At 67.1% G+C, this 57,671-nt stretch carries 39 protein-coding genes (1 of these 39 running past the window's edge); 25 read left to right on the plus strand and 14 right to left on the minus strand.

The window, feature by feature from the left end:
- Window positions 1-669 precede the first annotated feature (669 nt).
- Window positions 670-1,992, minus strand: coding sequence for an MFS transporter (locus HB724_RS11080; RefSeq protein ID WP_213980995.1), 1,323 nt, complete (start codon window positions 1,990-1,992; stop codon window positions 670-672).
- A gap of 122 nt (window positions 1,993-2,114) precedes the next feature.
- On the opposite strand from HB724_RS11080, the gene cyoA reads away from it, so the two are divergent.
- The 10 genes from cyoA (at window position 2,115) to HB724_RS11130 (ending at window position 14,056) form a co-directional block, all read left to right on the plus strand.
- Complete coding sequence (gene cyoA, locus HB724_RS11085) at window positions 2,115-3,134, plus strand: ubiquinol oxidase subunit II (RefSeq protein ID WP_213980996.1); 1,020 nt, start codon at window positions 2,115-2,117, stop codon at window positions 3,132-3,134.
- Between the two features lie 12 nt (window positions 3,135-3,146).
- The gene (gene cyoB / locus HB724_RS11090; RefSeq protein WP_213980997.1) at window positions 3,147-5,156 is read left to right on the plus strand and encodes a cytochrome o ubiquinol oxidase subunit I; all 2,010 of its coding nucleotides are present in this window, start codon (window positions 3,147-3,149) and stop codon (window positions 5,154-5,156) included.
- Window positions 5,153-5,785, plus strand: coding sequence for a cytochrome o ubiquinol oxidase subunit III (cyoC, locus tag HB724_RS11095; RefSeq protein WP_346344715.1), 633 nt, complete (start codon window positions 5,153-5,155; stop codon window positions 5,783-5,785). Before cyoB ends, cyoC begins: the two co-directional genes overlap by 4 nt.
- Entirely contained in the window at window positions 5,782-6,171 is a 390-nt protein-coding gene (gene cyoD / locus HB724_RS11100) for a cytochrome o ubiquinol oxidase subunit IV (RefSeq protein WP_213980998.1), read from the plus strand. The genes cyoC and cyoD overlap by 4 nt, the downstream gene beginning before the upstream one ends.
- Entirely contained in the window at window positions 6,168-6,872 is a 705-nt protein-coding gene (locus tag HB724_RS11105; protein ID WP_213980999.1) for an SURF1 family protein, read from the plus strand. Before cyoD ends, HB724_RS11105 begins: the two co-directional genes overlap by 4 nt.
- Window positions 6,872-8,149, plus strand: coding sequence for an ATP-binding protein (locus tag HB724_RS11110; protein ID WP_213981000.1), 1,278 nt, complete (start codon window positions 6,872-6,874; stop codon window positions 8,147-8,149). Before HB724_RS11105 ends, HB724_RS11110 begins: the two co-directional genes overlap by 1 nt.
- Entirely contained in the window at window positions 8,139-8,672 is a 534-nt protein-coding gene (locus tag HB724_RS11115) for a response regulator transcription factor (RefSeq protein ID WP_213981001.1), read from the plus strand. Before HB724_RS11110 ends, HB724_RS11115 begins: the two co-directional genes overlap by 11 nt.
- Window positions 8,673-8,893: 221 nt before the next feature.
- A complete protein-coding gene (locus HB724_RS11120; RefSeq protein ID WP_213981002.1) occupies window positions 8,894-11,581 on the plus strand; it encodes a TonB-dependent receptor in 2,688 nt (895 codons plus the stop codon).
- A complete protein-coding gene (locus tag HB724_RS11125) occupies window positions 11,562-12,668 on the plus strand; it encodes a hypothetical protein (RefSeq protein ID WP_346344716.1) in 1,107 nt (368 codons plus the stop codon). Before HB724_RS11120 ends, HB724_RS11125 begins: the two co-directional genes overlap by 20 nt.
- Entirely contained in the window at window positions 12,662-14,056 is a 1,395-nt protein-coding gene (locus tag HB724_RS11130; protein WP_213981003.1) for a DUF4038 domain-containing protein, read from the plus strand. Before HB724_RS11125 ends, HB724_RS11130 begins: the two co-directional genes overlap by 7 nt.
- A gap of 9 nt (window positions 14,057-14,065) precedes the next feature.
- Here HB724_RS11130 and HB724_RS11135 read toward each other — a convergent pair whose 3' ends face one another.
- Genes HB724_RS11135 through HB724_RS11145 form a run of 3 tightly spaced genes read right to left on the minus strand, consistent with a single transcriptional unit; the run spans window position 14,066 to window position 20,340 of the window.
- Complete coding sequence (locus HB724_RS11135; RefSeq protein WP_213981004.1) at window positions 14,066-18,109, minus strand: glycosyl hydrolase; 4,044 nt, start codon at window positions 18,107-18,109, stop codon at window positions 14,066-14,068.
- Window positions 18,110-18,130: 21 nt separating this feature from the next.
- Complete coding sequence (locus HB724_RS11140) at window positions 18,131-19,249, minus strand: CaiB/BaiF CoA-transferase family protein (protein ID WP_213981005.1); 1,119 nt, start codon at window positions 19,247-19,249, stop codon at window positions 18,131-18,133.
- Complete coding sequence (locus HB724_RS11145) at window positions 19,246-20,340, minus strand: extracellular solute-binding protein (RefSeq protein WP_256731467.1); 1,095 nt, start codon at window positions 20,338-20,340, stop codon at window positions 19,246-19,248. Before HB724_RS11145 ends, HB724_RS11140 begins: the two co-directional genes overlap by 4 nt.
- Window positions 20,341-20,455: 115 nt before the next feature.
- Here HB724_RS11145 and HB724_RS11150 point away from each other — a divergent pair, with 115 nt between their 5' ends.
- The 9 genes from HB724_RS11150 to HB724_RS11190 are packed head-to-tail and all read left to right on the plus strand — an operon-like array spanning window position 20,456 to window position 30,722.
- Window positions 20,456-21,619, plus strand: a complete 1,164-nt coding sequence (locus HB724_RS11150; protein ID WP_213981007.1) for a CaiB/BaiF CoA-transferase family protein — start codon at window positions 20,456-20,458, stop codon at window positions 21,617-21,619.
- Complete coding sequence (locus HB724_RS11155; RefSeq protein ID WP_213981008.1) at window positions 21,616-22,068, plus strand: MaoC/PaaZ C-terminal domain-containing protein; 453 nt, start codon at window positions 21,616-21,618, stop codon at window positions 22,066-22,068. The genes HB724_RS11150 and HB724_RS11155 overlap by 4 nt, the downstream gene beginning before the upstream one ends.
- A 2-nt stretch (window positions 22,069-22,070) precedes the next feature.
- Window positions 22,071-23,066, plus strand: a complete 996-nt coding sequence (locus HB724_RS11160) for a sugar ABC transporter substrate-binding protein (RefSeq protein ID WP_213981009.1) — start codon at window positions 22,071-22,073, stop codon at window positions 23,064-23,066.
- The gene (locus HB724_RS11165) at window positions 23,060-24,541 is read left to right on the plus strand and encodes a sugar ABC transporter ATP-binding protein (RefSeq protein ID WP_213981010.1); all 1,482 of its coding nucleotides are present in this window, start codon (window positions 23,060-23,062) and stop codon (window positions 24,539-24,541) included. The genes HB724_RS11160 and HB724_RS11165 overlap by 7 nt, the downstream gene beginning before the upstream one ends.
- Window positions 24,538-25,692: an ABC transporter permease gene (locus HB724_RS11170; protein ID WP_213981011.1), complete on the plus strand. Its 1,155-nt coding sequence runs from the start codon at window positions 24,538-24,540 to the stop codon at window positions 25,690-25,692. Before HB724_RS11165 ends, HB724_RS11170 begins: the two co-directional genes overlap by 4 nt.
- On the plus strand, window positions 25,689-26,879 hold the full coding sequence (locus tag HB724_RS11175; RefSeq protein ID WP_213981012.1) for an extracellular solute-binding protein: 1,191 nt from the start codon (window positions 25,689-25,691) through the stop codon (window positions 26,877-26,879). The genes HB724_RS11170 and HB724_RS11175 overlap by 4 nt, the downstream gene beginning before the upstream one ends.
- Window positions 26,876-27,925 (plus strand): Gfo/Idh/MocA family oxidoreductase, encoded by a 1,050-nt coding sequence (locus HB724_RS11180; protein WP_213981013.1) that lies wholly within the window; start codon window positions 26,876-26,878, stop codon window positions 27,923-27,925. Before HB724_RS11175 ends, HB724_RS11180 begins: the two co-directional genes overlap by 4 nt.
- On the plus strand, window positions 27,922-28,665 hold the full coding sequence (locus tag HB724_RS11185) for an SDR family oxidoreductase (RefSeq protein ID WP_256731461.1): 744 nt from the start codon (window positions 27,922-27,924) through the stop codon (window positions 28,663-28,665). Before HB724_RS11180 ends, HB724_RS11185 begins: the two co-directional genes overlap by 4 nt.
- Window positions 28,662-30,722 carry a beta-galactosidase gene (locus tag HB724_RS11190; protein WP_213981015.1) on the plus strand — a complete coding sequence of 687 codons (2,061 nt, stop codon included), beginning with the start codon at window positions 28,662-28,664 and terminating at the stop codon, window positions 30,720-30,722. Before HB724_RS11185 ends, HB724_RS11190 begins: the two co-directional genes overlap by 4 nt.
- A 115-nt stretch (window positions 30,723-30,837) precedes the next feature.
- Here HB724_RS11190 and HB724_RS11195 read toward each other — a convergent pair whose 3' ends face one another.
- Both HB724_RS11195 and araD1 read right to left on the minus strand, forming a co-directional pair.
- Window positions 30,838-32,130 carry a sugar MFS transporter gene (locus HB724_RS11195; RefSeq protein WP_213981016.1) on the minus strand — a complete coding sequence of 431 codons (1,293 nt, stop codon included), beginning with the start codon at window positions 32,128-32,130 and terminating at the stop codon, window positions 30,838-30,840.
- A 30-nt stretch (window positions 32,131-32,160) separates the two neighbouring features.
- Complete coding sequence (gene araD1, locus HB724_RS11200; protein WP_213981017.1) at window positions 32,161-33,141, minus strand: AraD1 family protein; 981 nt, start codon at window positions 33,139-33,141, stop codon at window positions 32,161-32,163.
- A 383-nt stretch (window positions 33,142-33,524) separates the two neighbouring features.
- On the opposite strand from araD1, the gene rhaT reads away from it, so the two are divergent.
- Genes rhaT through HB724_RS11220 form a run of 4 tightly spaced genes read left to right on the plus strand, consistent with a single transcriptional unit; the run spans window position 33,525 to window position 39,738 of the window.
- Window positions 33,525-34,607 carry an L-rhamnose/proton symporter RhaT gene (gene rhaT / locus HB724_RS11205; protein ID WP_213981018.1) on the plus strand — a complete coding sequence of 361 codons (1,083 nt, stop codon included), beginning with the start codon at window positions 33,525-33,527 and terminating at the stop codon, window positions 34,605-34,607.
- Window positions 34,604-37,801: an alpha-L-rhamnosidase gene (locus tag HB724_RS11210; RefSeq protein ID WP_213981019.1), complete on the plus strand. Its 3,198-nt coding sequence runs from the start codon at window positions 34,604-34,606 to the stop codon at window positions 37,799-37,801. Before rhaT ends, HB724_RS11210 begins: the two co-directional genes overlap by 4 nt.
- Window positions 37,802-37,819: 18 nt before the next feature.
- Entirely contained in the window at window positions 37,820-38,488 is a 669-nt protein-coding gene (locus HB724_RS11215; protein ID WP_213981020.1) for an aspartate/glutamate racemase family protein, read from the plus strand.
- Complete coding sequence (locus HB724_RS11220) at window positions 38,485-39,738, plus strand: MFS transporter (protein WP_213981021.1); 1,254 nt, start codon at window positions 38,485-38,487, stop codon at window positions 39,736-39,738. The genes HB724_RS11215 and HB724_RS11220 overlap by 4 nt, the downstream gene beginning before the upstream one ends.
- A 23-nt stretch (window positions 39,739-39,761) precedes the next feature.
- On the opposite strand, the gene HB724_RS11225 is transcribed toward HB724_RS11220, so the two are convergent.
- The 3 genes from HB724_RS11225 to HB724_RS11235 are packed head-to-tail and all read right to left on the minus strand — an operon-like array spanning window position 39,762 to window position 44,157.
- Window positions 39,762-41,033 (minus strand): four-carbon acid sugar kinase family protein, encoded by a 1,272-nt coding sequence (locus HB724_RS11225; RefSeq protein ID WP_213981022.1) that lies wholly within the window; start codon window positions 41,031-41,033, stop codon window positions 39,762-39,764.
- Window positions 41,030-42,298, minus strand: a complete 1,269-nt coding sequence (locus HB724_RS11230) for a ribulose-bisphosphate carboxylase large subunit family protein (RefSeq protein WP_213981023.1) — start codon at window positions 42,296-42,298, stop codon at window positions 41,030-41,032. The genes HB724_RS11225 and HB724_RS11230 overlap by 4 nt, the downstream gene beginning before the upstream one ends.
- On the minus strand, window positions 42,298-44,157 hold the full coding sequence (locus tag HB724_RS11235) for a beta-L-arabinofuranosidase domain-containing protein (RefSeq protein WP_213981024.1): 1,860 nt from the start codon (window positions 44,155-44,157) through the stop codon (window positions 42,298-42,300). Before HB724_RS11235 ends, HB724_RS11230 begins: the two co-directional genes overlap by 1 nt.
- 110 nt (window positions 44,158-44,267) lie before the next feature.
- On the opposite strand from HB724_RS11235, the gene HB724_RS11240 reads away from it, so the two are divergent.
- Window positions 44,268-46,307 (plus strand): beta-galactosidase, encoded by a 2,040-nt coding sequence (locus HB724_RS11240; RefSeq protein ID WP_346344717.1) that lies wholly within the window; start codon window positions 44,268-44,270, stop codon window positions 46,305-46,307.
- On the plus strand, window positions 46,307-47,524 hold the full coding sequence (locus HB724_RS11245) for an SGNH/GDSL hydrolase family protein (protein ID WP_213981026.1): 1,218 nt from the start codon (window positions 46,307-46,309) through the stop codon (window positions 47,522-47,524). The genes HB724_RS11240 and HB724_RS11245 overlap by 1 nt, the downstream gene beginning before the upstream one ends.
- Before the next feature lie 15 nt (window positions 47,525-47,539).
- Here HB724_RS11245 and HB724_RS11250 read toward each other — a convergent pair whose 3' ends face one another.
- From HB724_RS11250 to HB724_RS11270, 5 genes are all read right to left on the minus strand, one after another.
- Complete coding sequence (locus tag HB724_RS11250; RefSeq protein WP_213981027.1) at window positions 47,540-50,368, minus strand: family 78 glycoside hydrolase catalytic domain; 2,829 nt, start codon at window positions 50,366-50,368, stop codon at window positions 47,540-47,542.
- Window positions 50,365-52,605, minus strand: a complete 2,241-nt coding sequence (locus HB724_RS11255) for a hypothetical protein (RefSeq protein ID WP_213981028.1) — start codon at window positions 52,603-52,605, stop codon at window positions 50,365-50,367. The genes HB724_RS11250 and HB724_RS11255 overlap by 4 nt, the downstream gene beginning before the upstream one ends.
- Before the next feature lie 134 nt (window positions 52,606-52,739).
- Entirely contained in the window at window positions 52,740-55,385 is a 2,646-nt protein-coding gene (locus tag HB724_RS11260) for a hypothetical protein (RefSeq protein WP_213981029.1), read from the minus strand.
- Window positions 55,386-55,410: 25 nt separating this feature from the next.
- A complete protein-coding gene (locus HB724_RS11265) occupies window positions 55,411-57,441 on the minus strand; it encodes an alpha-amylase family protein (protein ID WP_213981030.1) in 2,031 nt (676 codons plus the stop codon).
- Window positions 57,442-57,523: 82 nt separating this feature from the next.
- A protein-coding gene (locus HB724_RS11270) for a TonB-dependent receptor (protein ID WP_213981031.1) crosses the window boundary here: on the minus strand, window positions 57,524-57,671 show its end. 2,450 nt of this gene lie beyond the right edge of the window; only the last 148 of its 2,598 coding nucleotides appear in the window; the start codon falls outside the window, past its right edge — the gene reads right to left on this strand; the stop codon is at window positions 57,524-57,526.

Here is a 57,671-nt window from a genome sequence, read left to right on the forward strand (position 1 = left end):
GCCGGTGACGACGATCTCGGGCGCGGCGTCCATCTGCTCGTCGGCCGCTGCGCTCTCGGGAACGGATTGCGCCGCATCGTCGGTGGCGGGCGAAGCCTCTGCCTGCGTGGATTGGGCATAAGCATAGGTCGAGAACAGGCCCGACACAGCAAGCGCTCCACAAGAAGCGGCCGCGAACAATATATTCTTTTTGAGTTTTTGCGCAGTCATTAATTAACCCCTCAAGTATCAACTCGACAGGAAAAAAGTCAACGCAACGTAAACAACCATGGGTTGTCCCGAAAATGCTAACAGCCATCCTGTCCTACAATTAATTCTGCGTCGCCGCACGAAGTCTAATGCTTCGCTTTATCGCGATTCGACTTGACGTTTCTAGTTCAAACGTAACGGATCTGCAATATGGTATTATATGTCGATATTGCGTCTCACATTATGAGAATATATGTCTTTGCCAGCGTAGGCAATAGCCAAAATTGCGTTGCCGCAGCCCAGCGGCACCGGGTTCGGAAACGGCGAAGGGAGTGATTTCAAAGGCTCGGGGAGGCCGCCCACGCGACGAGACGGATGCGGCTCAGCCCTCGCCCGCCCCGGAAGGGCGGACCGAAAGTTCAGCGAAAGACAGCCAAAGGGGGGCGCCGGCCGCTCAGGCCGACGCGCTATGCGGGCGGATCAGCGCCCCGCCAGTTCCTTATTGACCCACAGCGCTACCAGCGTGCCGACCGCGCCCGAAAGCAAGTAGCCGCCCGCCGCCAGCAGCCCGAAATGGCTCGCCAGCAGCAGCGCGACCAGCGGCGCGAAGCCGGCGCCGAACAGCCAGGCCAGATCGGCAGTCAGCGCAGCGCCGGTGTAGCGCCGCGCGGAGGCGAAATTGGCGTTCATCGCGCCCGAGGACTGGCCGAACGAGACGCCCAGCAGGATGAAGCCGACGATCATGAAAGCCAGCTCGCCCGCGACACCGCCATTCAGGAGCTGCGGCGCGAATCCGCTGAACGCGGCGATGCCCGCGGCCGAAACGCCCAGCAACGTGCGCCTGCCCACGCGATCGGCGATGGCGCCCGATGCGATCACGGCCAGCACGCCGAACACGGCTGCTACGATCTCGATCATCAGGAAGCGCACCGGATCCTGATCGGTATAGAGGAACACCCAGGAGAGCGGGAACACCGTCACCATGTGGAACAGTGCGAAGCTCGCCAGCGGAGCGAACGCGCCGATCACGATGGTCCGCCAATCGCTGCGCACCGTCTCGATCACGCCCGAGGGCTGGAGGTCGCGGCTCTCGAACAGCACCGAATAATCATGCGTCGAAACGATGCGGAGGCGCGCGAACAGCGCGACCACGTTGATCGCGAAGGCGACGAAGAACGGGTAGCGCCAGCCCCAGTCGAGGAAGTCCGCATTCGACAGCGTGACGATGAAGAAGGCGAACAGCGCGCTCGCCACGATCAGCCCCAGCGGCGCGCCGAGCTGCGGGATCATCGCATACCAGCCGCGGCGGTTCTGCGGTGCGTTGAGTGCGAGCAGCGAGGCGAGACCATCCCAGGCGCCACCCAGCGCCACGCCCTGCCCCAGCCGGAACAAAGCGAGCAGGATCGCGGACCAGATGCCGATCGTCTCATATCCGGGCAGGAACGCCACCGCCGCGGTCGATCCGCCGAGCAGGAACAGCGCGATGGTCAGCTTGGTGCCGCGCCCCATCTTCTCGTCGACCCACAGGAACACCAGCGACCCGACTGGCCGCGCGATGAACGCCAGCGCGAAGATCGCGAACGAAAGCAGCGTGCCGGTCAGCCGGTCGACATAGGGGAAGACCAGGTTCGGAAAGACCAGGACCGAGGCGATCGCATAGACGAAGAAGTCGAAGAATTCGGACGTGCGCCCGATGATGACGCCGATCGCGATCTCGCCGGGCGCGATGTGCGCTTCGCGGGCGTTGATCGCCCGGGCGTCACGCTCGGCCGTGCCGGATGTCGGAGCGAGGCTGGCGGTCATGATCGTGGACTTCCTGACGGGCGACTGGCAAACAACGCTTCATATGCGCTTTTCGTACCGTTTTTGACATTGGACATTTTGTCCAATGTTGCAGTGCACAGCAAATGCGTAGCGGGGCCACCATGCCGAAGGCCATACTCCTCGCCCGACTCGCCACCGCCACAGGCGCGCTCGCCCTACTTGGCGGTTGCGACATGGTCGTCATGAACCCCATGGGCGATGTTGCATTGCAACAGCGCGACATGGTCGTCATCGCCACATTGCTGATGCTGCTGATCGTCGTGCCGGTGATCGCGCTCGTCGCGATCATCGCCTGGCGCTATCGCGAATCGGCCAATGCCCATTACGAGCCCGATTGGGACCATTCGACTCAGCTGGAGCTGGTGATCTGGTCCGCGCCGCTGCTCATCATCATCTGCCTGGGCGCGATCACCTGGACCGGCACGCACCTGCTCGATCCCTATCGTCCGCTCGATCGGATCTCGGCCGGGAAGCCGGTCGCCCCCGGCACCAAGCCGCTGGAGGTGCAGGTCGTCTCGCTCGACTGGAAATGGCTGTTCATCTATCCCGAATACGGGATCGCGACGGTCAACGAGCTGGCCGCGCCGGTCGATCGTCCGATCTCCTTCCGGCTGACCTCCTCCTCGGTGATGAACGCCTTCTACGTGCCGACGCTGGCCGGCATGATCTACACCATGCCGTCGATGGAGACGCGGCTCCAGGCCGTCATCAACAAAGCCGGCGATTATGAGGGCTTCTCCGCCAATTACAGCGGCGCGGGCTTCTCCAACATGCGCTTCCGCTTCCACGGGATGAGCGATGCGGACTTCGCCGGCTGGGTCGCCCAGGCCAGGGCCGCCGGCGGCGAGCTCAGCCGCGCGCGCTATCTCGAACTGGAGAAGCCGAGCGAGAAGGCCCCCGTGATGCGCTTCGGCAGCGTCGCGCCCGCCCTGTTCGATGCGGTGACGAACCAGTGCGTCAAGCCGGGCACGCCGTGCATGTCCGATCTGATGCAGAAGGACGCGGGCCATGCTGCCGGCATGGAGCACATGCCCGGCATGGACATGCCGATGCCGAAGGCGTCCGAATCGCAGCCCGCGGCGCCGGCCAGTTCGGTGCCCCAGCACCATCACGCCAACTAAATGGCCATTGAAATGACCCCCTCCCCGCTTTCCGTCAGCCCGATCCTCGGCCGCTTCACGCTGGAATCGCTGCCGCTGCACGAACCGATCGTCGTCGCGACCTTCGCCGTCGTGGCGCTCGGCGGCGTCGCGCTGCTCGGCGCGCTCACCTATTTCAAGCTCTGGAGCTATCTGTGGCGCGATTGGTTCACCACCGTCGACCATAAGCGCATCGGCATCATGTACATGATCCTGGGCCTCATCATGCTGCTGCGCGGTTTCGCCGACGCGATCATGATGCGCCTCCAGCAGGCGATGGCGTTCGGTGGGTCCGAAGGCTATCTGAACGCCCACCATTACGACCAGATCTTCACCGCCCACGGCGTCATCATGATCTTCTTCGTGGCGATGCCGCTGGTCACCGGGCTGATGAACTATGTCGTGCCGCTCCAGATCGGCGCGCGCGACGTCTCCTTCCCCTTCCTCAACAATTTCAGCTTCTGGATGACGACCGCCGGTGCGGTGATCGTGATGATGAGCCTGTTCGTCGGTGAGTTCGCCCAGACCGGCTGGCTCGCCATGCCGCCGCTTTCGGGGATCAGCTACAGCCCCGGCGTCGGCGTCGACTATTATATCTGGTCGCTCCAGATCGCGGGCGTCGGCACGCTGCTGTCCGGCGTCAACCTGATCGCGACCATCGTCAAGATGCGCGCGCCGGGCATGACCATGATGAAGATGCCGATCTTCTGCTGGACGTCGCTGTGCACCAACATCCTGATCGTCGCCGCCTTCCCGGTGCTGACGGCGGTGCTCGCGCTGCTCTCGCTCGATCGCTACGCCGGCACCAACTTCTTCACGAACACCCTCGGCGGCAATCCGATGATGTACGTGAACCTGATCTGGATCTGGGGCCATCCGGAGGTCTACATCCTGATCCTGCCGGCCTTCGGCATCTTCAGCGAAGTCACCTCGACCTTCACCGGCAAGCGGCTGTTCGGCTATACCTCGATGGTCTACGCCACCTCGGTCATCACGCTGCTCGCCTATGTCGTCTGGCTGCACCATTTCTTCACGATGGGCTCGGGCGCCAGCGTCAACAGCTTCTTCGGCATCACGACCATGGTGATCTCGATCCCGACCGGCGCGAAGATCTTCAACTGGCTGTTCACCATGTATCGCGGCCGCATCCGCTTCGAGCTGCCGATGATGTGGACGGTCGCGTTCATGATAACCTTCGTCATCGGCGGCATGACCGGCGTGCTGCTCGCCGTGCCCCCGGCCGATTTCGTGCTGCACAATTCGCTGTTCCTGATCGCGCATTTCCACAACGTCATCATCGGCGGCGTGGTGTTCGGCCTGTTCGCCGGCATCAACTACTGGTTCCCCAAGGCGATGGGCTTCCGGCTCGATCCCTTCTGGGGCAAGGTCTCCTTCTGGTTCTGGGTGATCGGCTTCTACTTCGCGTTCATGCCGCTCTATGTGCTCGGCCTGATGGGGGTGACGCGCCGCCTGCGCACCTTCGAGGATCCGAGCCTCCAGATCTGGTTCCTCATCGCGGGCTTCGGCGCGCTGCTGATCGCCGCCGGGATCGGCGCGATGCTGATGCAGTTCTATGTCAGCTTCCGCGACCGCGAGCGGCTGCGCGACACGACCGGCGACCCGTGGAACGGCCGCACGCTGGAATGGGCGACCTCCTCGCCTCCGCCCGACTATAACTTCGCCTTCTCGCCCATGGTGCATGAGGGCGATGCCTGGGCCGACATGAAGGCGCGCGGCTATGTCCGCCCGACCGAGGGCTTCAAGGCGATCCACATGCCCAGCAACACCGGCACCGGCGTAATCCTGGCCGGGCTGAGCGTCGCCTTCTCCGTCGCCATGATCTGGTATGTCTGGTGGCTGGCGGCATTGAGCTTCGTCGGCATCCTGGCGGTCGCGATCGGCCATACGTTCAACTACAAGCGGGATTTCCACATCCCCGCCGAACAGGTGATCGCCACGGAGAATGCGCGCACCAGCCTGCTCAACCAGGAGGCCGTGGCGTGAGCGCGACCCTGACCGATACCGCCGACGCGGATCGCAACACCTTCTACCTCGTCGACGAGCATGAGCATCCCGAAGGCTCCAGCACCATGCTGGGCTTCTGGATGTACCTGATGAGCGACTGCCTGATCTTCGCGATGCTCTTCGCGACCTATGGCGTGCTCGGCACCAGCTATGCCGGCGGCCCGGGGCCCAGGGAGCTGTTCGACCTTCCGCTGGTGGCGCTCAACACGTCGATGCTGCTGCTGTCGTCGATCACCTATGGCTTCGCGATGCTGTCCATGAACGACGGCAAGCAGGGCGCGACCCAGGTCTGGCTGGCGGTGACGGGGCTGTTCGGCGCCGCGTTCCTCGGCATCGAGCTCTATGAGTTCTCGCACCTGATCCATGAGGGCGCCGGGCCGCAGCGCAGCGCGTTCCTCTCGTCCTTCTTCACGCTGGTCGGCACCCACGGCCTGCACGTCACCTTCGGCATCATCTGGCTGGTGACGCTGATGGTGCAGGTGCAGATGAAGGGCCTGATCCCTGCCAATCGCCGGCGGCTGATGTGCCTCAGCCTGTTCTGGCACTTCCTCGACGTCATCTGGATCGGCGTCTTCACCTTCGTCTATCTGATGGGAATGCTGCGATGAGCACCGAACTCCACCACGGCGCCGGCGATCACGCCCACCACTCCCACGATGACGGGGAAGCGCACGGCTCGCGCTCCGGCTATTGGATCGGCTTCCTGCTGTCGATCGTACTGACGGCGATCCCGTTCTGGCTGGTGATGACCAAGCCGATGTCGGACCAGGCGATCGCGCTGACCATCATGGCGTTCGCGGTGGCACAGATCCTCGTCCACATGATCTTCTTCCTGCACATGAACCGGAGCGCCGAGGGCGGCTGGTCGCTGATGGCGCTGCTGTTCACGATCGTCATCGTCGGCATCGCGCTCAGCGGATCGCTGTGGGTAATGTATCACATGAACACCAACATGATGCCCGCGACCGTCCAGGCCATGGACCAGATGGGGTGACACGCCCCCCTGCCCGGCTGATCGCGGCGGGATTGGTTGCACTGGCGCTGTTCGCCGGACTGGTCGCGCTCGGCACCTGGCAGGTGCATCGCCGGGCATGGAAGCTGGACCTGATCGCCCAGATCGACGCGCGGATCCACAGGGCGCCCGTTGCGGCGCCCGGCCCCGGCGCGTGGCCGGGCATCGACGCCCCCAGCGCCCAATATCGCCGGATCCGCCTGACCGGCATGTATCTGCCTGCCCAGACCCTGGTTCAGGCGAGCACCGAGCAAGGCTCGGGCTGGTGGGTGCTGACGCCGATGCGGACCGACAAGGGCTTCACCGCGCTGGTCAACCGGGGCTTCATCGCCACCCGCACGCCCCCTCCTCCGCCTGCAGCCCCCGTTACGGTGACCGGCCTGCTGCGCATCAGCGAGCCCGGCGGCGGCTTCCTCCGCTTGAACGATCCCGCGAGCGGCCGCTGGTATTCGCGCGACGTCGCCGCCATCGCACGGGCGCAGCGGCTCGGCGAGGTTGCCCCCTATTTCGTCGATGCCGACGCCGCCTCCGGCCCCCCGGGCGGCCCGATCGGCGGCCTCACAGTGATCGCCTTTCCGAACAACCACTTGATCTACGCGCTGACATGGTATGCGCTCGCGATGATGATCGCCGGCGCCTTCGTGATCTTCGTGCGCGCGCAGCCCCGCGGAGCCGCGCGCTGATGCTCGATACGACCGGCTCGAAGAACCTGCTGCTGCTGGTCCAGCTCCGCTGGCTGGCGATCGCCGGGCAGTTCCTCACGATCCTGCTGACCCATTATCTCTTCCGCATCCTGCTGCCGATGACGGCGATGCTGGGCGTGCTCGCGGGACTGGTGCTGTTCAACGGCCTCAGCATGTTCTGGCTGCGCTGGCGGCAGCGGATCGACGACGTCACCCTGCTCGCGGCGATGCTGCTCGACGTGCTCTGCCTCTCCGTCCAGATCTATCTCAGCGGCGGCGCGGCCAACCCGTTCGTCTCGCTGTTCCTGCTCCAGGTGGTGCTGGGATCGGTGCTGCTCGAGCGCTGGTCGAGCTGGGTGGTGGTCGCCGTGACCTGCGCCGCCTTCGCGCTGCTCACCGTCTTCTATCGCCCCATCGTGCTGCCGGTCGATTATCCGGTCACCCTGTTCCGCCTGCACATCCAGGGCATGTGGGTGTGCTTCGCGCTCGTCGCGGTGCTGCTGGTGCTGTTCGTCACCCGGATCAACCGCAATCTGCGCGAACGCGACGCGCATCTGGCGGCGATGCAGCGCCAGGCCGTGGAGGAGGATCATATCGTCCGGATCGGCCTACTCGCCTCGGGCGCGGCGCATGAGCTGGGCACGCCGCTGTCGTCGCTCTCGGTGATCCTCGGCGACTGGCGCCGTTCGCCCCGGATCGCCGAGGATCCCGAGCTCGCCGAGGAACTGCGCGAGATGCAGGCCGAGGTCCAGCGCTGCAAGGCGATCGTCACCGGCATCCTGCTCGCAGCGGGCGAGGCGCGTGGCGAGGCATCGGCCGCGACCAGCGTGCGCAGTTTCTTCGGCCGCGTCGCCGCCGACTGGCAGGCGGCGCGGGGCTTTGCCGGCCTGCGCTATCGCGACACATTCGGTCCCGATCTGCCGATCGCCTCCGACACCGTGCTGCAACAGGCGCTGTTCAACCTGTTCGACAATGCTGTCGAGGCGTCGTCCGAGGAGATCGTCGTCGATCTGGCGCGCGAGGGGGATGCGCTGACCGTCACCGTCGCCGATCGCGGCCCCGGCTTCGCCCCGGCGATGCTCGATGCGATCGGCACGCCCTATAATTCGACCAAGCAGCGCCGCGGCGCCGGGCTGGGCCTGTTCCTGGTCGCCAACGTCATGCGCAAGCTCGGCGGCACGATGACCGCGCGCAACCGGCCCGAAGGCGGCGCCGAGATCGTGCTCCGCCTGCCGCTGGAGGCGCTCGCGCTCACGGAGGATGGCGATGGCCGATGATCCGCTGCTCTATCTGGTGGAGGACGACGCCGCCTTCGCCCACACGCTCCAGCGCTCGTTCGAGCGGCGCGGCTATCGCGTGGGCGTAGCCGCCGATCCCACGGAGCTCGACGCGCTGCTCGCCGTGGAAGCACCGAACTTCGCGGTGGTCGACCTCAAGCTCGGCCAGGCATCGGGCCTCGCCTGCGTGCAGACGCTGCATGCCCGCGATCCCAAGACGATCATCGTCGTGCTCACCGGCTATGCGAGCATCGCGACGGCAGTGCAGGCGATCAAGCTGGGTGCGACCTCCTATCTCGCCAAGCCGGCCGATACCGACGATCTGGAAGCCGCGTTCGGCGGGATCGCGGGCGATGTCGATACGCCGATCACCCAGCGCCAGACCTCGATCAAGACGCTGGAATGGGAACGCATCCAGAAGACGCTGGCCGAAAGCGACTTCAACGTCTCCGAAGCCGCTCGCCGACTCGGCATGCACCGCCGCACGCTCGCGCGGAAGCTGGAGAAGCGGCCGATTCGCTGAATCCGGCGCTTCCGGGGCGATCCACTGGACCGGCGATCCGCCCTTCTCCCTCTCGAATCCGATCCCCAACGTCGTTCGACGCCCCGCCATGTCCTAGAAGGATCGGCGCGTGCGAGCCGGGATCGACGCAGGTTGCGCATTTCCGCACCAAACGGGGTTGATTGTCTAAAATAGTATTATATACATTCCCCACAAAATAAAATCTCAATGGGGAGGATAGAATGCGAGTTGTCACCCGCGCCCTGACCGGCGTTGCCACCCTGGCAATCGTCAGCGGCATGTCCGCTACGGCCTTCGCGCAAGACGCACAGAGCCAGAATCCGCCGGCAGCGGAAGATCAGGCGACCGTCGATCAGGAGATCGTCGTCACCGGCATCCGCGCCAGCATCAGCTCCGCGCAGTCGATCAAACGGAATTCAGACCAGATCGTCGATTCGATCGTGGCCGAGGACATCGGCAAGCTGCCCGACGTCAACGTCGCCGAGGCGCTCCAGCGCGTGTCGGGCATCCAGGTCGCGCGGGATCGCGGCGAAGGCGCCGGCATCGCGATTCGCGGCCTCACCCAGGTGCTGACCACGATGAACGGCCGCGAGGTCTTCACCGCCGGCGACGGCCGCTCCTTCAATCTCCAGGACGTTCCCGCCGAGCTGGTCGCCGGGCTGGACGTCTACAAGACTCCCTCGGCCAACCTGATCGAAGGCGGCATCGGCGGCGTGGTCGACGTGCGCACCCGCAAGCCGCTCGACAAGAAAGGCCTGGTCGTCAGCGGCAGCCTGCGCGCCCGCTATTCGGACCTGCCCGACAAGGTGAAGCCGCTCGCCTCGCTGCTGCTTAGCAACACCTGGAACGTCGGAAGCGAAGGCGAACTCGGCATCCTGATCTCCGGTGCCTATCAGGAGCGCGCGTTCGGGACCGACCTGAACGATATCGGCTCGCCGCTGCTGCGCGACGACGTGATCCCAGGCCAGACGGTGGTCGCGCCCAACGGCTCCTATCAGCCCGCGATCGGCGGTAACCGCCGGCGCATCGGCCTGGACGGCATGATCCAGTACAAGCCGAACCCGGATCTCGAATTCTACGCCCAGGCCAGCTATCAGGATTTCAATTCGATCCAGAACCAGTTCGGCCTCAACATCCCGACCACCCTGTCGAACTGCCCGACGCCGGCTGGCGGCGCGCGGCGCTGCGATCCGATCCCGGGCACCGCGGTGCTCGCGCCGGGCACCAACGACGTCCAGAAGATCTCCTATGCGAACGTGCCCTTCAGCACCTTCGGCGTGTCGCGCGATACCTATGACGAGAACCAGCAATATTCGGCTGGCGCGAAATGGGATACCGGGCCGGCGCATCTGTCCCTCGACGTCAATTATTCGAAGTCGAAGAATACCCTCTATTATGCCGAGCTCGATCTCGCCGGCGTTGCGCCGCGCATCGATCAGGACATCACGACGACTGTCCCGACGATGAAGATCAGCGGCATCGACCTGAACGATATCAACAGCTTCACCGTCGGGTCCATGACCCTCAACCAGAATTACTACACGGGTGAGCTGAAGGCGATCCGGGGCGATGCCTCCTTCGACATCGAGAGCGACTTCCTGAAGTCGATGGACTTCGGCTTCCGCCTCGCCGACCGCACGACCGATTTCAAGCCGGTCCGCTTCTTCCAGACCAAGGGCGGGTCCGCCGCGCCCTATTCCAGCCTGTTCATCGCCAATCCGCTGAACGACATGTTCAGCGGCTCGACCAATATCGACCAGAACTTCCTCGTCGCCGACTTCAACAAGCTGCGCGGCGATTTCGACGGCGTTCGCGAGCAGTTGGGCATCGCCGTGGAGCCCGCCGTCACACCGCTCGGCATCTACTCGATCCACGAGAAGACCTATGCCGGCTATGCCATGGCCAAGTTCAAATATGACGGCGGCCTGCACCTGGACGGCAATATCGGCATCCGCATCATCAAGACCAGCCTGCAGGTGGTCGGCAATCGCGCCACGTTCGCCCAGCGCCCGGGCACGGGCACGAGCCCGAGCAACCCGGCGGTGTTCGACCAGACCGGCTTCGCGCCGGTGAATGTGGACACCAGCTATGTCACCGCGCTGCCCAGCGCCAACATCCGCTTCAAGCTGACCGACAAGCTGCAGCTGCGCCTGGCGGCCTCGCAGGCGATCACGCGGCCGAACTTCGGCCAGCTCGCCCCGACCCTCACGCTTGTTCCAGGTGCGCAGACCGGTTCCTCGGGCAATCCGGACCTGAGCCCGCTCAAGTCGGATCAGCTCGATGCCAGCCTGGAATATTATTTCTCGCCGACCGGATCGGTCTATGCCGCGGCCTTCTATCGCAAGGTCGAGGATTTCATCCAGTCGTCGAGCCGCGGCCAGGAGACGATCGACGGCATCGTCTATCAGATCACGCGGCCCGCGAACTCGGGCAACGGCAAGATCAAGGGCTTCGAGGTCGGCGGCCAGACCTTCTTCGATTTCCTGCCGGGCCTGCTGAGCGGCTTCGGCGTCCAGGCGAACTACACCTTCGTCGACAGCAACACGACGACGTCGTTCGCGGGCCTCTCCGCGCCGCTGAGCAACCTGTCCAAGAACAGCTTCAACGTCAGCGGCATCTACGAGAAGGGACCGGTATCGGCGCGTATCGCCTATAACTGGCGCGACAAGTTCCTGACCGGCATCACCGGGAGCGGCTCGGCGCTGGGCAACTATCCCACCTATCGCAAGCCCTATGGCTGGCTGGACGCGTCGCTCAGCGTCGACATCACCAAGCAGGTCACTTTCACGCTGGAAGGCAGCAACCTGACCCGCGCCAAGACGGACACGTATTTCGACGTGCCCACCCGGCGCGGCAACTGGGAGCAGGACGACATCCAGGTGATGGCCGGTGTCCGCTTCACGCTCTAAGGTCACCCCTCCCCCTGCGGCTTCGGCCGCGGGGGACTTTTTCGTCTCGCGGCGGCAGGCGCTGACGGGACTGGGCGTCGGGCTGATCGCATCGCCCGCCCTCGGGCAGGCGCGCGGGATCGATCCCGCGCCCTTCCGCACCCCCTACAAGCTCGGGCGGCTCATCCTCGAGAAGTCCGGCGACACGAGCGCGTTCGACTCGCAGTTCGTCGACGCGCCGCTGATGTTTCGCGGGCCCGATCGCTTCTACATGGCCTATTACGGGTTCGACGGGACGGGATACCAGACCGGCCTTGCCGAATCCGACGACCTGATCCACTGGCGCAAGCGCGGCATCATCCTGGCGCGCGATCCCTCCTCGCCGATCACGCGCTACAATGTCGCGATGTCCTCGATCCTGCGCGAGCCCGACCTCCATTCGCAGGGCCGGCCGATCAAGGTGGGCGGCCGCTATGTCGCGAGCTGGAACGCCTATCCGAAGCCGGGGATGGAGGAAGGCCCCGCGGTGATCGGGCTCGCCTGGAGCGACGACCTGATTCATTGGCGCCGCGAACCCGAACCAATCCTGCGTCCCGAGGACGGCGCGCCCTGGGAGCATGCCGGGCTCTACAAGTCGTTCCTCACCCGCGACGGCGGCACCTATTATCTCTTCTACAACGCCAAGACGCACGACACACCGTGGCTCGAACAGATCGGCGTCGCGACGTCGCTCGATCTCAAGAACTGGAAGCGGCATCCGGGCAACCCGATCGTCAAGGTCGGCGAGCCGGGTTCGAACGACGCGCGTTTCGCGGCCAACCCCTATGTGCTACGGTATCGCGGCATGTGGGCGATGTATTATTACGGCTATACCTCACGACGCGGCGCGCGCGACCTGCTCGCGATCGGCCGGGATCCCTTCCATTTCGAAAAGGTCAGCGAACCCATGATCGATCGCGGCCCGCCGGGCACCGTGGATGAGACCCACGCGCACAAGCCCTCGATCATCTGGCACGACGGCGCGCTCTATCACTTCTATTGCGCGGTCAGCGGCCAGTATCCGAACGAAGTGCGGGGGATCTCCGTAGCCCGGTCGAAGCCGTGGTAATCCGCGCGCTGCGTCCCCTGGGCGTCGCCGCCGCATTGCTCGCGACACCCGCAGCCCTCGCGCAGGGCGGGACTCCGCCGCTCCAGGTCTCGGCAAACGGCCATTATCTTGCCGCGGGCGGCAAGCCGTTCTTCTGGCTGGGCGACACAGCGTGGCTGCTGCTCGAACGGCTCGATCGCGCCGAGACCGAACGCTATCTCGCCAAGCGCGCAAAGCAGGGCTTCAACGTCATCCAGGTGATGGTGCTGCATTCGCCGAAGCAGACCAACCGCTTCGATGCCCCCGCGCTCGTAAATGCCGATCCCGCGCATCCTCGTACGACACCCGGCGCGAATCCGGCGCGCGCGGGCGAATATGACTATTGGGATCATCTCGACTGGGTCGCCGATCGCGCGGCGGCGCACGGCCTCTATCTCGCGCTCGTCCCCGCCTGGGGCTCGCTCGCGAAAGGCGGCCAGCTCAACGAGAAGACGGCACCGGCCTATGCCCGCTTCCTTGCCGAGCGCTATCGCCGCCATGCGAACATCATCTGGCTGAACGGCGGCGACACGCCGGGCGACGAGAACGTCGCGACCTGGCAGGCGATGGGCCGGACGCTGAAGCGCTACGATCCGCGCCATCTCGTGACGTTCCATCCGTTCGGACGGACGGATTCCTCCTGGTCGTTCCACACGGCGCCCTGGCTGGACTTCAACATGTTCCAGTCCGGCCACAAGAGCTACGATCAGGAAGATCCGGGCGCGCGCAGCGAGGACAATTGGCGCTTCGTCGCCGAGGACTGGGCGCGCACCCCGAGGAAGCCGACCGTGGACGGCGAGCCTTCCTACGAGAACATCCCGCACGGCCTGCACGACGTCAACGCGCCCCGCTGGACGACCAACGACGTGCGGCGCTACGCATGGTGGGCGGTCTTCGCCGGCGCCTTTGGGCACACCTATGGCGAGAACAGCGTCATGCAGATGTACGTGCCGGGCAAGAACAACCCCGCTTATGGCGCGAAGCTGCGCTGGGATGTCGCGCTGGATGAACCCGGCGCGGACCAGATGCGGCACCTGAAGACGCTGATGCTGTCGCGCCCCTTCTTCGAGCGGGTGCCCGATCCGTCGCTGATCCTCGACAACGGCACGCGCTACGATCGCGTGCTGGCGACGCGCGGGCGCGGCTATGCGATGGCCTATAGCTATATCGGCCGCCCATTCCGCATCCGGCTGGGCGTGATCGCCGGGCGCCAGGTGCGCGCATCCTGGTATTCGCCGCGCACTGGCGAGACGCGCGTCATCGGCAGCTTCGCGAACAGCGGCGATCGCCTGTTCACGCCGCCGGGCACGCCCGCGCCCGGCAACGACTGGGCCCTGCTCCTCGACGGCGCCGCATCGCAGCGCCGCTGAGGCCTTTCCCTATTTCACTGCGATCTCGTCGGCGAACACCAGCCGCACCGGCCCGAGCAGCCCCGAATCCACCAGCGGCTCGTCCTTGGTGTAGAAAGTCCAGGGGCTGAAGGTCACGCGGCCGCCGGGGGGCTTGGGCTTGCCCGCCTTGTACCAGTCCGGCAGCTCGGTGATCTTGCGCGCCATCACGACCGTCTTCTTGCCATCGGCGGAGAAGCGCTCGCCGATCGGCCATTCGGCGTCGACGAAATTGCCTTCCTCGGGAAGCGCGGCGTCCGCGATCATGCGGTTGGCCCACAGGTTCGTGACGGCGAGCGATACGCTGTTAGCGCCGGGCCGGACGACATCGGTGATGTCCACGCGATAGGGCTCCTTCCAGACGACGCCGAGATCGTGCCCGTTGACGGTGACGCCCGAAAGCACCTCCACCCGCCCCAGATCCAGATAGACGCGCCGGCCGCGCTTGAGCAGCGACGCGGGAACGTCGATCGTGCGCGCATAGGTCGCCGTGCCGGCGAAGTGGCGGATACCCTCGTCGCTATTGTGGCTGAGGCTCTCCAGCTTAGGCAAGGTCGCCTGTTCCGGCGCCCCCCGGCCGGGCTGGAACCGGACGTTCCACGGCCCCTCCACGGTGATCGGTGCCGGCACCTTGGCTGAGAAGCTGGCACCACCGCTCGTGGCATAACGGCCGCTCTCCCATGCCAGCGCACCAAGCTTGCCGTCCTCGCGGCGCGTGAACTCGGCGGGAGTCTGCGCAAGCGCGGGCAGCGGCGGCCCGGCGGCCGCCTCGGCGGCGATCTCCACCGGGGTCAGCACCCGCGCGACCGTGCGGGTCGGCGTGGCATTGCCCTCGAAGAAATAGGTGACGCCGTTCGACGAAGGCGCGTCGCCGCCGCCCGCGAAGACGGTGCGCCCGCTCTTCAATCCGGTGCGGACCAGCTTGCCGTCCAGATACAGGCTCGGCGTCCCCTTGTCATAGACCAGGGCGACATGGGTCCAGCCGGCAACCGGCGCGTGGCTCACAAGCACCGCCGGCACGCTGTCGGGCGAGACGCGCTCGATCACGAAGGCCCCGTTGCGGCCGAGCGCCAGTCCGGCCACCGCCGTGCCTTCACCGTGCATGTCGCGGCCCGATCGTGCCGGCACGATATAATTCTTGCCGGTCTCGTTGATCCGGCCCTCTATCGCCTCGTCGGGCATCACGCGCAGATCGATGTCGGGCTTTGCCCACATCGACAGCGTGAAGCTGTCCGACGGCGCGGCGGCAGGCACCGCCGGCGGCGCGCCGAGATCGGCGAAGCGGACGCCGTCCTTGGCAACCCAGTCGACTCGCGCTCCATCCGTCTTGGAGTCCAGCATCACGAAGGTCGAGCCTGCCGGCGACAGGTCGAACACAAGCTGCGTCTGCGCGCGCCCGGTCCGATAGAGCGCCGGTCGGCTGACGGTGCCGGTTTCCGCATCCCATAGCGACGGCGCGGCATCGCCCACGCGGAACGTGCAGGTCACCTTTTCCGGGCGCCGCTGGCGATTGGCGACGAAATACATGTCGCCTGTCGCCAGATGGCGGTGCAGCCAGCTCACCTGGCCGTCCGGCGTGGCCGTGCGGCACTGCGCGTCGGGCGCGACATCGAGCGCGGTCAGCGCGTCGCCGACCAGCCCGGACGCAAAGACCCGTCCCTTGCCCACCTGCCGGTCCGCGCCGCCGTCGCCCCAGATCGCCTGGGTAGCGGCCCGGAACGCCGCATCGCCATCGGCCTTGCCCGCCATCGTCATCGAATGCGACGGCCGCGGCCCCAGAATCGCCATGCCCTGCTCCACCAGTTCGCGCAGCTTGGCGACGAGCGCGGGAGTCATGCTGTCGAGCGTCGACGGCAACACCAGCAGGCGATAGCGCGCGCCATTGGGCAGCACGATTTGGCCGTCCTCCACGCGCGCGCGCGTCAGCAGCACCTCGGCATTGACGAGGTCGTAATTATAGCCCTCCGGCACCTGCGGATCGAAATACTGGCCGATCTTCGGATTGGTGTCCGGCGACACGTTGGGCCGCACATATTCGGCCTGGTTCGGACTTTCCTCACCGACGAAATAGGCGATGTCGGCGGCATAATTGCCCTGGCGCAGCAGATATTGCGCGCGCGCCAGATACTCCATCCACGGCCTGGCCTGGGCGAACCAGGTGTTCGAGCGATCGAGGTTGATGCCCCACGGCCCCATCACCATGCCCGGCAGCGCGTTCGGATCGGGCTGATGCGCGTAGCGGTGGAAATAGATCTGGTTGAAGCCCTGGGCGAACATCTGGTCGCCCAGCGTCTTCATCGAATAGGGATAATCCAGCCAGCGGCTCGTTTGCGGTTCGCCGGTGAACGCCTCCGCGGCGACGACGTCCTTGCCATAGACGTGCGCGGCCGACGAGACCATCTTCACGGTGCGATTGTCGGTCCAGGGCGTGCGCGTCCAGAACTCCGTCATCGGAACCTGCGCGCGGCCCGACACCTGGAGCGCGTCGAACGCGCCCGGCCCATAGCCCTCGACGTGAAAGCGCAGCCCGGCGGCATTGGCGTGCTGCTGCATCCGGCCGTAGTAATTGTCGGCCATCAGGTCGGCGAGCGTCCGGCGGAAATCGAACAGGAACCGGTTGGAGGCGTCGAGATCGCCGACGATCCGGCCGGTCAGCGCCGGCAGATAGGGCAGCATGTCATAGCCGTTGCGCCTGGCGAAATCGGCCGGGAGGGTTTCGGTCCAGTTCTGGAGGCCCGCCTCGAAGCTGTCGATCTCGATCGAGTCGAACGATTTGCCGGCCAGCGGCCCGGCCGCCTTCACCAGCCGCCCGACGCTGCTGTTGAACTGATAGTCGACCGCCGAGGCGCTCAGCTTGTCGACTTCGAGGCCTCGCCCGGAATCCGAAGCCGCGACGTTCAGATGCCCGGTGGTGGTGTGGCCGAAGCGCAGCACCGTCCAGCGGCCGGCCGGCGGCGTCCAGCGCAGCGTGCCCGATCCATCGACCTTGCCCGTGACGTCGATCACCTTGGCCGGATCGATCGCATAGCGGGCCAGCAGATCGGTCGGATGATGCTCGGCCGCGGGCAGCATCTGGAAGTCGTGCTCGCCCTTCAGATCCCAGTCGTCGATGCGCGGCGTCGCATGGAACAGCGCTTCGGCAAGCTTGACCCTGGCGGAGGGCGTGATGCGGAACTGCCGCGCGGTGACCCCGGTGAAATTGAGCGTGCCCGGCGATTCGATGCCGCGCTCCGGCGCGACCGAAACCTTGCCGATCCGCTCCCAGGCCGTGCCGTCGTCCGATGCTTCGATCGTCGCGGAGAAGCCCGGCGCATCCTTGTCGCCATAGAGCGTCACAGCCTGGGCCGCGAAGGGCGCCTTCATCGTGACGATCAGCGGCGCGTCCGGCGCGATCTCGGTGCCGGTATGCAGATCGCGATCGGTGAGTGCCCCGGCCGGGACGGCCGCGCCGACGCGTATCGATGCTATTGATTCGCGATAGACGCTCTCATCTCCGTCCGAAGCCGGGAAGGCGAGCACCGCGGCATCGCGATAATAGTCCCGCTTGGTGTAAGGCTGGGCGAGCTTGAGGAACAGCGGCTTACCGCCGGCGACGCGGGTCTCGGTCCAGACGATCTGCTGCATCGATTGCGCAGGCGCGATCCACGGACCGCCGCTCGACGACCAGCCCGGCGCATTGTGCAGTCCGACGTTGAGGCCCAGTTCCTCGGCCTTCGAGGCCATGTGCGTCATCAGGCCCAGCCACTGGTCGCTCAGATAGTCGACCGGCCCCTTGGGCACGTCGCTGCTGCCGTCGAACATCATCGCCCCGCCCAGCCCGATGTCGCGCATCGAAGCTAAGTCTGCGTCGATCCCCTCCTTCGTGACGTTGCCGTTCATCCAGAAATAGAGCGTGCGCGGACGCGCGTCGGCGGGGGGATTGCGGAAGGTCTCGGCGTCGGGCGCCGAGGACGCCGGCGCCTGATCCTGCGCGGCCGCGCTTGCCGCCGCCAGCACCGCCAGCGCACAGCCGGCCGTCCATCGTCCTATCCTCATCATACCCCTCTCCTTATTGTTCTAAAGATCGAATTCGCGCCGGATCGCGGCGCCATGTTCGTCGATTCCAGGCGCTCCGGCCGATGCGCCCGCCCGGGCGCCGTCGATCCGCAGCGGCGCGCGCGGCGTTGTGAGGCCGCCGGCCCGCTGGAGCATGTCCAGCCGCTTGAATGCCTCGGACGACAGCAGTGCCGGCCAGTCGAGCACCGGCGCACACCATATGTCGTGCGGGCGCAGCCGCCCGATCCAGGTGTCGGTGGTTTCGGCGGTCAGGCGCCCGGCGATCCGCGCCTTGATCGCGTCGCGATCGGCAAAACCATCCCCTGCCAGATCCAGATCGAGCAACGGCGCGAGCTTGGCGAGCGGCATCATCGCCAGCGCGAGCCAGCCGTCCGCCGTGCGATACACGCCGTAAGGCGCGGCAAGATAGGCATGGGCATTGTCGACCGCGGCACGCCGCGGCAGGCGTCCGCCATCGTTGAGATGCGTGGTCAGCACTTCGAACTGGAAGTCGATCAGCGCCTCGATCAGGCTGGTCTCGACATGCGCGCCGCTGCCGTCGATGCCGCGGCGGACCAGCGCCGCCAATATCCCTTCGACCAGCACATGGCCCGCAAGCATGTCGGCGATGGAAAGGCCGACCGGCACGGGTCCGTCCTCGGCGCTGCCGTTCAGCCACATCACGCCGGACAGCGCCTGCGCCAGCAGATCCTGCCCCGGCAATCCCGCCCAGGGACCGGCCTCGCCATAGCCGCTGATCGATCCGACTACGAGCCGCGGGTTCGCGGCACGCAGTTGGGCCGGCCCTACGCCGAGCCGATCCGCCACCCCGGGCCTGAAATTCTGGATCACGACATCGGCATGCCCGGCGAGGCGGAGCAGCGCGGCCCGGTCCTCCGGCCGCTTATAGTCGAGCGCGATGCTCTGCTTGCCGCGATTGATCGCATGGAACAGCGTCGAGGCGCCGCCGATATCGGTGTCGGAAAGATAGAGCGTCCGGCAGATATCGCCCTCGCCCGGCCGCTCGACCTTGATGACCCGCGCGCCCAGATCGCCGAGCCGCAGCGCGGCCGACGGTCCCGAGAGGAACTGCGCCATATCGATGACAAGCAACCCGGCGAGCGGGCGGGCGGGCGTCATTTGCTGTTCCGGTACAGCGCGTTGAGCGCGGCGAGCGCCATCGCCGCCGTCTCGCCGGATCGCAGTGCCTGGTTGAGCCGCTCCGATGCCGCGTGCTGGAACGCCATATACCCGTCGTGCCGCGGGCGCAGCCATGCGCGATCGAGCGTCTTGCGGGTCGCGACGTAGAAATCCGAGACCAGCGCGTTGACGCCGCGGTCCTCCCACGCATCGGCATGGGCGGGCTGCCCGCCGGACAGGGCGTAGAGCATGCGCTGCGTCGCGCCGCTCGCCACCCAGGCCGCGAATGCGGCCGCGCGCTCCGGCGACTCGCCAAACGCCGACACCGCGATGCCCGTGCCGCCAAGCGCCGATCCGCGCGGATCGCCGGCCGGCAGGTCCGCGAAGCCGATGCGCCGCGGCCGGAAGCCGCCGAGCGAATAGCTCACATAGCCATAGATCAGGGGAGACACCGCGAGCTTCGAATCCGGCCGCGCCATGGCTTCCAGCACGGCGATGGGATCCTGCTCATAAGCCGACGGATCGACCTCCGCCGCAAGCGCCGCCAGGCGCTCATAGGCAGGGCGCGCCGCCTCCGGGAACAGTTCGTCGCCATCGACCGGCAAGGTCACGCCGGCCAGGCCGCTCAGCGTGAACAGCGACATCAGCGAGTGCGGCGGACGAAGCGGGATCGTCAGCCGCCCCTGCCTTGCCAGCGCGATCACCGAATCCCAGTCGCGGAGCGGCGCATCGATCCGTCCTGGAACCCATGCCTGCACCTGCGCCGCGGCATCGATCGGCAGCGCCCATTGATGCCCCGACCAGTTATAGCTCTCGAACGATCCGCCGACCGATCCGGCCGCGATACCCGAAAGCGCATGGACGTCGCAAAGCGTTTCGAGCGCGGCGAGGCATCCGGCATCGGCGACCTGCCCGACATGCGGGTGATCGATGACGATCAGATCGTAGCGGCGGGCGAGCTCCTCGACGGGATAGCTCTCGAAATCCTGGAGCGAACGGCGATCCCACTCGATCGTCTCGCCGCCCATTTCGGCCCAGACGCGCGACGCTGCGGCCAACGGATCATAGCCGCGTGGATGGTCCCACGTCATTCCCCGCAATGCCCCTCTCCTCTTCTCGAAACCGGTTGACTCGCCTCCTAACGCGCAGCATAGCCGATGGAAAGAAATATCATATAAACATACTAATTGAGGGGATCGTCAGCATATGGCCGCCGCCCAGCAGGACCGCGACCTCGTCATGCCGCTCGACGGCGTGACCGTGCTCGATTTCAGCCAGTTCCTTGCCGGCCCCTCCTGCGCGCTGCGGCTCGGCGATCTCGGCGCGCGGGTCATCAAGGTCGAGCGGCCCGAAGGCGGCGACGCCAGCCGCGGGCTCTATCTCGCCGATCTGCCCTTCGATCAGGACAGCGCGCTGTTTCACGCGATCAACCGCGGCAAGCTGTCCGTGGCTGCCGATCTCAAGGATCCGGGCGATCTCGCCAGGGTCAAGGCGCTGGTCGCGCGCGCCGATGTGATGATCCACAATTTCCGGCCCGGCATCATGGAACGGCTCGAGCTCGGCTGGGACGACGTGTCGGCGCTCAACCCGCGGCTGATCTATGGCGGAGTGAGCGGCTATGGCCCAACGGGGCCGTGGCGCGACCGGCCGGGGCAGGATCTGCTTGTCCAGTCGCTTTCGGGCATCGCATGGCTGTCCGGCGATGCCGGCGCGGCACCGGTGCCTGCCGGACTTTCGATCACGGACATGATGGCGGGCGCCCAGCTCGCCCAGGGCATCCTCGCGCTGCTCGTCCGGCGGGGCATCACCGGCCGGGGCGGGCGCGTCGACGTCAGCCTGATCGAGACCGCGATCGACCTGCAGTTTGAGCATCTTGCAATCTATCTCAATCGCCAGGGCGCCATGCCGGAGCGCAGCGGCGTCGCCAATGCGAACCTCTATCTCGCCGCGCCCTATGGCATCTACGCGACCGGCGACGGCCATCTCGCGATCGCGATGTGCCCGGTCGACAAGCTCGCGGCGGTGATCGATTGCCCCGCGATCGCCGGCTATGCCCCAGATCGCTGGTTCCCGGAGCGCGACGCGATCAAGGCGGCGCTACGCGATCATCTCGCGACCCAGCCGACCCGCCACTGGCTGGACCGCCTCGAGCCCGCCGGCATCTGGGCGGCGCCGGTCAACGACTGGCCCAGCTTCATCGCCGATCCCGCCTTCGCCGCGCTCGACGCGACCCAGCGAGTGCGCTCGCCCGACGGCGCAGAACTGACTCTCACCCGCTGCCCGATCCGCGTCGACGGGCAGATCCTCGTCAACGGTCGCGCGGCGCCCCGGCTCGGCTCCGACACCGCCCTGCTGGACAAGCCCGCATGATCATCGAGCAATATTTCGAGGACTATGAGATCGGCTCCGAGCGGACCAGCTTCGGCCGCACGATCACCGAGACCGATTTCGTCGTCCATGCCGGCCACACCGGCGATTTCTTCCCGCACCACATGGATGCCGCTTGGTGCGCGACGCAGGATATCGGCCAGCGCATCGCGCACGGCACGCTGATCTTCTCGGTCGGGATCGGGCTCACCGCCACGACGATCAACCCGCACGCCATGTCCTATGGCTATGACCGGCTGCGCTTCATCCGCCCGGTCCATATCGGCGACACGATCACCACGATCACGCGCATCGCCGACAAGCGCGACCATCCCAAGCGCACGGCGCACGGCGTGGTGACCGAGGCCGTCGACATCCGCAACCAGCGCGGCGAGACGGTGCTGGCCTGCGAGCATCTCTATCTCGTGCTGCGCCGCGAGCCGCTCGCCTGACCATGCGGCTGCGCGCGATACCCTTGATTCTATGGACACTGGTCGTCTTCGTCGCGGTCGCGTCGCTGGTCATGCTGCGCCATTCGGCGAGCGCGGGGCCGGCTGCACCGGCAGTCGCGGGCGGCGGCCCGCGTTACGGCCTGTCGAGCGTCGGCCTCAGCTATCCCTTCGCCGCCGCCATCGCCAAGGGCTTCAGCGACGCGGCCGCCCAGGCCGGCGCCACGGCCGTCATCCTCGACGCGAAGGGCGACATCCAGAAACAGGCCAATGATATCGACGATCTGGTCGCGCAGAAAGTGAAGGGCATCGCGATCATGCCGCTCGACTCCGTCGTCGCCCAGGGCTGGGTCGATCGCGTCGGGCGTGCCGGCGTGCCGGTCGCGGCGGTCGCGGCGCTGATCGGCGATCCCAGGAAGCGCCGGATCGACGATGTCTATCCGGGCCTTGTCGCGCTGGCGTCGCAGGACGAAGTCGCCGCCGGTCAGGCAGCGGGCACGCTCGCCGCGCGCCTGTTGCCACGCGGGCGCACGGCGCGGATCGCGATCATCGAAGGCGCCGCCGGCTTCCCCGAAGTCGAGCAGCGCGCGCGCGGCTTCCGCCAGGGCCTGGCCAAGGCGGGCATCGCCCATGCAATCGTCGCCTCGCAACCCGGAGACTGGACAGCCGAGGGGGGCGAGGCGGCGTGCCAGAACATCCTGGCGGCACAGCCCGATATCGACATGTTCTTCAACGAGGCCGACGACATGGTGATCGGCTGCGCCCGCGCCGTCCGCGCGGCAGGCTCGCACGCGCGGCTGATCGGGGTCGGCGGATCGAAGCTCGCAGTCGCGTCGATCAAGGCCGGCGCGGTCGACGGCACCGTCTGCTTCAAGCCCGAGGCCCTGGGCGCGCTCGCCTTCCAGGCGCTGCATGAGAAGACCGGCGGTCCGCGCCTCCGCACCTATCCGATCCCCGCGGTCACCCGCGCCACGGTCGGCGAATGCGTCGGCCAATGGTGACGCTCCGCCTCGAAGGGATCGCCAAGACCTTCCCCAACGGCACGGTCGCGCTGCGCGGCGTCGACCTGACGCTCGAGCCCGGCAAGGTCCACGGCCTGCTCGGCGCCAACGGGGCCGGCAAATCGACCCTGATAAAGATCCTGGCGGGCGCGCATGCCCCGACCGCGGGCACCGTCTTCCGCAACGGCGCGCCCGTGCGCTGGTCGAACCCGCGCGACGCCAAGGCGGCCGGGGTCGCGACCATCTATCAGCATGTCCCGCTTGTTCCCACGCTGAGCGCGCTGGAGAATATCCTGCTCGACGAATCCGGCTGGCGGCGCGGCCGCAGTGCCGATCGCGACCGGATCGCAGCGCTGGTGGCGTCGCTGGGCGATCCGTTTCCGCTCGATACCCTGGTCGCCGACCTGCCGATCGGCGCGCGTCAGATGGTCTGCATCGCCCAGGCGCTCGCCTCGGGCGCCGAAGTGGTCGTCATGGACGAGCCGACCGCATCGCTTGCCGGACATGAGCGGACCCGCGTCTACGAGACGATCCGCCGGCTCGCCGCCGAGGGCAAGGCGGTGCTGTTCGTGTCGCACTTCATCAACGAGATCATCGCGCTCACCGATAGGGTGACGGTGTTGCGCGACGGGCGCACCGTGCTCAACGCCGTTACCGCGGAGCTGGAAGAGCATCAGGTCGCCGCCGCCATTGCCGGCCGCTCGGTGACCGCGCTGGAGCGATCCGCCGCGCCGCGCACCCTCGGCCGGCCCATACTCGACGTCCGCGACCTCGCCTCTCCCGGCAAGCTCGCGCCCACCAGCTTCACGCTTCGGGCCGGCGAGATACTGGGCCTGGTCGGCACGCTCGGCTCGGGCCGCAGCGAATTGCTGCACGCGATCTTCGGCGCGGACAGGCAGACGACGGGCACGGTGCTGCTCGACGGCGCACTGGTCGGGCGCTGGACGGACGAAGCGGTCGCCGCCGGCATCGCGCTCGTGCCCGAGGACCGCGCGGCGCAAGGCTATATCCCCGCGCTGACCCTCGCCGAGAACATCGCCCTGCCCCGCGCGGCCGGCATCCTGCTGGACGATGCCGCCGACACCGCCGCCGCGCAGGCAGCGATCGAACGGCTGGCGATCAAGGCGCCGGGTCCGGATGCGTTGCCCGGCGAGCTTTCGGGCGGCAATGCGCAAAAGGTGGTGATCGCCAAATGGCTGTCGCCCGACACGCGCGTGCTGCTGCTCGACGAGCCCACCGCCGGCATCGACATCGGTGCCCGCACCGACATCCTCCGCCTCATCCGCACCCTCGCCGACGAGGGATTGCCGGTGATCCTGGTCTCCTCGGAATTCGAGGAGCTGCTCGCGGTCTGCGATCGCCTGCTGGTGCTGCGCGACGGCGCGGTCGTCGGCGAGGCCGATCCGGCGACCCGGACCGAATCAGACCTTATCCTCATGGCCGGGGGCAGCGCCCCCTTGGGAGCCGCTGCATGATCGACTGGCGTCGTACCTTCGGGCTGCGGGAAGCGGGCGTCTATTACGCCCTGCTGCTGCTGCTCGCCGTCCTTGCCGCGCTGGCGGCCGCGCATGGCCTTCCGGCGTATCTCTCGGGACAGAATCTCGGCAACATCGCCTATCAGGCCTCGCTCGTCGGGATCATGGGCGTGGCGATGACGGTGATGCTGATTACCGGCGCGTTCGACCTGTCGGTGGCATCGGTGGCGGCGCTGGCGGCGGCGGTGCTGGTCGGGCTCGCCGGCCAGATCGGCTTCGTGCCGGCGGCATTTGCGGCGCTGTGCACCGCGGCGGCGATCGGACTGCTCAACGGCGCGATCGTCCAGTTCGTCGGCATCAACGCCTTCATCGTCACCCTGGGCACGCTTACCGCCGTGCGCGGCCTGGTGCTGATCCTCACCGACGGACGCTCGCTGATGGTCGAGCAGCCCCAGGTGCTTGCCGAGATGCTGGCGTTCGAGAGCACGCGCATCCCGCTGTTCTGGCCGCTCCTGGCGCTGGCCGTAGCGCTGGTGGTGCTGGGGCTGGTGCGCAAGCTGCCTCTCACGATCGCCGGTGGCGCCGTCATCGCCGGACTCGGCCTGATCGCCGGCACCGGCTTCACTGTCGCCGCGCCGGTGGTCTATCTTGCCCTCTTCACTGCGCTGATCTGGTTCGTGCTGCGCTTCACCGTGATCGGCCGGCGCCTCTACGCGGTCGGCGGCAATGCCGAGGCGGCACGGCTTTCCGGCATCAACGTCCATGCCTATCGCCTGGGCGCCTTTGTCCTCTCCAGCGTCGCGGCGGGCTTTGCCGGGATCCTGTTCGGCTGCCGGCTCGGTGCGATCAACCCGACCGCGCTCCAGGGCGCCGAGCTGACGGTGATCGCCGCCGCAATCCTGGGCGGCACGTCGCTGTTCGGCGGCGCCGGCAGCGTCGTGAAGACCGTGGTCGGCGCGCTGCTGCTCTTCACGCTCACCAACGGCTTCAACATCCTCAATCTCGGCGCCAATTATCAGGGGCTGATCGAAGGCGTGGTCGTGGTCGTCGCCGCCGCGATCTACACGATCGGCGCGGACCGCCGCCGCGCCCGGCCGTCGACTGCCGACACCGCGCCTGATGCCCCGCCCGTCGCGGAGGCATCGGCATGACCCGGACGCTGCGCATCGCCGTCCGCAAGTTCGGCCCGTTCGAAACCGCCATCGCGAAGCAGTTCGCCGATTTCGTCGCGGCGACGGGCACCGATGCCGTGATCGAGGCGGTGGCGATGGATCTCAACCCGCTCCACCAGGCGGCGATCGGCGATCGCGGCCTCGCCACCGGGGACTGGGACGTCGCCTTCATGGCGACCGACTGGCTCGCCGAGGCCCACGCGGACGGTCTGCTGGAGGATCTCTCCCCGCACCTGGCCCGCGCGCCGATCGCCGATTTCCCCGATGCCTGGAGCCCCTCGCTGACGACGATGCAGCGCTTCGCCGGGGGCTTCTGGGGCATGCCCTATCATGACGGGCCGGAATGCCTGGTCTATCGCCGCGACCTGCTCGACGCGGCCGGCATCGCAGTCCCCACGACCTGGGACGAATTCCATGCCGCCGCCCGCGCACTCCATCGGCCGGAGCAGGAGCAATACGGCACCGTGCTCGCGCTGTTCCCGGACGGGCACAACAGCTTCTACGATTTCTGCATCCATATCTGGTCGCGCGGCGGCGAGCCGTTCGACGCCGCGGGTCGCCCCGCCTTCACCTCGCCCCAGGCGCATGCGGCTCTCGATTTCCTGCGTACCCTCGCCGCCGATACCGGTGCGATCGCGCCCGGCGCGCGCGCGCTGGACAGCGTCAAGTCCGGCCTGTTGTTCGCCGAGGGCAAGGTCGCGCTGATGGCGAACTGGTTCGGCTTCGCCGCCTATGCCGACACTGCCGCCGACAGCCAGGTGAAAGGGCTGGTCGACGTCGCCCCGCTTCCCGCCGGGCCGGGCGGACGGAGCGTTTCGCTCAACGTCTTCTGGGTGCTCACGATCGGCGCCGGTTCGCGCAACAAACAGCTCGCCTGGGATTTCCTGCGCCACTGCGCCACCGCGCCGATGGACAAGCTCACCACCACCGAAGGCGCGATCGGCGTGCGCAAGTCGACCTGGGCGGATGCCGAGGTCAATGCGCTCGTCCCCTATTATCACCGGCTGGACTGGCTCCACGAACATGCCCGCGAGATGCCGCTGACGCCCAAGCTCGCCGACATCTCGCATATCGTCGATGCGATGCTCACCGCGGCGGTCACCACCGATACGCCGACCGCCGAGCTTCTCGCCGCCGCGCAGGCCGAGGCGGAGGCGGCGCTTTGAGCGCGCTCCATCAAAGCTGGCCGATGCCGTCCGCCCCGCGCCCGATCGTCGTCATCGGCACCGGCGGCATCGTCAAGGACGCCCATCTTCCCGCCTATCGCAAGGCCGGCTTCACCGTCGCGGGCGTCTACGACACCGATCGCGCGCGCGCCGCCGATCTTGCCCGGGAATGGAGCATCCCGACGGTCTTCGGCACGCTGGAAGAGGCGGCGGCCGCTGATGCGGTGTTCGACGTCGCCGCGCCGCCGGTCGCCCATGCCGCGATCCTCTCGGCGCTGCCCGAGGGCGCGACCGTGCTGCTCCAGAAGCCGATGGGCCTCGATCTCGTCGCCGCCACCGCGATCCGCCAGGTCTGCCGGGACCGCAGCCTCATCGCGTCGGTCAACTTCCAGCTCCGCTATTCGGCGATGATGCTCGCCGTGGCGGATGCGATCGCGCAAGGCCGGCTCGGCGAGCTGGTCGAGATCGAGGTTCACCTCAATCTCGTCACGCCATGGCACCTGTTTCCGCACCTCATCCCCAATCCCCGGGTCGAAATCGTCTCGCATTCGATCCATTATCTCGACACGATCCGGGCGCTGGCCGGCGATCCCAAAGGCGTGTTCGCGCGAAGCTATGGCCATCCGTCGAGCCGGCTCGCGGACACACGCACCACCGCCATCCTCGATTATGGCGAGACGCTGCGCGCGACGCTCTCGATCAACCACCACCATGATTTCGGCCGCCGGTTCCAGGACGCCTCGTTCCGCGTCGAGGGTAGCGAGGGCGCGGCGATGGTGAAGCTCGGGCTGCTGCTCGACTATCCCACCGGTGAGCCCGACGAACTCTGGCTGGCGGCCAAGGGCGGCCCCTGGGAGCAGATTCCGCTTCAGGGCGCGTGGTTTCCCGATGCCTTTGTCGGCCCGATGGCCAATCTCCAGCGCTTCGCCGCCGGCGAGGATGCGACGCTCGCGACCCATGTCGAGGACGCATGGCGAACAATGGCGCTGGTCGAAGCCTGCTATCGCGCCGCCACGGCGCCGGCCACTCCAATCCCTACAGAATGAAGGACTCCGAAGTGATCGATCTTTCCGGCAAGACCGCCCTCGTCACCGCCGCCGCGCAGGGTATCGGCCGCGCTTCGGTGATCGCGCTCGCCGAAGCCGGTGCGCGCGTGATCGCGACCGACGTCAACGAAGCCGCGCTCGAAGGCCTGGCCGGCGAGCGCATCGCGACGATGCGGCTCGACGTGCTCGACGCGGACGCCATCGCCCGCCTGATCGGCGAAGTCGGCGAGGTGGACATCCTCTTCAACTGCGCCGGCGTCGTCCATGCCGGCTCGCTGCTCGAATCCACCGATGCCGATCTCGATTTCGCCTATGAACTGAACGTCAAGGCGATGACGCGGATGTGCCGCGCGGTGCTGCCGGGCATGATCGCCAAGGGCGACGGCGCGATCGTCAACATGGCCTCGGTCGCGTCCAGCGTGAAGGGGGTGCCCAATCGCTTCGCCTATGGAGTCACCAAGGCGGCGGTGATCGGCCTCACCAAGGCGGTTGCCGCCGATTATGTCGGCCAGGGCGTGCGCTGCAATGCGATCTGCCCGGGCACCGTCGAGACGCCGTCGCTGCGCGACCGGCTTTCGGCGCAGGGCGATTATGAGACGACCCGCGCGGCGTTCGTCGCGCGCCAGCCGATCGGCCGGATCGGCAAGCCGGAGGAGATCGCCGACCTGGTCGTCTATCTCGCCGGCGCGACCTACACGACCGGCCAGATCCACAACATCGACGGTGGCTGGTCGATATGAAGACGCTGCTCGCTCTCGCCGCTTCCGCCCTGGCGCTCGCAGTTCCGATGGCCGCGCATGCGCAGGCCGTCGCGCCCGCCGGCCAGGAACAGTTCAAGAAGCTCTGGCTGGGCTCCGCCTGGTATCCCGAGCAATGGCCCGAGGAGCGCTGGGCCGAGGATCTGCAGCTGATGCAGGCGCAGGGCGCCAATGTCGCGCGCATCGGCGAGTTCGCCTGGAGCCGGATGGAGCCGCGCGAAGGCGAGTACGACATGGACTGGCTGGTCCGCGCCGTCCGCCTCGCGGCCAGATACGATATCAAGATCGTGATCGGCACGCCGACCGATACGCCCCCCGCCTGGATGACCCAGAAATATCCCGAGGTGCTGCGCGTCGATGGCGACGGCAAGCGGCTGGGCCATGGCGGACGGCGGCAATTCTCGATCTCATCGCAGCGCTATCGCGCATTCAGCCGCGACATCGTCTCGCGCATGGCCGCCGCGCTCGGCAACGAGCCCAATGTCGTCGGCTGGCAGATCGGCAACGAATATACCGACGAGAGCTATGATCCCGATGCCCGCGCGGCCTGGATCGCCTGGCTGAAGCAGCGCTACGGCACGCTCGACAAGCTCAACGAGGCGTGGGCCACCGCCTATTGGTCGCAGACCTATTCCGCCTGGGACCAGGTGCCTTTCAACACCGAGAAGGGCAATCCCGGGCTGATGCTGGAGCAGAAACGCTTCATCACCAGCCAATGGGTCGATTTCCAGAAGAACCAGCTCGACGCGATCCGCGCCAAGGCGAGCTCGGCGCAATTCATCACCACCAATCTGGGCGGGCTGGGCTGGGCCAACAAGTTCGATCGCTACGCGATCAACCGCGATCTCGATTTCGCCTCCTGGGACAATTATGTCGGCACCGGGCACCTCCAGCCCTATCGCAACGGGGCGACGCACGACCTGGTCCGCGGCTGGAAGCGCCGCAACTTCTGGGTGATGGAAATCCAGCCGGGCTTCGTGAACTGGGCGCCGGTGAGCAACATGCTCTACCCCGGCGAGACCCGCGCGATGGCGTGGCAGGCGATCGGCCACGGCGCCGACGGCGTCCTCTACTGGCAGTGGCGCAATGCGCTGAACGGCCAGGAGACGATGCACGGATCGATCGTCGGCCCGGACGGCAAGCCCCTGCCCGTCTATGGCGAGGTGTCGCAGATCGGCCGCGAGCTGGCCAAGGCGTCGCCGGTCATCGCCGGCACGCATCCGGTGTCGCCGGTCGCGATCCTGCAGGACTATCCGAGCCGCTGGGCGATCGACTTCCAGTTGCACCACAAGGATTACGACCAGATCGCGGTGCTGCTCGACTATTACCAGCCGCTCAAGGACGCGCTGGGCGCGGTCGACATCGTCGAGGCCGACGGCCCGCTCGACGGGTACAGGCTGATCGTCGCCCCCAGCCTCAACGTCATCACCGACGAGATGGCGGCAAAACTCGCGGCTTATGTACGCGGTGGCGGGCACCTGATCCTCGGGCCGCGCTCGGGGATGAAGGACGCCTTCAACCGTCTCGACCCGAAGCGCCAGCCCGGTCCGCTCGCCGATCTGCTCGGCGGCCAGGTCGAGCAATTCTATGCCCTTGATGAGACGATTGCGGTCGGAGACGGCAAGGCGACGATCTGGGCCGAGGATCTCTCGGCCAAGGCGCCCGACACGCAAGTCCTGCTGCGCTACGGCAAGGCCAATGGCTGGCTCGACGGCCACCCCGCCGCGATCACGCGCCGGGTCGGCAAGGGCAGCATCACCTATGTCGGCGCGCTGGTTGACGGCACGGTGATGCAGGGGCTGATCGACAAGGCGCTCGCCGAAGCGAACGTCTCGCGCGATTTCACCGTGCCGGAGGATGTCGAGCTGATGACGCGCACGGGCAGCGGGCGCTCGATCGTGATCCTGATAAACCACGGCCGCGAACGCCGCACCGTCACGCTGCCTCAGGCGATGACCGACGTGCTGGCCGGCGGGCGCAAGACTTCCGTCGTCCTCAACGCAGAGGGCGTCGCGGTGCTCCAGCGCCCGGCGGAATAGGCCAACCCGTTCCATCAATCGTCACCCCGGCGAAGGCCGGGATCCAGAGTCACAAGCGACGCGGCAGAGGAACTCTGGATCCCGGCCTTCGCCGGGATGACGGGAAGTATTGAGCCTAGCCGACGACGGGCTGCTCGCTGGGCACCCGGCTGCCCCACAGCGCGTAGAACAGGACGTAGACCTCACACGCCGCGGTCAGCAGGAAAGACGTCTGCAGGCCATAGGCGTCGGCGATCCATCCCTGGACGAACACCAGCGCACCGCCCGCGATCGCCATGATGAGCAGCCCCGATCCTTCCTCGGTCAGCGGGCCCAGCCCCTTGATGCCGAGCGTGAAGATCGTCGGAAACATGATCGAGTGGAACAGGCCGACCGCGATCAGCGCCCACATCGCCACCGGGCCGTTCGCGAAGGTGACGATCAGCATCACCGCCAGCGCCCCCAGGCTCGCCCCCGCCAGCACCCGGCCGGCATCGATCGAACGCATCAGAAAGCTGCCGACGAACCGGCCGACCATCATGCCGCCCCACAGCAGGAACAGATAGCGCGATGCCTGCTCGTGCGTCAGGTTGCCGATATCCGGCTGGCTGACGAAGTTGATGAACAGATTGCCCACGCCGATCTCGGCAATCAGGTAGATGAAGATCGCAGGCACGCCGAACACCAGGTTACGGTGACGCCACAGCGAGAGGCTCTTGCGCTCCCCGCCGGCAAGGCGGCGCGTGGCGCTTCCCATGTCGGGCAGGCGATACCGCGCTATCACGAACGCAAGCGCGATCAGCACCGCCGCGACGATCAGATAGGGCAGTTGCACCGCCTGCGCATCGGCGAGCCGCTCGGCCGCGGTGAGCTTCACGGCATCGGTACTCGTACCCGAAGTCGAACGGCCCAGGATCAGATAGCCCCCGAACAGCGGCGCCAGCGTCGTGCCCATCGAGTTGAACGCCTGGACGAGGTTGAGCCGCGACGAGGAGGTCTGCGGCGGGCCGACCACGGCGACATAGGGATTGGCCGCGACCTGGAGCAGCGTGATCCCGCTCGCGATCACGAACAGCGCGAACAGCGTGACGCCGAAGGAGGGAATGCGCGCCGCCGGGATCATGCCCAGCGCCCCGGCCGCCATGATCGACAGCCCGATCACCATCGACTTCTTGTAGCCGACCCGCTCGATCAGCTTCGCCGAGGGGATCGAGGCAAAGAAATAGGCGATGAACCAGACGCTCTCGATCAGCGTGGTCTGGGTGTAGTTGAGTTCGAACACGCTGCGCAGGTGCGGCAGCAGCGTACCGTTGATGACGGTGATGAAGCCCCACATGAAGAAGAGCGTCGCAAGCAGCGTCAGCGCGCCGCGATAGGTCTCTGTCGTCGACGGCGACGTTGTCGCGCCAATCGGTAGCGGTCCGGCCATTCGATCCTCTCCCTGCGGGATTCTGTTTTTTTAGAGCGCGTGCACGCGATGCTGCGTCTCGTCCGCTATCGCCAGCTTATTCTCCAGCGGCAGGCCGAATTCGGGCACTTCGATGCGGAAGACATCGCCCGGAGCGGCGCGCATGCCGGCGGCGAAGGACAAGGTCGCCGTGCCGAAGAAATGGATGTGCACGTCCCCCGGCCGGCGGAACTGGGCATATTTGAAATGATGATATTCGAGATTGGCGATGCTGTGAGACATGTTCGCCTCGCCGGAGAGGAACGGCGCCGACCAGATCGTCTCGCCGCCGCGCACCAGGCTGCTGGTGCCGCGAATGTCCTGCGGCAGCGCGCCGACCAGAAGCTCGGGACCGATCGCGGCCTGGCGCAGCTTGGAATGCGCGAGGTAGAGATAATTCTGCTGCTCGGTCACATGATCCGAAAACTCGTTGCCCAGCGCGAAGCCGATGCGATGCACCCGCCCATCGTGTCCGATCAGGTAGATGCCGGCGATCTCGGGCTCCTCCCCGCCATCGAGCGCGAAGGAGGGCGACGTCAGGGGCCTGCCGGGGCCGATCAGCCCCGTTCCGTCGCCCTTGTAGAACCATTCGGGCTGCACGCCCGGCGCATCGCCTTCCGGCTTGCCGCCTTCCAGGCCCATCCGGAACATGCGGATCGAATCCGTCTCGGTTCCGCTTGCGGCCGCCTGGTGCATCTTGTCGCGCGCATCGGCCGAGCCGAGATGGGTGAGCCCGGTGCCGGTCAGCACAAGGTGCGCGGGGTCGTCATGGTCAATCGGCGCGAGGACATCGCCTGCGGCCAGCGCCGCCGCGAGATCGACCGAACGCCCAAGGGACCGCGCCGCCACCTCTTCGGCCAGCGAGCGCCCCGCTTCGATGGCCGCCAGCGCGAGCGCGCGCACCGAATCGGTGCCGGTGACGATCCGGGCATCACCGCCCTGCGACGCGGCGACAACCCGCTTACCGTCGATACGAAGCTGTACGAGACGCACGCGAACCCCTCCTCAATATTATATTACTATTCTAGACATGGACCATGCGATGATGCAAAGCCTTTGTCGCCTCACCCGGTTGGGGGAAGCGCGGGTCTCCATCGATTGACCCCGGTTTATTCTTCATATTATATCCCTTTTTAACAATCGGGCGGCAGCCCGCCCATAAGAGGCGGCATCCGCGATCTGGGAGAGTTCGAGTGCCCGAAATACCGTTCGTCGACGCTCATCCCGGTTCCCAGGCCCTGCCGACCAGCCCCTATTCCCGGCTCTCGCCGCCCGCCTGCCGCGGCCTGCGATAGTGCGCGCCGCCTTCCGGACAGCGCCCGCATCCCGCCTCGACATCGCCTTCCGTCCCGATCGATCTGGGGGAATTCAGCTTCATGCCCGCTAACCCGCTTCTCGGCGTCTTCTTCCACTGGCTGGGCGGCTTCGCCTCGGCCAGCTTCTACGTGCCGTATCGCGGCATCCGGAGATGGAGCTGGGAGATCTTCTGGATCACCGGCGGCATCTTCTCCTGGGTGATCGCACCCTGGACGTTCGCCGGCGTCCAGACCCACGACCTGATGGGCGTGATGGCGCAGGTGCCCGGCCGCACCGTCGGCCTGTGCGTGCTGTTCGGCATGCTCTGGGGCTTTGGCGGCCTCACCTACGGCCTCACGATGCGCTATCTCGGCCTGTCGCTGGGCATGGCGGTGGTGCTCGGGCTGTGCACCCTGTTCGGCACGATCATCCCGCCGATCTTCCAGGGCGATTTCGCCGCCAAGCTGCTCGATACGCCGAGCGGCCTGTTCATCCTGCTCGGCCTCGGCATCACCTTGCTCGGCATCATCGTCGTCGCGCTTGCGGGCGCGCGCAAGGATGCGGTGCTCTCCCCCGAGCAGAAGGCGGCCGCCGTCGCCGAGTTCGATTTCCGCAAGGGCGTCGCCGTCGCGGTCTTCTCCGGCATCATGTCGTCCTGCTTCGCCTTCGGACTCGCGGCGGGCGAGCCGGTCAAGGCGCTTTCCGCGGCCGCCGGCACGGGCCCGCCCTGGACCGGCCTGCCGACCCTGTGCCTTGTCATGTTCGGCGGGCTCATCACCAATGCGGCCTGGTGCGGCTGGCTGATCGTCAGGAACCGCAGCGCCGGCGAGTTCATCGGCCGCGCCGGACCCGCGGCGGATGCCGACGGCGCGCCTCCGCCCCTGCTGCGCAACTATCTCCTCGCCGCGCTCGGCGGCACGCTCTGGTATTTCCAGTTCTTCTTCTACACGATGGGCGAGAGCCAGATGGGCCGCTTCGGCTTCTCCTCCTGGACGCTGCACATGGCCTCGATCATCATCTTCGGCACGCTCTGGGGCTTCGCCTTCCGCGAATGGAAGGATGCCGCCCCACGGGTTCGCGCGATGGTGTGGTTCGGCATCTTCCTGCTCGTATTCGCCACCGTCGTCATCGGGTACGGCAACATGTTGGGATCACACGCATGACCACGCGCCGCCAATTCCTGGCCACCACCGGCACCGTCGCGGCGCTGGCCTCCGTGCCCGCCCGGGCAGCGGCCCCCACGCTCGCCGTCGTCGATCTGCGCGCCGAGCATATCGCCGACCTGCTCGGCACCGACGTCGCTAAGCCGCGCTTGTCCTGGCGGATCGAAGCGCCGGGCCGCGGTGCCGCGCAGGCCAGCTACCGCATCCGCGCCGGCACCGCGCCCGGCAAGACGGACCTCTGGGACAGCGGCGCCATCGCCTCCGACGCGAGCTTCGACATCGTCTGGGGCGGCGCACCCCTCCAATCGACGCAGCGCGTGTCGTGGACCGTCGAGGTGACCGACAGCCGCGGCGGCAAGGCGCGCTCCGCGCCGGCATGGTTCGAGACGGGCCTCTATGCCCCGGCGGACTGGCGCGGCGACTGGATCGAGGCCGAGGACGCCCTGGCCGCCGGCGATCGCGCGGCCGGCGTGCAATGGGTCTGGACCGAAAAGGCGCTGGACTCCCGTCCCCATGCCTTCCGCGTCGATTTCGATGCCCCCGCCGATCTCGAACGCGCGGAGATCCTGATCTCCGGCAAGGATCACATGCGCGGGGTGTGGATCAACGGCGAGAGCAAGAACCCCGATGCGCTGCCGCTGGGGCTGGGCTGGGACACGATGCTGCCCTTCTGGGGCTCGCTCACGCCGTTCGAGGGGAATATCCGCCCCGGCCGCAACAGCGTCTGCGCGCTGGTCGAGGCCGAGACGACCGGCTTCTTCCCCGTCGACGGCGGCGCCTTCGCGGCGCTGATCCGGCTCCACCGCAAGGGCGGACGGATCGATCGCATCGTCAGCGGCCCGGCCTGGCGCGTCCTGCCGAACGCACCCAAAGGCTGGACCGAGCCCGGCTTCGACACCGGCGGCTGGGAAGTCCCCCAAAAGAGCGGCTCGCACGCCGACAGCGATCCGCGTCCGTCCGAGCCCGCGATGCTGCTGCGCACGGCCTTCCGCCCGAAGAAGCAAGTGGTCTCCGCGCGGCTCTATGCGACCGCGCTCGGGGCCTATGATGCATCGATCAACGGCAAGCGCGTCTCCGATGCGATCCTCGCGCCCGAGATCACCGTCGCGCGCGACCACCTCCTCTACCAGACCCATGACGTCACCAGGCTGATCGCGTCCGGCGACAATGTGCTGGGCTTCGTGGTCGGCGACGGCTGGTATGCCAGCCCCTTCGGCTGGCGGATCGAGCGCTACGGCTTCGGCCCGGCGCCGCGCCGGCTGTGCGCGCAGCTCCGGCTCGACTATGCCGACGGCACGCACGACTGGGTGGCGACCGGCCCCGACTGGCGGATCGGCACCTCGCCGATCGTCAAGTCCGAGATCTATGACGGCGAGACGTTCGACGCCCGCCTGCGCACGCCGGGATGGGACAAGCCGGGCTTCGACGCCGCCGCCTGGCCCCGGGCGAAGCGCGGCGCGGCGCCGGCGGCAAGGCTGGTCGCGCAGGTATCGCCGCCGCTGCGGCCGATGGACACGCGCCGCGCGGCCAAGATCACCGAGCCGCAGCCGGGGCGGTTCGTCTTCGATTTCGGCCAGAATTTCTCGGGCTGGGTCCGCATCAAGGCCAAGGGGCAGGCAGGTCAGGCGATCACCGCCCGCTTCGCCGAGCTGCTCAACCCGGACGGCACCGCCGACCAGAAGAATCTCCGCCTCGCCCGCGCCACCGACCGGTTCGTGCTGGCCGGCGATCCCGGCGGCGAGACGTTCGAGCCGAGCTTCACCTATCACGGCTTCCGCTATGTCGAGATCGAGGGCTATCCCGGCACGCCGACCGCCGCCGATATCGAAGGCGTCATCGTCTACAGCGCCTGCCGCACGACCGGCGAGATGCGCTTCGCCGCGCCGCTGCTCCAGAAGATCTGGCAGAATGCCGAATGGAGCCAGCGCTCGAACTTCTTCGCGGTGCCCACCGATTGCCCCCAGCGCGACGAGCGCATGGGCTGGATGGGCGACATCCAGGTGTTCCTCGACGCGGCCGCCTTCAACATGGAGGTCGATCCGTTCATCCGCCGCTTCCTCCTCGAGGTGCGCGCGGCACAGCGCAAGGACGGAGCCTACCCCATCGTCGTGCCGCAGCCCAATTCCTTCCCGGACGTGGTAACGGCCGGCTGGAGCGAAGCGGGGATCATCCTCCCCTATCGCCTGTGGCAGCGCTATGGCGACACGGCGGTGATCGACGAGAACTGGGCGGCGATGGAGGGCTGGACGGCCTATGTCGCCCGCGACAATCCCGACTTTATCTGGCGCAAGGACCGCGGGCTCGATCTGGGCGACTGGCTCTCGGTCGACGCGGTCAAGCCCGACGACGAAACCACGCCGCGCGTGCTGTGCGCCACGGCCTATTGGGCATGGTCGGCGGCGCTGATGGCCGAGATGGCGGTCGCCACCGGCCGCACTGCCGACGCGAGGCGCTATGCCGACCTGCGCGAGCGGATCGTCCAGGCGTCGCAATCGCTGCTCAAGCCCGACGGCACCGCCGGCAACGGCAGCCAGACCAGCCAGGTGCTCGCGCTGCATTGCGGCCTCACGCCCGCCACGCAGCGCGGCGCGGCGGCCAGTATCCTCGCCGCCGATATCCGCCGGCGCGGCATGAAGCTCTCCACCGGCTTCCTCGGCACACCCTATCTGCTCGACGTGCTCGCCGATGCCGGCGAATGGGAGGTGGTGAGCGGCCTGCTGCTCCAGACCGGCTATCCGAGCTGGGGCTATATGCCGGTCAAGGGCGCGACGACGGTGTGGGAACGCTGGAACGGCGATGTCGGCGACCTCGCGATGAACAGTTACAATCATTATGCGCTCGGCGCGGTGGTCGGCTTCTTCTACCGCCGCCTCGCCGGCATCGCGCCCGCCGCGCCCGGCTTCCGCCGCATCGCGGTCCGGCCGGTCTGGCTGCCCGCGGTCGGCAAGGTCTCCGCCCGATATGAATCGTGCATCGGCACGATCGCGACCGAGGTGAACGGCGACGCGCAGGGCCTCTCCAGCCTGTCGCTCACCGTGCCCGCCAATGCCGTCGCCGAAGTCGAGCTGCCCGCCCGCGCCTGGCGCGAGAGCGGCCGCGCGATCGATGGCCATCCCGACATCCGGAACCTGCGCCGCGACGGCGATCTCATCCGCTTCGAGCTCGGCTCGGGCGACTACCGCTTCACGCTATAATCCAAAGAGGAACTGCCCGTGCCCACGCTTGGACTCATCCACAATTCGCCGATGCTGGCGCCGGTGTTCAACGAAATCGCCGCCAGGATCATGCCGGACGTGCGGATCCTGCATTTCGTCGATGAGAGCACGATCAAGAACACGATCGCCGCGGGCCATCTCCAGAAGGCGACGATGCGCCAGGTGATCCGCCTGGTCGGCTCGACCTTCAATGCCGGGTGCGACGCCGCGCTGGTCACTTGTTCCTCGATCGGCCGGGCAGTCGACATGGCGGCCGAGCTTTATGAGCAGCCTGTGCTACGCGTCGATCGGCCGATGGCCGAGAAGGCAGTCGCGACCGGGCGCCGGATCGGCGTTGTCGCCACCCTGTCCACCACGCTCAAGCCGACCGCCGACCTGGTCCGCCGCGTGGCCGAGGAGCAGGGCAAGGACGTCGAGATCGTCGAATATCTCTGCGAAGGTGCTTTCGACGCAGTGATGGCCGGCGACGGCGCCACCCATGACCGCATCGTCGGCGAGGCGCTGACCGAGGGGCTGAAGGGTGTCGACGTAATCCTGCTCGCCCAGGCATCGATGGCCCGCGTCGTGGCGAGCCTGCCCGCAGGCGCGGTGGCCGCGCCGGTCTTCTCCAGCCCCGAGCTGGGCATGGAGCACGCCCGCGACATACTGGCGAGCCTGGCGAAATGAAGAAGCGGCGCGTCGTTCTCGGTTTCCTCGCCGCCCTGTCGATCATCACCTTCATCGATCGGCTGGCGATCGCGGTCACCGGCCCGACGATCCAGAAGGATCTGGCGATCAGCCCCGAGCAATGGGGCTGGATCCTCAGCGCCTATGTCATTGCCTATGCGGTGTTCGAAGTCCCTTCGGGCGCGATGGGCGACAAGCATGGCTATCGCAAGGAACTCACCCGGATCACGCTCTGGTGGTCGTTCTTCACGGCGATCACGGCGGTATGCCGCAATTTCTGGCAACTGGCGGCGGCGCGCTTCCTGTTCGGCCTCGGCGCGGCCGGCGCCTATCCCAACATGTCGGGCGTGCTCTACCGCTGGCTGCCGGCACGCGAGCGTGCACGCGGCCAGGGCGTGATCTGGGCGGCGAGCCGCTTCGGCGGCGCGCTCGCGCCGCTGCTGCTGGTGCCGGCGAACAAATATCTCGGCTGGCAGGCGGTGTTCGTCATCCTCGGCGTGCTGGGCTTCGTCTGGGCCCTCGCCTGGCGGGGCTGGTATCGCGACCGGCCGGCCGACCAGCCGGGGATCACGGCAGAAGAAGTCGCGGAGATCGGCACCGACGATAGCGGCGGCCATGCGGGCACCCCGTGGCGGCGCCTGCTCGGCCTGCCGCAGCTCTGGCTGATCGCGCTTGCCTATTTCTTCTATGCGTTCGGAAGCTGGTTCTTCTTCGGCTGGTTCCCGACCTGGATGGTCAAGGGCGCCGGCTTCACCGTCGCCGAGATGGGCCTCTACGGATCGATCCCCTTCCTGCTCGGCATCGTCGGCAATCTGGCGGGCGGCGTGCTGTGCGACAGGCTGGCCGAACGCATCGGCATCCGCCGCGCCTACCGCCTGATCGCCAGCGTGTGCCTGACGATCACCGCCGCGCTGCTCGTGGCGATGAGCCTGGCGACCGGCAAGATCGCGATCGTCTTCCTGGCGGGCGCCGCCTTCATGGTCATGGACCTGATGCTCCCCGCCGCCTGGGCGATGTGCATGGCGATCGGCGGACGCTATGGCGGCACCGCCAGCGGGGTGATGAACACCGCCGGCAATCTGGGCGGCTTCATTTGCTCGGTCGCGTTCGGCTATATGGTCACGGCCACCGGCAATTATGACCTGCCGCTGCAGGGCGTGGCCGCGATGGTATTGATCGCTGCGGGCATCTTCGTGCTGATCGATTGCACCAAGGGCTTCGACCATAAGGCAGCGCCGGCGGGCCTCTGAGGGAGTCCCGCCGGGCTGCGGGCTTAGCGGCCCCGCCGCACGGTCTCGAAAAAGCCCTCGCCGCCCATCTGGCCGCCCTTCAGCACCAGCTCCAGGCCGTCGATCGCAGCATCCGAGGCATGCGCGCGGACCAGCGGCGCGCCACGTTCCATCGGCGCCGCCCAGGTCAGCGCGTCGATGCCCAGCTCGGCCACGCCATGGCTCGACGTGTCGCCGCCTGCGAACAGGATGCGGCGCAGGCTCTGGCGCTTGATCACCGCATGCGCGACGCGCCCCAGCGCCGCGCCCAACAGGTCTCCGGCTGCCGGCGCGGCGTCGCCAAGCGGGCCTTCCGCCGAATGGATCACGCAGCGTCCGCCTTCGGTCAGGGCAGCTTCGGCCGCCGCTGCGAGCCGATCCTCCTCGCCATGCTCACCGCGCAGCAATGCCGCAACATCGACCCCGATTCCGACATAACCTTGCGCGGCACCGCACGCGATCTGCCGAGCGGTGAGCGGGGAACAGCTGCCGCTCACGACAAGCAAGCGATCCACCGCTTCGGCGCGGGCAAGCTCCGCCGGCGCCATAATCGTGCCGTTCGCCTGCCATTCGATCACCAGCGCGCGCGTCACGCCCGAGCTGCCGACCGCGAACCGCGACCCTCTCGACAACAGCACCGCGCCGGCCGCCGCAAGATCCGGCATGTCGATCCCGTCGAACAGCACGGCGCCGTCCGTCACGGCATCGAAAGCCGCCGCCGCTTCGCCGGCATGGATGCGGTCGATCGGCACCAGCGCCACCGGCATGTCGGTCTGCAACGCCAGATGGCGGCGCAGGTCCGCCTCGTGCATCGGCGTCACCGGATGGCGCGACATCGTCGGATGGCGATCGATGCGATAGACTTCGTCGCCGGCCGCCGCGAACAAATTGCCGAACGCGACATAGCGACGCAGGTGCGGCGCGCCGACCAGGATCGGCACGACCCCGCCAAACACGCGCGCGCCGATCTCCATCGCCCGGCCGATCGAGCCCGTCTCCGGGCCGCTGTCGAACGTCGAGCAGGTCTTGTAGTGCACGATCGCCGCGTCGCCGAGCGCGGCGAAAGCCTCGGGCAGGTTCGCGTCCATCCACTCGGGCGAACGGCTCCGGCTGTCCCCCGCGAGCCCGATCGCGCGCACATCGGCGAAACGCGCCCGTAGCGCCGCATCGGGCTTGCGCAGGAACAGGACCGCCGGAACGCCGCCTTCGGCAAGCTGCTCCAGGACATCGGTCGAGCCCGTGAAATCGTCGCCGTAATAGCCGTAAAGGGGCGTCACCCCCCGAATGCTCCCAGCGCCGCCCGCAGCTCGGGCGCCTCGCGCGCGGCCTGGTCGAGCGGCACGCCTGCCACGGCGGCGTCCCATGCCTGGCGAAGCGCGGTCACGCCCGCTGCCGGTCCGCCGGGATGCGCCAGGATGCCGCCGCCCGCGGCGAAGATCAGGTCGGTCGAGCCCAGCGCCGCATAGGTCGCGTGTGCCTGCTTCGCCGACTGGCCGGACGAGAAGACCGGCATGATCTCGCAGCCGGGATTGGGCGGATCGAACATCGGCGTCAGGCATTCCCGCGCCGAGGCGATCACGCTGTCATTCTCCTCGCAGAACTTGTTGTCGATGCCGTTGACATGAGTGTGGTCGATGCCGGCCAGGCGCCACAGCTTCTGGAACGCGACATAGCTCATCCCGATGGCGGGAGAGCGGCCGAGCATGCCCCAGCCGTTGCGGTGGCCGTGGATCGGCAGCTCGCTGTGCGCGCGCAGCACCTTCATCGCGGGCAGGCCGATCGAGTTCATGCTCGCCATGACGCAGGTGCCGCCTTCGGCCATCACATGATCGTGGCGCGCCAGCATCTCGTCGATGTCGCCGGTCAGGTTGGCGGCATACATCGCCTTCTTGCCGGTGCGATCGGCATGTTCGTTGATGACGCGCATCACCGCCGAGACGCGCGCATCGAACGGACAGGCCGGGCCGTCGGCCTGGAGCTCGTCGTCCTTGATGAAATCGATGCCCGCATCGAGCAGGCCCTTGACCTGCGCCGCCGTCGCTTCGGGATCGAGCCCGACGCTCGGCTTGATGATCGTGCCGATCATCGGCCGGTCATAGACATTGGCGAGCCTGCGCGTGCCGGCCACGCCGAACTGCGGCCCCTGATAGCGCGTCAGGAATATCGGCGGCAGCTTGAGGTCGAGCAGCTTGAGCCCCGAAAAAGCCTTCAGCTCCGAGAGATTGCCGGCGACCGTCGCGAGCAGGTTCGGCAGCGACGGCCCGAAATTATGGACCGGCCAGGACAGGACGACGCGCGCCGTCCTCCGCCGCCCGTCGCCGCCGCCCTTGGGCAAACCCGATCCGGGCAGCGACGGCCTCTCGGCGTCCCCCAGTTCCTCGATCGATTCGACCGTCGCGGCATGGGCCTCGCGGAGCGCTTCGGTCTCGCCCGGCACGCGGACGAAGGTGCCGGTCGATTGCTCGCCCGCCATCGTCTCCGCCGCCTGCGCGAGCGGGAACGCGGTCTCGATCCAATAAGTGGCGTAGACGCGGTCGGTCATCATGCGACCTTGAAATAGGTGTTGTAGCGCTCGGTATCGACCGAGAAATAGGGCACGAACACGAGGTCGCGCCCGTCCACGCCGGCGCGGTACGCCTGTTGCTGGCCGGGGACCGGCGCGAGCGCGCCGGGCAGCGCGATCGGATGATTCTCGAGTCCGTCCCACGGATTGAGGCCGACATACATCACCGGACCGCGCATCACCGCGGCGAGATCGGGGTTCTGATCGTCGATGGCGAGCGTGCGCAGCGTCTGCGGCAGGACCAGATCGACCGTGTCGCCGGCCTTCCAGGTGCGCGAGATCGTTGCGAGCGTGCCCGGCGTCACTGCCTGCGACGTGCCGTTGACCGCAAGCGTCGCGCCCTTGGCCCAGGCCGGAACGCGCAGCTTCATCGCGAACCTGCCGTTACCGACCTTGCGCACGGTGAGGCGCGTCGCGTCGGTCGTCGGATAGCTGGTCTCCTGCACCACCTCGACCGCACCGCCCGGGCGATCCCAGGTAACCTCGGACGTCGCGAACATGTTCACGACCAGCGCGTCGTCATCGTGGAAATACAGGCCCATCACATAATCGGCGACGCCCTGCACGAGCGTCCCCGAGCAGCACGGCCATTTCTTCTGGTAATAGAGCTTGTCGGCGTTCGGGCCGTAGTTCGAATAATAGGGATAGTCGCCGTCGCTGTCGGGCAGGCGCGCTGCCAGCATCGTGTTGTAGAGCGTGCGTTCCAGCCCGTCGCCATAGACCGGCTGGCCGGTGAGGCGGATCAGGTAGCGCGCCAGCTTCATGTCGGCGAAGCTGCCGCATGGCGTCTCGAAATGCGCCTTGGACGATTTGAGCGTCGCGGCCAGCTTGCCCTTGTGCAGCTCGACGAACTGCTCCTCCGGCCCCCAACCGCCCGAGGCGAAGCGCTGCGGCTCCATGAATTTCCAGGCGTTGACCAGCGCCTCGCGATATTTGGGATCGCCGAGATGCAGATAGGCCTGTGCGCCCGAGCTCAGCGCGATCGTGTGGCTATAGGCATGCTTGGTCGGCAGCACGTCCTGCCCGGCCGCGAGCGGATCGAACCATTCCTTGTTGAGGAGATAGTGGACCGCCATCGCGCGATACTTTTCGTCGCCGGTGATGTCCGCGACGTGGAACAGGTTCTCCGACAGGACATAGGTCTCGTCATAGGGCGGATCGACCTTGCCCACCCGATCGCGCGAGACCGGCGAGATATAGGGCATGCACTTGTCGATGATGACCGGCAGCAGCTCCTTGGCCCGCTGGACGCCGCTGAGCTGATACGCATCGACCAGGCCGACGACGTATTTGTCCATGACATAGGCCGCCCACTGCGCCTGGGCGTTCTTGCCGGCATAGGGATTCTGCGCCTTGACCATCGCCTCGCCGAAACCCTCCACGAGCGCCGCGACCTTGGCATGCGCCGCCTTGTCGCCCGTCGCCGCCGCGAGGCGCGCCAGGCCCGAGACATATTGGCCGAAGGCAAGGCCCGGCACGAAGCCGTCGGCATCGTACCAGCCGCCCATGTCCGGGCCGGGCGCCGGCAACCCGGCATTCTGGCGGAAGACCTTCAGCAGGCGATCATTGTCGAGCGCCAGATAATGCGCGTGGATGCGGTCGTAATGCTCCTTGATCCGGCCGGTGCCGGTCAGCTTCACTGCGCCATAGGGAAATTCGTGCAGCGATTCCTCGCCCCGGAGCGCGACCGCAGCGGCGCTGGCCCAGGCCGTCGAAGGCAGTGCCGTCGCGCCCACCGCCGTTGCCGCGCACGCCGCGCAATGGAAGAAATCCCGCCTCGAAACGCCCTCGCCCACATCCGTCTCCTCGTTCGAATCATGCCCGATTATCGCTGGCATTTACCCTGCCACGTTGGATATACCCCTATTCATATCATAATATAAATGGCAAGGGGAGTGGTATGATCTGTAGGCCAGTAGCGGTAGCACTTGCCCTGCTTTTGAGCAACGTGTCCGCGCACGCCGAGTCTTCGCAGGCCACCGGTTTTCCCGCCCGGGCGACGGCGTTCGTCGATCGCCCCGCGATCGCCGTGGGAATCTCCTGGTATCCCGAGCAATGGCCCGAGAGCCGCTGGGAAACCGACCTGGCGCTGATGAAGGCAACCGGATTCAACACCATCCGGATGGGCGAGTTCGCCTGGAGCCGGATGGAACCCGAAGAGGGCAGGTTCGACTTCGCCTGGCTCGACCGGGCGGTCGCCGCCGCTGAGCGCCACGGCTTCATGGTCGTGCTCGGCACGCCGACCGCCGCGCCGCCGGCCTGGCTCACGCAGAAATATCCCGACGTGCTGCGCGTCGACGAGAACGGCACGCGGGCCGGGCATGGCGCGCGGCGCCACTTCTCCTTCGCCAGCGGGCGCTATCGCGACCTCTCGCGCCGCATCGCCACCGAGATGGCGAAGCGCTACGGCAAGAACCCGGCGGTGGTCGGCTGGCAGATCGACAACGAAGTCGGCCCACCCTCGTTCGACGACGAATCGGTGGCCGCCTGGCACGCTTTCCTCAAGGCGCGCTACGGCACGATCGACGAACTCAATCGGCGCTGGGCGACGCAATATTGGAGCCAGTTCTACAACAGCTTCGATCAGGTGCCGCTCCACGCCACCGGCCAGCAGAATCCCGGGCTACTGCTCGACTTCAAGCATTTCACCACGACGACCTGGACTGATTATGTCCAGAACCAGGTCCGCGCGATCCGCCCGCTGGTCGACAGCCGCGCCTTCATCACCACCAACACGATGTTCTGGAATGCGGGCTTCGACCATTTCGTCATGCACCGCGATCTCGATATCGCCGCCTGGGACAATTATATTCCGGACGGCCGCCCGGACTGGGTGGCGAACGGCGCCAATCATGATCTCGTCCGCGGCTACAAGCAGCGCAATTTCTGGCTGATGGAGACGCAGCCCGGCCGCGTCGACTGGGTGCCGGTCAACCGTGCGCTCGATCCCGGCCAGGTGCGCGAGCTCGCCTGGCAATCGGTGGCGCACGGCGCGGACGCGGTGCTCTATTGGCAATGGCGCCCCTCACCGAACGGCCAGGAAACCTATCACGGATCGGTGCTGGGTCAGGACGGGCAGCCCAATCCGATCCAGCCCGAGATCGCCCATGTCGCCGCCGACCTGATCCGGGCGACGCCGCTCCTCGCCGACACCCAGCCGGTGGCCAAGGTGGCGATGCTCTTCTCCTATGACAGCCGCTGGGCGATCGACCTGCAGCGCCACCACAAGGATTTCGATCCGATCAAGGCGTTCACCGATTTCTACCGGCCGCTGCGCGTGCAGTCGCAGGGCGTGCATATCCTGCCCGCCGCGGCCGATCTCGCGCGCTATCCGCTGGTCGTGGCGCCCGATCTCAACGTGCTGACCGAAGCGCAGGCAAGGGCGCTCGAAGCCTATGTGCGCGGCGGCGGCCATCTCGTGCTTGGCCCGCGCTCGGGGATGAAGGACGATGCCAATGCGCTCTGGCCCCAGCGCCAGCCCGGCCCGCTCGCCGCGCTGCTCGGCGCCCGGGTCGCGCAATATTATGCGCTCGATCAGGCTGTCGGCATCACCGGTTCGGTGACGGGCAAGGCGGCGATCTGGGCCGAAGCGCTGGAGCCCACTGCCCGCGACGTCCGCACGATCGCCACCTATGCCGATGCCGGCGGATGGCTCGACGGCAAGCCCGCGATCGTGACCCGCAATGTCGGACGGGGCAGCATCACCTATGTCGGTGCGTGGCTCGATCCGGAGGCGATGGCGAAGCTCGCCGCGTCGCGGCTTGCCGATGCGAAGGTGGCCCCGCTGGTCGCCGATGCACACCCCGATTTTGAGATCGCCGAGCGCGCCGGCGCCGGCAAGCGCATCCTGATCGCCATCAACCACGGCAGCGTCGCCCATCCGCTGACCGTTCCGGCAGGCGCCAAGCCGGCCGGCGGCGACTGGGCCGATGGCCAGGTGCCCGCGCATGGCATCGCCCTTTTCCAGCTTGCCCCGGAGGCCCGATGATGAAACCCGCTCTTCTGGCGGCCCCCGCCCTGCTCGGCCTGCTCGCGCTCACCGCCGCGCATGCGGTCGCGCCCGAGCGCTGGGTGCCCGGCTGGGCCTCGCCGCCGATCGGCTATGAGCCCGACACGCGCGACGGCAAGGGGCTCGGCCGCCCGTTCAGGGACGAAACGGTGCGCCAGGAAATCCGCGTAGGCGCGGCGGGCGGCAGCGTGCGGGTGCGCTTCACCAACGAGCTTGCGGGCGTGCCGCTGCGCATCGGCGCGGCCTCGATCCTGCGTCTCGATGCGGAGGGCAAATCCATGCCCGGCAGCCTGCGCTCGCTGTCGTTCGGACAGGCCCGGAGCGTCTCGGTGCCGGCGCGCGCGCCGATGCTGTCCGATCCGATCGCCTATCCGGTCCAGGCCGGCGAGCGGATCGCCGTGTCGATCCACTATCCCGACGAAACCGCCGCCCCGGCCCATGCCCAGATGGTCGATGTCGCGGCCGGCGATGCGACATCGATGCTCGACCTGCCCGCCCCGCGCCATGTCCGGGCTTCAGGCGTGGTCAGCGCGCTGGAGGTCGGCGGCGCGAGCGCGACCCGCGTGCTGGTGACGTTCGGCGATTCGATCACCGAAGGCGCGGGCGCCTCTCCCGGCAAGGCGATGAGCTGGCCCGATCAGCTCGGCCGCATGCTCGCCGGCAATGCCGGGGGGCGCTGCTGGGCGATCGCCAATGCCGGCATCAGCGGCAACCGCCTGCTCAGCAGCGGGCGCGGGCCGAACGCGCTGTCGCGGCTGGATCGGGACGCCTTGTCCGTCCCCGGCGCCACCCATATCGTCGTGCTCGAAGGCATTAACGATATCGGCAAGGTCAAAGACCCTGCCCACAACTGGCAACCGACAGCGGCCCAGTTGATCGCGGCCTATGAGCAGATCCTCGCCCGAGCCAAGGGGCGTGGGCTCAAGGTGATCTTCGGCACGCTGCTGCCCTATGAGGGCGCCGCCTATGCCGATCCGGACGGGGAGCAGCGCCGCGAGACGGTCAATCGGTGGATCCGCGCCAATGCGCGCCGCTTCGACGGGGTGATCGATTTCGACCTGGCGATGCAGGAGCCGGGCAAGCCCATGGTGATGCGCCTGCCCGAGCAGATCGGCGACCATCTCCACCCGAACGACGCCGGCTATACCCGCATGGCGAAGACGGCGCTGCCGGTGATCCTCGCCCAGGGATGCTGATCGAGGGGCCGTTGGCTATGCCGCGGCCGCCTCGAACACATAGCGTCCGGAACCGATAGTGAGCGTCGCGACGCCTGCCTTGTCGGCCGCCTTCAGCACGCCCACGGCATTCGCGGCAGGCGCGCCGCCCTCACGGATGCCGCCGAGCGGCGCAGGCAGGCGGACCGCCGCCTGCGCGCCCGCCGGAACCTCGATCTCGAACCGGATCGCCCCGCCCTGCCGCCGCCAGGCGCTGCGGATCGGCCCCAGCACCGAATCATAGCTCGCCGCGGCGGATTCGAGCCCCGGCACGGTCTGCGGCGCGATCGTGATCGCCGGCGCGGCGCTGTCCCAGAAATCGAGCGTGATCCCGCCCAGCCCGCTATAGAGCCACGCCAGCGCGTGCCCGAGCATGAAATGGTTCTGCGAACCGCCGCGCTTGGGATCCCAGTTCTCGGTCAGCGCGGTCGCGCCGGCCATGACCTGCGCGCCATAGCTCGGCGCATCGGTGCGCGAGAGCATCGCATGCAGCACTTCCGGCGCGCCATGCTCGGCAAGCGCGCGCACGACATAATGGAAGCCGATGTCGCCGGCGGTGACATGATCGCCCCGCGAACGGATATCGGCGACGAGACTGGCCAGCACGCGCTTCTCCTGCCCGGCCGGAACCATGCCCAGCGCCAGCGGCATCGCGTTCGCGGTCTGGCTGCCGGTATCGTAGCTGCCCTTGTCGGCATGGAAATAGGTCGCGTTGAACGCCGCCTTCACGCTCGCGGCGCGCCGCTGGAAGCCGGCGACTTCGGATGCGGGCCGCCCGAGCAGCCGGGCGATCTCCACCAGGTAGGTCAGCATCTGGTAATAAGTGGCGGTTCCGGTCACGCCCATCGTCGTCAACTGGGTGCGGCCGCCTTCGGCGCGCGGCCCCAGATCGAGCCAGTCGCCCAGCCCATAGACCACCAGGCCGTCGGCGGTGCGCTTGCTTTCGATGTGATCGGCATAGCGCCGCATCGCGGGGTAGCCGATCTCCAATATCCTGGGGTCGCCGTACATCCTGTACGTCTTCCACGCCGCGATCACGACCGCCCCGCCCCATTCGGGCGAATCGCGATAGATCTCGTCGACGCCCAGGAACTGGACGAATTCGGGCGCGATCTCGGGGATCTGGCCACTCGGCAACTGCGCATCGACGATATCGGCGATCGTCTTCTCGTACAGCGTCACGCCGTCCTCGACATAGAGGACGGTCTCCGCGTTCAGATGGTCCTGTTCGAGCCAGCCGAGCTTCTCGCGGTGCGGACAATCGGTGAACACGCTCGCGCTGTTGCTGAGCACCGCCTGCTTGATCAAGTCATGGACCTGCACGAGCAGCGCCTGGCTGGATTCGAACCGTCCGCCCTGGGGCAGATCGGTGTGGACGAACTCGCTCTCCAGGCCGAGAACGGCCACGTCGTTCGGTCCCGCGCGATCGGCGGGCATCGCGCCCTCGATCTGCAGATAGCGCGATCCGCAATAGGTGAAGCGCGGCCGCCAGACCTCCTCGCCACGCCCCGCCAGCGTATAGGCATAATAGACCGGCAGGCCCGGCCGCGCGCCGATGCTGCGCGGCGCGATCGTGCCGTCGTCGCCGAGCACTTCGGAAGGACTCAACCGAATCGTCGCGCCGGCGGGTCCGCGCACTTTCAGAACCGGCCTGCTCGCGGCGTTCTTGCCGAAATCATAGACGAACACGCCCGGCTTCGGCTCGGTGATCCGCGCCGTGGCATAAGTCGTATCGACGGTGATCGGCGGGATCCCTTGTGCCTTGAGTGTACCCGGCGGCCCTTCGACCACCAGCACCGGCGACCAGTCCTCGGCGGCCACTCCGGCGCGGTCCCAGTTCGCGATCTCGCGCCGCGCGTCATGATCCTCGCCGCCATAGATCGACGAAAAGGTTATCGGGCCGGGCCGCGTGACCCAGGATTCGTCGCTGACGATCAGTTCCTGCGTGCCGTCCTCATAGGTGATCGCGAGCTGCGCGATCAGCCTGGGCTGGCCGAAGGTGCCGACGAACTTCTTGTAGCGGTCCTTGACGCCTTCGACATTGTACATGCCGTTGCCCAGCATCACGCCGATCGCATTGGCGCCCGGCTGCAACAGGCCGGTGACGTCATAGCTGTTGTAGAGCACCGTCTTGCGATAATCGGTCCAACCCGGATTGAGCATGGACTGCGTGGTCTCGCGGCCATTGATGCTCACTGCATAATGGCCGAGCCCGCTGGCCGAGAGGATCGCATGCCGCACGGGTTTGCGAACCGCGAAGGCCCGCCGGAACAGCGGCATCGGCTTCGCGCCGTCGGCAGGCGCGCCCTTGCGGGATTCGGCAATGCGGATCGGCCAGCCCGGCTCGGCGGCGATCCATTTCGCCTTCCAGGCGCCGGTGCCCAGCACGCCGGTGACGAACCGCTCGGGCGCGATCCACCCGGAGGGATGTCCCTGTTCGTCCCACAGCATCACCGACCACCAATAGGGCGCCTGCGCGCCGAGGCGCAGGTCGCGGCCGGGCCGCGCGCCGAACTTCGCGCTTTTGACCTTGCCGCTGTCCCAGATGTCGCCGCGACCGGCGGCAGCGTCCGCCTCCGTGCTGGCGACGACGATCCGCCATGCCGATTGGCGCACGCCGCGAGCGGTGGCGTCCGTGGCTTCGGCGGTCCAGCCGAAGCGCGGCCGCAGCATGTCGATCCCCTCGGGCCGGACGCGCCATTCGACGCGCGGTCTCGACGGGCGCAAGCGCCCCGCGCCGGGAGCGGCCAGCGCGACCTTCGGCATGAGCGACGTAGCCAGCGTCGCGGCCATCAAGCCGCGACGGGTCAGCCGGGGTGCGGTCATCGCTCGACCCGGATCAGGTAGGAGGTCGTCACCGGCGTGCCGACCGCGATCTCCCAGCCCGGCTCGATCATCCGTCCCTTGATCTCGGGACCGATCGGCCGCGCCGCGCCATCCAGCGGCGTCGCCGACACCCCGATCGCACCCTCCAGATCCTTGAGCTGGATCCACCCCGTGATCGGCTCGATCACCGTGGGTGCGGTGCCCCAATTGGTCAGCATCGCGCGCCGTTCATCCCATTGCTGCCCTGTATTCTCGACCTTGCCGGTGGTGGTGAGCAGCATGCGGTTGGAGAGATTGAGCGGCTTGCCGTCCAGCGACGACAGCGTGATCGTCGCGAACCGGTTCTTGATGTCGGCCGAGAGGTTGCGCGTCTGGACCTGCGTATTGGCGCTGACGAATCCCACCAGTGCCTGCGAACGCGGCGTGTCGACCGTCACCAGCCCGTCCTTGCCGCCATCGGTCCGCCAGCTCAGCTCGCCGGTGTCCGACACGATCGGATTGGACGCTGGCAGCGGCGACGGCAGCGTCGGCTTGCAGTCGAGGCACGAGACCCGCGAGCCGTGGACCAGCGGAATCTTCATGTCGAAGCCCGGGGTGTAATAGGGCATGTCCGCGCGCGGCAGCCGCGACGCCTCGCTGACCTGGTCGGTCGAATAGGACCGCGTCAGCACCTTCTTCGCCGCCGATACGTCGCCCCGCAGGAAGAGCATCGCCCCCGCAGGCATCTGCGCCATCTTCACCGGATCGAGTGTCATGTCGAAATGGTCGCCGATCATCGGAGTCCATTTGCCGCTTATCTTGGTCTCGAACGTATAGAAGAAGATACCGTCCCAATCCTGGAGCGCGGCATAGGAGGCCAGGATCGGGATCATCTCCGAGCCGTAGTCGCTCGGATAGGGATGGTTCACCTCGCTCACCGTGTACGGCTTGCCCGCCGTCGCGCTACGGGCAAGCTTCTGGATGATCGAAAGCTCGGGGCTATTGACCATCGGCTCGTTGCGCCGGCCATAGATCGCCGGATGCTGCCAATAGACATGCGCGTCCAGAATGTCGGACTTGCTGGCGGTGCGCATCAGCGGCTGATTGGCGATGAAATAGGTGTGGTCCGCCATCGGCACGATCGGCGACTTCACGCCCACCTCATCCTTCAGGAACCGCTTCATTTCGGCATGGAAGTCGATCTCGACCTGGGTCAGGAACGCCAGCTCGGCATCGAGCCGAAGCCTCGGCGCCTCGACATGATCGCCGCGCCGCATGAACGGCACTGGCTGCCCCGCCGACACGCCCGCCATGCCGCGCAGCTTGGTCAACTCCGCCGCGCTGCGGTTCTTCACCAGCCAGTCGTTGTACATGCCAACCAGCAGCGCCTGGTAATGCGGCGTCATGTCGAGCTGGAGGTTCGCCCCGCCCTTCACTCGCTCGCCGCGCAGCCAGTTGCGCATCCAGAATTCCAGCAGCGAATTCTCGTTGACCACCTCGACGATCGCCACCGCCGGATCATCCGCGTACCGCAGCTTCGTGTACGGGTTGGTGTGCCCCAGCAGTTGCTTCGCATATTCCTTCTGCAGCGCCACCAGCTCCGGACCGAAATAGGTATAGGCCTTGGCCGGCCCCAACAGATCGGCGTCCGGCACGCCGTCGCCCGCCTTGAAGCGCCGTCCGACATTGAGGTTGAAGTCGACATAGATGCCGTTCTTCTTCAACTCGGCGATCCAGTAATCGAGATTGTCCAGCCGCTCCTGGTTGAACTCCCGGCTGTTGTCGACATCGCCCCGGATCAGCCCGCGCGGGCCATGGGTGAACGGCCCCGCGGTCGGCGAACGATCGGCGCCTTCGTTCTGCACCGCGTTGACGGTGTCGGGCCGGTCGAGAAAGTGCAGGCGCACGCAATTGACGCCGAGCCGCGCCAGCTCCGCGGCATAGATCTCGGCATCATGGTGCGATGGGATCTCTTCCGATCCCACTGCCCAGCCGGTCATGTTGACGCCCCAGCATTTGAAGCGCTGGCCGTCGCCGCGATAGAGATGCCCGTCCCGCGCCTGGATGAAGCCGTATTTCCCCGCCGGTCCGTCCAGCAGGAAACGCGCGTCCGCAGCGGAATCGACGCGCCGCTCGTGATTGACCGCGAACGGCTGGAGCGGAATATCCTGCGCGCACGCCGGCGCCGCCATCGCGATCATCGCGCCGATGCCGAGCGCTCCCCGCACGACATCAACACGCTTCCTGAATTCGATCATCATGCTCTCCCCTGAGCGCGGCCGCGTCGCCCCGCGTCTTTTGCGGAATAGTCGAGCCCAGCCGGGCTCACGTCAACAACATCCCATTAATCGCAATAATATGATACATACTGGGATGTTCTGGATTTCTGCCGCTAGGCAAGGCGCCGGCGCCAGACCGCGTAATAGGGCTGGCCGGCCCAGTTCGCGTCGAGCCCCGGCGCCAGCATGTCGCCCCGCGCGCCCTGCAGCAGGAAGTAATATTGCAGCGGGAACGGCGACGCGGTGTAGTCGCCCGGTATCTCCGCGGAATATTGCCCGCCGGCCCCCGCCATCGGCACCGAACGCCAGCGCTCGCCATGATTGACGTGCCGGAAATACAGCGCGCAATGCTGCATGTCCGATGGAACGGACAGGCGCACGGCCAAGGGCTGGCCCGGCGTGAAGCTGTCCGGCGCCGCGTGCTCGAACGCATAGCGCGGACGCGACGGATCGAGGACGTTCCTGGCGATCGGGGCTCTGGTCGAACCATCCTGCCGCATCGGGTTCGACAGCGCGGCCCGCATTGCGGCGATGTCGCGATCGATGTCCGGCACCCGATCGATCCAATGCCCGCGCTGGACGATCGCCTCGGTCCCGAAGCTGATGTCGGGAACATAGACCCCGCGTGCCCGCTCGGCCATCGCCACCCAGATGTCGCGACCCCTAGCATAGATCGCAAGCGCCTGGCGGCCGGTCTCGATCGCCCCGGTCTTCCGATAGACCTGGAACAACAGGCCGCTCTGCAGCTTCGCGGCGAAGAAGCGGGCCAGACCGATCTGGATCAGGACGTCCTCTTCGAGCCGGCGAAAGGCCGGATCGCTCGGCGCCGTTGCCTGCGCGCGCGCCTGCTTCAGGGCCGTCGCGGCCATGCCGGCAAAGCCTTCCAGCGCGCGCGCAACTTCGGCCGGGGAATATTTGGGGTCCGCCTTCCCGGCCACCACGAGATCGGCATGCTCGGCGATCGAAGAGAAGAGCTGCGGATCGAGCGCGCTGATATCGGCGAGCGTATAGCCGTCGGGCAGGTCCGCGATCGGCTTGTAGCCGGTGAGCGGCATCACCGGCATGTTGTCGTAGATTTCCGGCCAGTAATAACGGTTCGAGGTGGAAGGGATATTGGCGGTGGTGAACAGCGGCAGCGTGCGGGAGGCATGCGCCAACGCCGTCTCCGCAGCCGTGGCGGCCGGCCCGAAGGTCCGCGCCAGATAGCGCCCCCACCCTGCCCGATCGGCATCAGGATCGTAGAGCAGGCGCCCCCACAGGCGATATTCATACTCGAACTTGGCCCAATCGTTCAGGCCCGGCTCTAGCGCCTTGTCCTGATAGGCGTTGCGGCCGCCCGGATGCCCGGAGGCCTCCCGTCCCTTGAACGTCAGCGGCTCGCAGATCTCCAGGCCGGCGGAATCGCAGAAGCCGGCCGCGCGCGAATAGGCAGCGGCGGTGGCCGGATCGCCCCATAGCAGGAAGCGCTGCGTTCCCGGCCACAGGCGATGCAGCACGCCATATTTGCGCCCCTCGACGAACAGATCGGCATAGCCGTAGCGCGTGAAGCGCCGCACGCCGCTGCTGCTGTTGCCGGTCTTCGCGATCCGCTCAGGTGTCGGCACTTCGTTCTCGCGGATATCGGCCTGGTGATAGCCGAGCCCCATATGCTCGCCGGCGAATTTGGGGCTCACCTGCATCGGCATGCCGGTCGCCTGGGCGATGGCGATCATCTCTTCGGTGATGCCCTTGGCATGCATGTCGATCTCGACCGGGCGACCGGCCGCCGCGAACCCTTCGAACAATGTCCGCCAGAAGGAGAAGCTGCCGTCCGCGATGCCGCTCTCGACATGGATGCGGAAGGTCAGCCCGTTGATGTCCGGGCATTCCTTCAGCAGCCTGGCCATCGCATCTCGGCAATAGGCGGCGTGGGTCTTCGCCGTGAGCCCTTCGATCCGATGGAATGCCTTCGGGCTTTCCACCCAGTCATAAGCGTGCGTCCAGATGCCGAGCTGGAAGTGCAGTCCCCGCGCCGCCGCCTCGGACGAGATGAACCTGAGCGTCTCCAGATTCTTCTCGCGCTCGCCCGCCGGCAGCGGTGGATTCAGCCGGACGTCGTATCCCGGCACGTCGAACAGGAAGACATAGGGGAACTGGAAATAATCGTCGGTGATGTTCTTGGGAAAATCATAGCCGAAGCCGAAGAACAGCGCGACGCGATTGAAGCGGTTCGCGACCAGCATGTCGAGATAATCGGCCCAGAAGCCCTTGTCGTAATACCAACCCTTGTCCTCGATCTCGCTGCAGAAGGAGCGCGCCATGCTGCGGATCGCATTGGCCGGTTTCTCATCCATCGCCGCGATGTCGAGCCCGAGATCGGGGGACGAGGACAGCCGCACGCGATCGGCCAGCTCCAGCACCGCATAGGCCAGGCCCAGCCTGCCGCTCGACGATGCCCGTAACGCACGGGCGCCCTTGAACCGGTCGGGCGCGATCGCGAAACCCTCGGCATGCCCCGAAGCCCTGTTGGCGAGGAGGAGCACGAGCTCGCCCGGAGCCGGGTCCGCCGTGGCCGACACCGCGCTGGCGACCCCCTTCTCCGTCAGTGCCTTGCGAAGCCGGTCCACCGCCCGGGCGACCGGCGTCGCGGAGGCGACCGGGTCCGCCGGATCGGACAGGATCCATACCTTGCCCGGCGCGGCGCCGATCGCAGCGGTGCCTAGCGTGCCGGTTGCCGCGACGGCGGCGCCGAGTTTCAGGATATCCCTGCGTTCGATCATCGGTTCGGCCCCATGTGGAATTAGCTCAGGTCAGTTCGATCAGCTCGTATTCGCCGAGCCGCGGCAAGGTGATCCGGCCATAGCCCCCGTCGAGCCGCGCCACCGGCAGCGCCTGCGCGGAGACGACGGCGCCGGCGCGCGCGAAGGGCAGCTTCACGTCGATCCGGATGTCGCGCATCGGCGCCGGATCGAAATAGGCGGTGTCGGCGTGACCGGTCAGGTTGACCAGATGCAGCAGGCGGCGCTGTCCCTGACGCATCAGCGTGACCTGCACCAACGGATGCGCGTTGGTCCGCACTTGCCGCCCCTCGGGAAGAAGCTGGTCGACCAGATCCGAGAACAGGCCGGCATGCGCCTCGGAACTGTGCAGATAATAGAGGTTGCCCAATTCCCAGGGCAGCCACGCGACCGTGCCGCGGCCGAGCGCTCGGGTCACCAGTCCCGGATAGTCGGTGTCCTTCCAGTCGACATGGACGAACTCGGGCGGGCCGTACATCGACGGGGGCACGAAGGTGATCGGCCCGGTTCCGTCGAGCTGGAGATAGTCGCCATAGACGATGAAGACCTCGGTCTCCGCCAGCGAGGGGAACCGCGCCTTGTCGCGCACCCGGAAATAGGCGCCGTCGGGCTTCTCCCAGCGCTTGACGACAGGCGCGACGGCGAAACCAGGTTCGGTGGGGCTCGCGATGATGAGCCTGCCGCCGCCCCTGACATAGGATTCCAGCGCCGCCGGCGTCGCGCCCGGCGCGATGACCAGGTCGAATTCGCGCTTGCCCAGCCAGTCGAGATTGTTGGCGGCAGCGAACGGGATGTGAAGCTCGCTCAGCAGCCGATACAGGCCGCGATAGGATTCCGGTGACGCCGCGATGCCCGCCCCGGGGCCGCCGGGCGCGAGCAGCAGCACGCGCGCCTCGCTCTCCTGGCCGACATAATAGCCCTCATGCTCGCGCAGCCAGCGATAGACCCGCGCCGCCGCGTTCGAAGCCCTTTTGTCGGGATAGTCCGCCAGCGTCGCATTGGTCAGGAAGGCCGCGCCGCCGCCGTTCGCCACGCCCTGCCATATCCGCGAGCGGGATTCGGGCGCGGAGATCGCGGCGAAGCGCCACGACGTGGCGATATAGGGGATGCTTTCGTTCAGCGGCAGCTTGTCGGGAAAGCTGTTGAGCGCCTGGTTGGTGTTGTCGGCGGACGAATAGGGCCACATCGGCAGCAGCGTCTTCAGCGCGGTCTTCGATTCCGAGAAGACGATGTCGCTCACTTCCTCCGCCGCGCCGGCGACCGAGGCATCAGGCCGCCGCGCCTTGATGAGCTGCTGGATCCGCCGCGACGCGCGCAGGCCGGATTCCTTCAGGAACAGGCGATATTGCTCGGTCCGCTCGGCCGGGATCTCGGTCCCTGCGAAATCGCGGAAGAGCCGCACGCAATTGTCGCAGTGGCACAGGCCGATCGGCTGATGGCTGTAGTTCAGCACCGGATTGCTGAACATGTTGAAGAAGAAGCCGTCGACCGGATAGCGCTCCAGCGCCTCGGTCAGGATCTCCAATGCCTTCTCGCCGTACCAGCCGCCGTTGATGCAGGTGGAATAGAGCCCGTTATAGACGTCGGGCTTGCCGTCGGCCGATCGGAAGAACCAGTCGGGATGCGCGTCATAAACGTTCCTGCGCGCCTTGCTGAAATCCCAGCGGCCGACCACGCGGATGCCGCGCGCATGCGCCTCGCGGACGACCGCGCCGAACATGTCCTTGCCCGCCGGCAGCCAGGGGCTGACATACGCCAGCGGCACCTTGCTCGGATAGTGCGCCGAGATGCCGCCCGCCGACATCAGCAGCACATTGGCGCCGAAATCGGCGACGTCCTTCACGAACGCTTGAGGGTCCAGCGCGGCATCGGTTTCGCGCAAATTGGTCTGCAACCAGCGGATCGGCTGCTGCATCCACCAGCCCTGCCCCGCGCCGTCGGCCGGGTTCTCACCCGACGCCGCGAAAGCGCCCCTCGGCATCACCGAAGCGACGCCGAGCGCCAGCGCGCCTTCGAGGAATGTCTTGCGGTCGATCATCTCCTGCCTCCGGCGTGCCGCCGGGACGGCGCGCATTCGAGGAGCGACCGGCCCGCCGCGCAGGGCGGCGGGCCGTCGCGGGTCACAGCGTCGCGCGGAAGCCGATCGTGAACTGGCGATCGTTGATCTCCACGCCAGTCGTCCGCTGCTCGTCGAGGACATAGCCCTCGAGGCGCTGGCGCAGCAGGTTGTTGCCTTCCAGCGTCAGCGTGAGATTCTTGTTCAGCTCG

This window comes from Sphingomonas sp. dw_22 (genome assembly GCF_018449795.1).
Classification (GTDB): Bacteria; Pseudomonadota; Alphaproteobacteria; order Sphingomonadales; family Sphingomonadaceae; genus Sphingomonas.

Coding starts and splice junctions, on each gene's coding strand:
- HB724_RS11080 (WP_213980995.1), bottom strand. CDS start 1,992: ATGACCGCCAGCCTCGCTCCGACATCCGGCACGGCCGAGCGTGACGCC.
- cyoA (WP_213980996.1), top strand. CDS start 2,115: ATGCCGAAGGCCATACTCCTCGCCCGACTCGCCACCGCCACAGGCGCG.
- cyoB (WP_213980997.1), top strand. CDS start 3,147: ATGACCCCCTCCCCGCTTTCCGTCAGCCCGATCCTCGGCCGCTTCACG.
- cyoD (WP_213980998.1), top strand. CDS start 5,782: ATGAGCACCGAACTCCACCACGGCGCCGGCGATCACGCCCACCACTCC.
- HB724_RS11110 (WP_213981000.1), top strand. CDS start 6,872: ATGCTCGATACGACCGGCTCGAAGAACCTGCTGCTGCTGGTCCAGCTC.
- HB724_RS11115 (WP_213981001.1), top strand. CDS start 8,139: ATGGCCGATGATCCGCTGCTCTATCTGGTGGAGGACGACGCCGCCTTC.
- HB724_RS11120 (WP_213981002.1), top strand. CDS start 8,894: ATGCGAGTTGTCACCCGCGCCCTGACCGGCGTTGCCACCCTGGCAATC.
- HB724_RS11135 (WP_213981004.1), bottom strand. CDS start 18,109: ATGAGGATAGGACGATGGACGGCCGGCTGTGCGCTGGCGGTGCTGGCG.
- HB724_RS11140 (WP_213981005.1), bottom strand. CDS start 19,249: ATGACGCCCGCCCGCCCGCTCGCCGGGTTGCTTGTCATCGATATGGCG.
- HB724_RS11145 (WP_256731467.1), bottom strand. CDS start 20,340: ATGACGTGGGACCATCCACGCGGCTATGATCCGTTGGCCGCAGCGTCG.
- HB724_RS11150 (WP_213981007.1), top strand. CDS start 20,456: ATGGCCGCCGCCCAGCAGGACCGCGACCTCGTCATGCCGCTCGACGGC.
- HB724_RS11155 (WP_213981008.1), top strand. CDS start 21,616: ATGATCATCGAGCAATATTTCGAGGACTATGAGATCGGCTCCGAGCGG.
- HB724_RS11160 (WP_213981009.1), top strand. CDS start 22,071: ATGCGGCTGCGCGCGATACCCTTGATTCTATGGACACTGGTCGTCTTC.
- HB724_RS11165 (WP_213981010.1), top strand. CDS start 23,060: ATGGTGACGCTCCGCCTCGAAGGGATCGCCAAGACCTTCCCCAACGGC.
- HB724_RS11170 (WP_213981011.1), top strand. CDS start 24,538: ATGATCGACTGGCGTCGTACCTTCGGGCTGCGGGAAGCGGGCGTCTAT.
- HB724_RS11175 (WP_213981012.1), top strand. CDS start 25,689: ATGACCCGGACGCTGCGCATCGCCGTCCGCAAGTTCGGCCCGTTCGAA.
- HB724_RS11185 (WP_256731461.1), top strand. CDS start 27,922: ATGAAGGACTCCGAAGTGATCGATCTTTCCGGCAAGACCGCCCTCGTC.
- HB724_RS11190 (WP_213981015.1), top strand. CDS start 28,662: ATGAAGACGCTGCTCGCTCTCGCCGCTTCCGCCCTGGCGCTCGCAGTT.
- HB724_RS11195 (WP_213981016.1), bottom strand. CDS start 32,130: ATGGCCGGACCGCTACCGATTGGCGCGACAACGTCGCCGTCGACGACA.
- rhaT (WP_213981018.1), top strand. CDS start 33,525: ATGCCCGCTAACCCGCTTCTCGGCGTCTTCTTCCACTGGCTGGGCGGC.
- HB724_RS11210 (WP_213981019.1), top strand. CDS start 34,604: ATGACCACGCGCCGCCAATTCCTGGCCACCACCGGCACCGTCGCGGCG.
- HB724_RS11220 (WP_213981021.1), top strand. CDS start 38,485: ATGAAGAAGCGGCGCGTCGTTCTCGGTTTCCTCGCCGCCCTGTCGATC.
- HB724_RS11230 (WP_213981023.1), bottom strand. CDS start 42,298: ATGACCGACCGCGTCTACGCCACTTATTGGATCGAGACCGCGTTCCCG.
- HB724_RS11235 (WP_213981024.1), bottom strand. CDS start 44,157: ATGCCAGCGATAATCGGGCATGATTCGAACGAGGAGACGGATGTGGGC.
- HB724_RS11245 (WP_213981026.1), top strand. CDS start 46,307: ATGAAACCCGCTCTTCTGGCGGCCCCCGCCCTGCTCGGCCTGCTCGCG.
- HB724_RS11250 (WP_213981027.1), bottom strand. CDS start 50,368: ATGACCGCACCCCGGCTGACCCGTCGCGGCTTGATGGCCGCGACGCTG.
- HB724_RS11255 (WP_213981028.1), bottom strand. CDS start 52,605: ATGATCGAATTCAGGAAGCGTGTTGATGTCGTGCGGGGAGCGCTCGGC.
- HB724_RS11260 (WP_213981029.1), bottom strand. CDS start 55,385: ATGATCGAACGCAGGGATATCCTGAAACTCGGCGCCGCCGTCGCGGCA.
- HB724_RS11265 (WP_213981030.1), bottom strand. CDS start 57,441: ATGATCGACCGCAAGACATTCCTCGAAGGCGCGCTGGCGCTCGGCGTC.